The sequence below is a fragment of the Nocardiopsis sp. LDBS1602 genome, from assembly GCF_035818715.1.
Classification (GTDB): domain Bacteria; phylum Actinomycetota; class Actinomycetes; order Streptosporangiales; family Streptosporangiaceae; genus Nocardiopsis; species Nocardiopsis alba.
This window is the reverse complement of record NZ_JAYLVW010000013.1, coordinates 1-57,167: the sequence shown is the minus strand read 5'-3', so window position 1 is coordinate 57,167 and position 57,167 is coordinate 1. Positions and strand designations below refer to the sequence as shown.

Below are 57,167 nucleotides of genomic sequence, written 5' to 3'. Positions count from 1 at the left end.
GCGAAACCTCCGGTCGGCGAGGAGAGGTTTCCCCGCGAACCCGGGACCCACACCGAGTGGCCCTGTCCTCAAGCGGCCGGCGGTCATCACCGAAAGTCATGGACCCATCACGATGCGCCTGTCAGGGTGGTCGTATGACCGAGCGACACCGTCTCGTGGTCCCCTGCTCCGGGTTCCTCGTACTCGCCCTGCTCTCCACCTCGGGGGTGTTCGTCGAGCGACTCGTCAACTGCACGGCCACCGGGCCACCACCCCGGATCACGGCCGCCGCCACATGCTCGGGCGAGCGGAGGCGCACACCCCGCGGTCACGTCCCCCGATGGCGTAGGCCCCCCTACTGCACCCACCACTGACCAGGGAGTACCCGTGAAACCCAGAAGACCCGGTCGTTGACCTTCCGCCCGGGGCCTGTGCCGGATCCCGGGCGGACCGCCGACCCCCGTCAACGAGTGACGGGGGTACCAACACGGGAATCTGCCGGAGACACTCGAGGCTCAACGGACCGGACGGGCCCCGCCGAAGTCGAGGCCCGAGGGGCCCCGAAACGAGGGAGGCCCCACACGTCCCGCCCCTCCGGGTCGTGAACGGCACCGGGAAGGTCGGGAACTGTCCCGAGAATCGCAAGAGAGCCTTCGAAGCAGTACCCGAAGGGTTTAGGGCAAAGAATTTCCAGAATCCCAGAACCCGGCTCTGAACTGTGATAACGCGAAATCCACCAGTGGCCGTCCGTTCGATCCGCCGCCCTTGCGCACGGAGGAACACGCGGTGTTCGGGGGGAATTCATCCACGCTTCGACCCCTCCCACGACCCCCGGGACGTCCCCCTCGCGCCCCGGGAATCGGATGTCGGATACTGGTGCGCATGGCGATCATCTACAAGGCCGTACTCGACCCGGACAAACCGACCCTGATCGGTGCATGGCTCGACGGCCGGTCATGGGCCGGAGACGGCCCCACCGAGATCCTCGGCTCCTACCGGTTCGACGACCCCGAAGGCGAGGTCGGAATCGAGAACTTCCTGGTCCGACGTGGCGAACGACTGCTCCACGTGCCGCTGACCTACCGCGGCGCCCCTCTCAGCGGCGCCGAGGAACACCTGGTCGGCACCATGGACCACTCCGTCCTCGGAGAACGCTGGGTCTACGACGGCACCGGCGACGAGACCGCCGTCGCCTGCTTCCGCCGAGCCCTGGAGGGAGCGCAGGAACAGGCCGCACTGGAGATCCGGGACGGAGACCGCGAACTCGGGACCAGGGAACAGACGGTCCTGATCTCCAGGGAGACCGACGGTCGGACCTCCGGCGAGGGACGCGTCGACATCCCCCACGTCCTGGATCGGGCGACCGAGGTCCCCACGCGACTCGTCGCCCGCTGGGACGGCGGCCGGGCCGTGGTCGCGACCCTGGGCTGACCTTCGCCCCCACCGACGGCATCGCCCCCGGGGCGTCGTGTCGGTGGGGTGTGGTTGTCTCTTCCCATGGCTGTCGAGATCGAGCGGTTCCTCAGATTGGTCGACGCGCTCCCGGAGAGCACGCACCAGGACTCGGAGCGGTACACCACTTTCAGGGTGCGGGGCAGGCCCTTCGGCTACCTGTGGCCCGACACCGCCACCGTGGGCCTCAAACAACCCCTGTGGGAGCAGGCCGCCCTGGTCGCCGAACGCCCCGACGTCTTCGAGGTCCAGTTCACCACCGGCGAGTTCGGCTGGGTGGTGGTCCACCTCGACGGCATCGAACTGGACGAACTCGGCGAGCTCACCCTGGAGGCCTGGTACCTGACGGTGCCCGACGAACTCCGGGAGAGCGCGCCGACCCCCGCCGCCCTGATCTCCGCCTGAGCCCGCCCGTCACCCCGGCACCGATCCCGAACTGTTCCAGGGACCTCGGATCAACCCGTCACCGGGTAGGCATGGAATCCCTCACGCCCTTCGGCCGGCTCGATCGCGATCGAGCCATTGGTCATGACAGGTGCGGCTCCCGGGTTCAAGACCAGGTCCGACCCGTCCTCGAGATCGAGAATGATCGGCTTCTCCCAGGCTTCCAGATCCGTGATCGTCGCGTAGAGAACACCGTTGTTCGTGCTCACCGGTTTGATGGGGCGGCGCTCCGAGTCGTGCGAGAACCATTCGACCCAGAGCACCTCTCCTTCGACGGCATCGATGTTGACCAGGGTGAGACCGGGGTCCTCCGCCCAGCACGTCACATTCCTCGTTCCGTCGAAACCACACGTCGCCTCACCCCAACCGAGACGGGGCGCCGAATCCGCGGTGAGAGGGTCGTGATTGATGCTGAAGTCCGCGATTCCGGTGGCCGTATCGAAGAGCGCGATCGTTCCTCCACGGGTGTCCCGGTCCCAGGGGTTCCTGCTGTAGGAGGCGATGGCATAGAAGCGCCCGGGGCCCGCGGAACGTACGCTCTGCACCTGGTATCCATTGAGCGATCCATGGGCCATGACCATCTCTCCCGGATCGGGGTCCGTGTCCAAGAGGTCGGAGTACTCGTTCCTGGCCGCTTGGGAGTGAGTGGCGTGATCACCTTCCTCCCAGGTCTCCCAAAGCCTCTCGCCGGTGTCGACGTCGATTCCGTGCAGACGATGGACATCGTAGAGATCGGTGTCGGAATCCTCCGAGGTCGCTACGAGCACACCACTCTCATCAACGAAGCGCGGTGTTACGTGCGGTTCCGACCATGAGTGGCTTCCATCCTTCAGAACGAGGGAGTGCGCCCCTTGGTCGCTCAGAATCACTGAGTCGTTCGCCGCTCCGATGATCCTTCCCGAAAAGCCTCCCTCGGCCTCGGCGACGATGTGCCAGAGCGTCTCGCCTTCGAAGAGGTCCACGGCGAGCACCTCGGACATGAGACGGTCTCGGCTCGTACCCTCTCCGGGAATCCTTGTCTCGAAGGTTGCGATCGCCAGAACGGTGTCCGAGTGTTCCACGGTTCGAACCGAACGCGGGGTGGTTCCACCGTGCTCGGTGGTCGTGATCCACATGGGGGTGTCGTCCACGACGTTGTGAGCACGCAGGCCCTGCTCGCTCGCATGGACGACGATGGGCCCGAGGATGTCGATAGAGGAAAGTCCGCCTTGTCCGCTCAGGACATGGGGGGCGCCGCTCTGGTCGAAATCCAACGCCGGAAGGAATTCATCGAATTCTAGGGCCTCCATCCCCGGGGCCGCGGTTTCCGTTCCGGTTCTCGCCTCGGGCCCCACGGAAGTACAAGCGGAAGCGGTCAGCAGGGCCATAGCGGCCAATGAGAGGGACAGCCACCTTGTGCGCGAAGTGCGGTCGGTCGGCACTCGTTCTCCTGAGGGTTCGGGGGTACCACGCGTGATCGTAGGGGAACCGGTCTCGGAAAACGTGATCATGCGGAAAAGGGCGCCTGGCCCTCTCCTGCGGAGAACGGAGGCGCGGGCCCCTTGCTCGGGGCGATCTTCGTGACCGGGGCCGGCGGGGGCAGGGGCGTGTGACACGGGGGTGGAGGGAGAGTCACCCGTGAGGTGATACCGCGTTCCGATCTCGTGGGCCACAGTGGTGGCGGCCCGTCCCCCTCGGGTCATCGACCCCCGGAGGCCCTGTGGCGCATAACCAGGCCTGTGCGAACGCCAGGAACCCCGGCTGCTCGTGTTCGGGTTGCGGAGGCAGCCTGCACGGGTGGCCGGGCCACCTGGATCTGGCGAACGAGTACCCGGAAGAGCGCGCGAGACGTTATGAACAGGCTTACCGGGAATGGTGTCGCGAGGTGGGCACCGAGGAACGGGAGCGCCGTCGACGACTGGCCTCGCCGACCGAGGGGATGCTCCACTCGGCCACCACGATGGCCAGGATCGACATCGCAGGCCACCTGGCCGCCCGCCCCGCCACGGTGGCACGGATCAGAGAGCTCGGCCTCCGACTCAATACGCACGCCTTCGTCCACGTCCGAGCGGAGGCGCGTCGTCGCTCGGTCACCCGCCCCGAGACGGCGGACATCTCGCGGGTTCTGCCCGGACATTTCTGGTGTTCCCTGCTGACCGTGCTCGTGGAAGCCGCCGACCGGTGGGGGCGGGCGATCGACAAGGTGCCCGTGTACGCCCGCGAGCTTGTGAAGGAACGGACGCCACCGGGTTGGGGCGCGGCGCAGGAGGCGATCGCCGACACCGCCCTGGAGGCGGTGTGGCGTTGCGTGGTGGAACTTCTGGGGCTGCGTCCCCCGGAGGAACTCCTTCTGGTCATGCGGGTCCTGGCCCTCTTCGTCTGCCCTGATCCGGGCCGACATCCCGAGCTGCCGCGGGTCTGTCTGTCGCCGCTGCAACGCGGTGTTCTCCAGGAGACGACCACGATGCTCCTGCGACAGAGTCTCGTCCGTTCGTAGAGGTCACGGTCCTCTCACCGTCCGAGGAGGGGTGACAGGTCGACGGAGGGGGCGCCGGTGTACTCCACCCCGGGTTCGGGCGGGACGGGTTCGCCGGAGACCGCGTCGGTGCAGTGGGCGTCGAACATCTGGGCCTCGTCCAGGGGGATCAGCCCGGAACGGTCCACCCGCCAACCTCGGACGAGCCGGGTGGGGGAGCGCCTCTCACCGTTCGAGCGGGGGAGGGCGTCGACGAGGGTGCGCACGACCAGGCCGGCCGGAGCCCCGCGGAGCAGGGCCAGATGGAGACGTTCCACGACCTCGGGCCGTTGGACGTCGAAGGTCCGGCCTCGCCGTTCGATGGTGGTGGTCATCGTATGACCGGTGTTCAGGGTGAGGAGATGGTGTCGGCCGGGCACGTCGCGGAGGAGGGTGCGGAGCAGCGTGTGCGCTGCGGCGGAGAGCATGTTCCCAGTCTGCGCCGCCGAAGCGGACCGGATCGGGTTGTCCACAGGCCGGATTCAGTCGATTTCCGGAGGGCCGGGGCGGGGCGGAACGCCGGCCCAGATGGCGGAGAAGAGCTCCGACACGACGTCGTAGAGGAGACCGGGGGCACGAAGGTAGAGGCAGGGGGAGTTCCTGCCGTGGTCGTGTCGTGAGTAGAAGGTCAGGTAGGCGGCCTGATCGGTGAGGACGATCCGGTGGGAGTGGGGAAGGTCGAACAGACGCAGCTCCATGTTCGGCCGTTTCCTTCCCACCTCGTCCAGATAGTCGATGTTGGCGCCGATCTGATCGCGCAACAGGTGCTCGGTCACCCCCGGATCGGTGGTGCTCAGGGCTTCGGCGCGTTGCCGTAACCAGTGGCCGGAGCAGGTGTCGGGGTCGGGCAACAGCAGCTGTACGGGGACGGGGCGCGCGGCCCCGGCGGACCAGAGCGGGGCGAACACGTCACGGGTGAGCGTGTTGCCCCGCCCTGTCAGGACCTTGACCCTGCGGGCCCGGGCCAGGTCCTCCGCCAGATCGGCCTCGGCGAGACGCTGTTCGCGGTACACGCGGTGGACACCGGTACCCGTGAGGCGCGCGAGCAGGGAGATCGCCCACCACCGGGGGCGGGAGGCGCGGGCCCAGCCGAGCGCGCATACGAGGGCGGTGGCGAGGAGCGAGCTGAGTACACCGAGGCCGAAGGCGGTCATGTGATCCCCTCCATCAAGGGAGTGTCATCGTGGAGGCCCGGTCAGCACAGGTAGGGGAGCAGTTCCCGGGCGACGTGCGCGGCGTTGAACGCGGCCAGCTCGTGGTGGTCGTCGTTCTTCTCCTGGTCGGCGTTGTCGGAGATCCCCCGTACCACCACCCAGCCCGGGTTGGGGGAGGAGCTCACCGAGTTCTCCTGCCAGTACTGGCTCAGACCGCCGGACTCCATGTCGACCGCCAACACCTTGTCGTTGTAGTGCTTCAGGTAGCGACGCTCGTCGGCGTTGCGGTCGGCGATCACGGCCTCGCCCGATCCGACGAGACCGTGGAGTACCTCGAAGGTCCGCTTGCGGTGGCCGTCGATCTGGCCCCGGATGCCGGCGGGGGAGCCGTGGTCGGTGAAGTAGGCGTTGACCGCGTGGACCATGCGCGCGGGGGTCTCCCGTTCCTCCCCTCGACGCTGTACGTCGTCGGCCTTGATCTTGCGGGAGTCGTAGTACACGATCCGGGTGGAGACGATCACGTTGCCGACCCGGGCGTCGACCGGGTCGAGTCCGCCACCGATCCCGACCAGGAGCCACAGGCGGGGGGAGTAGTGGTGGCGCAGGTGGTCCAGGGTGGACATCGTCGATCGTTGCCCGGGGCTGTGGGTGCGGGCGGCCACGACGGAGAGCGGCCCGCTCTCCGTCTCCACCGTGCCGGTGTTGAAGAAGAGGCCGTCGCGTCGTTCGCTTCGTTTCAGGCCGAAACGGTCGACCACCGCGCGCATCTCCTCCGGCAGGATCGTGACGACGCCGACGTCGGCGTGCCGTGATCCCTTCGGGTTCTCGATGCCCTCGGCCGGTGCCGAAGGGGTGGGGGCGACCCGTCGGTTGTCGACGTGGGCGCCGTCGCCGACGGCGTTGTTGTTCATGTGGTTGTTCCCGCCGAGATTGACGATGCCGCTGTTGGTGCTCGGAAGGTGGTTCGGGATCATGCCGCGTTTCCGTTCTGTCGGGGTCCGTTGTTCTGTTGAGGGGCGTGGTTCTCGGCGTGGGCGCCGTCGCCGACGGCGTTGTTGCTCAGGTTGTTGTTGCCGCCGAGGTTGAGAATTCCGCTGTTGATGATCTGCGTCGCGCGGTCGTCGAACTCCGAGATGTCGACGCCTCGGGAGCACAGGAAGTCACTGGTGGCCTTGAGCAGTCGCCGCTCGATGTTCTTCATGTGGCCGAGGAGACGGATCTTGTCGAGCTGGACCTTGTTCCACTCCTGGGCCTTCTCCTCGCGAATGCTGAGACGACTGGCGATGGAGACGTTCCGGGTGGGGGTCAGGGTCGGGTCCGGTCGGCGAGTGACGAGCCGCCTGGCCAGATGCCAGGGATAGGAGACGATCCGCGGGAGGCGCGTGACCTCGCGGGGCAGACGGGTCAGGGAGCCGAAGGCGGCCGAGAGGACGGCGCGTTTTCCGCTCTGGCCGTACTCGCCGCCCTTGCGGAAGTGGTCCGGTGTCCGTGTCAGCGCGCAGGCGGCGAAGACCAGGCTGAGCGTGCGACCTCGGAGGCCGACCTGGAGGAGGACCGTGGCCATGAGTTCGGTCCCCGCGTCGGGAACGCTCACCTCGAGGAAGTGGTACAGGTTCGGGTCCTGGGAGTCGATGATCCGACGCATCGACGCCTTGTCGATCTTCCCTTTGAGCAGGGCGCGGTCGTCGGAGAGATCCGAATCGGCCACGTACACCCGGTCTCGGGCGTTCACGGGGAGGCGGACGTCCTCGTCGTCCCCACGGAGCTGGTCGACGGCCTCGCGCAGGTGGTCCACCAGCTCGTGGGGTTTGAAGGGCGGATAGCGGTGCTCTCGTAGGGAGAGGGGCTGGTCGTCGCTTCCGGGCCGCAGGAGCTGGATGGTCATGGGCGGGTTCCACTGGTGGATGAGCTCGCCCGCACCGATGAAGGGTGATTCGTCGCCGAAGAGCGTGAAGACGGAGCTCTCCTCGTCCTCCTTCCCCTTGTGCTCGGGGCGGCGATAGACGACACAGGGGTGGTCCTGTTGTTCGGCCACGATCGTGGCGCGGGAGGAGAGCCTCTTCGGCCGGAGGGCCTCCTTCCGTTGGATCCCGTTGAGCCATATCTGGCGGACGATCCCGACGAGGACCGTCACCACGAGGACGGCGCAGCCCCATCGGCCCGCGAGGATCGCCTGCGCGGGTGAACCGAAGCCCAGGCCGAGCATGAGGAAGGCGATGATGAGCGCCGCGATCCCGACGCGTTTGAGCTTGAGGGTCTCCTCTCGGACCCTCCAGTCCCCGGTCGAGGGGAGACGCAGGGTGCGTCGGCGGTGGAATCGACGCTTCTTCCCTCGACGGGGCGTCAGCGGGTCCTCGGCCCGGGAGATCTTCGCCGAAAGGGCGACTGCGCGGTCCAGGAGGTGGAGGAGGAAGAATCCGCCCACCATCAGCGCGGTCGTCACCGTATGTCCGAACAGGAACGGCACCGCGACCGAGCTCAGCAGGGACAGCCTCAGGAACGCGGTCAGATGGGCGGCCAGCCAGGCGTGGTGCATGACGGGTACGAGGTCGAACCCGTAGGAGGGGGCCACCCGCCGACGTGGGGCCGTGCAGACCTCCCGGATGACGAGATCGCGAAAACCCTCGTCGACGTGGACACCGGCGCACAAGTGCCGTGTGGTGTTGAAGGGACCGGATTCGGAGGTTCGCCGATCCGGGGGCGCGAGGAGGGTGGGCATACCGTTCCCTGTCTCGAAGGGGGTTAAGGTCAACGAGACCATAAGTGGTCGATCGAGTTAAAGTCAAGATGACCTTTAGGGGGATGCGGTGGACGACCGCTTGAAGAGGTCCGTCGGGGTGGAGTTGTCCCTGGTGACCGTGGACCTGGTGATCCTCACGATCCGTGAAGGAGAGGCCACGGTCCTGTTGGTGGAGAGGGGCGCGGAACCCTTCAAGGGGAGGGCGGCCCTGCCCGGTGGACGAGTGCGGTCCGACGAGACCCTGGGCGAGGGGGCGCTGCGTGAACTCCGGGAGGAGACGGACATCGACGGGACCCGCCTCCACCTCGAGCAGTTGGGGGCCTACGGAGACCCCGGCCGTGATCCTCGAGGAAGGGTGGTCACCATCGCCTACCTCGCGTTGGGCCCCGACCTTCCGGTGCCGAAAGGGGGGACGGACGCCGCGCACGCCTATTGGGCCCCGGTGGCGGAACTGCTCGCCTCCCCCGACACCCTGGCCTTCGACCACGCGCGCGTACTCGACGACGCCCTGGAACGGGTACGGGAACGGTTGGAGTACACCACCGTGGCGGCGGCCTTCTGTCCCGAACCCTTCACCCTCGGAGATCTGAGGGAGGTCTACGAGGTGCTGTGGGGGCGTTCCCTCGACGCCAGCAACTTCCGGCGCAAGGTCACCAGGTCCGAGGGCTTCGTGGTGGACACCGGAGAACAGCGCCCTCAGGCCACGGGGCGCCCCGCCGTCCTGTACCGAAGAGGTCCGGCGCGGCTGCTCAGCCCGCCCTTCCTCCGACCCGGAACGGTGTGATCCGGGCTCCGTGGTCTTCCATGCCCCGGAGGGGTTGATGTGGGGGAGGGCGGGGCATCACGGTCGGCATGGGGGAACTGGTGCTGGTCAGGCATGGGCAGACCGAATGGAGCAGGACGGGACGGCACACCGGGCTGACCGACGTGCCGTTGACGGAGGAGGGGGAGCGGCAGGCGGCCTCGTTGCGTGCGCCGTTGGCGCGGAGGCGGTTCGCCCTGGTGGCGACCAGCCCGCTGGCACGGGCCGTCCGCACCGCCGAACTCGCCGGGTTGGAGGGTCCCGTCGTCCTGCCCGACCTGGTCGAATGGGACTACGGGGCCTATGAGGGCATCACCTCCGCCGAGATCCACGAGGGGCGTCCCGAGTGGGATCTGTGGACCGACGGGGTCCCGCCCGGAGACATCGACCATCCGGGGGAGGTCCCCGAGCAGGTGGCCGAGCGGGTCGATCGGGTCCTGGAGCGGGTCGTTCCGGTTCTGGAGGAGGGGGACGTGGCGCTGGTCGCCCACGGCCACGTCCTGCGGGTCCTGACCGCGCGCCGTCTGGGTCTCCCTCCCGGCCGCGGGGCCCTGTTCCGCATGGAGACCGGGGCGCTGGGGGTGCTGGGCACCGAACACGGACGTCCGGTCCTCGGCGGGTGGAACCTCACCGGCTGAGGGGAGGGCCCCGTGACGGCCCGAGGAGGGGCGGGACGGGAACCCGGACCTCGGGGGTTTTGTCGTGTGCTCGGTACCGGGTACTACCACGTGGTGGATGCACATGGATGACCCACAGAGAAACGGTGAACCCCTCCCGATCCCACGTCCGCGCCCTGCACCCGACGACGGACCACCGCCCCGCCGGCCGCCCTCGACCCCGCGTCGTCCCGACCGGGACGACGACTGACCACGAAGCCCGGCCCGGTTCCCCTCGACCGGGACGGGTGGTGGCCGGGGGAGGCCAGAATGGGGACATGGCCAAGCACGGTTCCCGTCTCCGACAGTCCCTTCCCGCCGACTCCCCCTGCCCCTGCGGCAGGTCGCGTACCTACGCGCTCTGTTGCGGTCGCCTGCATTCGGGCGAGTCCAAGGCGGCCACGGCCGAGGACCTGATGCGTTCGCGCTACAGCGCCTTCGTGGTCGGCGACGAGGAGTACCTGTCGCGTTCCTGGCACCCCGACACCCGTCCCCGTGACGTGGGGGTGGACGCCGACACCGTGTGGAGGGGGCTGGAGATCCTGGGGAGCACGGAGGGCACCCCCTTCCACGACGAGGGCACCGTCGAGTTCCGGGCCCGTTACCGGGAGGGCGGGCGGGACGGCGAGATCCACGAGAACAGCCGTTTCCTGCGCCATGGGGGAGCCTGGGTCTACCTGGACGCGCTCGGCGGGCGTTGACCGGCGGCCCCGTCCGAGGGGGAGGGGCGAGGTGGGCGGGGCGGTTCAGGGCCCGCCCTTCTCAGTTGCCCTCGCGCAGGAGGATCGCCAGCAGCCTCGACCTGGCCGCGGTGTCGTGGTCGGGGTGGTGCCGGGCCAGCGCCTCCAGGACGGGGAGGGCGTCGGGGTGGGCTCCTATGACCAGCGGGTCGGGGTCGGTCAGGAGCATCCGTTCCACGTCGGGGGAGCCCTTGGAGGAGAGGAAGGCGGACAGGTCGGAGTCGTCGGGCGCCATCGCGGCGGCGACCATGTCGATCACCACCCAGGGCCCGTGGGCGGCCAGCAGGTGGTCGATACCGCGCTGATTGAGCATGCCCGAGGAGAGCAGGACCACCGCCGCCATGCTGGAGTCGGTGGGGCGGGGCGAGCACAGCATGGCGCGTAGCTGCGGTTCGATGTCGGAGCTGGTGGTGTTGAGGACCTGTGTGCCCACCCAACGGCGGAGCGCCAATCCGGGCCCGCGGACCACGGCGGCGATCTGGCGGAGGGCCTCGGCCGGTCCCCGGCGGTCCAGCCAGGGCGCGACCTCGCGCAGCCGTTCCTCATAGGGCAGGACGGCCAGGGCGTCGAGGAAGCGGGAGGCGCAGGCCTCCGCGAGGGTGTCGACGATGGGGGCGTGCACCCCCACCTCCAGCAGCATCCGGCGCACCCCGTAGCGGCCCAGAGCGGTGAGCTCGACGGTGCACCGACCGTGCCGGTCCTCGTCGGGGGCGGTGGAGGGACGGTGGTCCAAGAGCACCGCGCCGGTGTCGGAGAGCTGCCACAGGACGTGCAGGAGTAGTCGGGCCGTCTCGGGGGTCCCGCCGGGCGGTCCGGCGGGCAGGGGTCTGGACAGGGTCTCCTCGGAGAGGGTGTCGAGGTCGGGGCGGTGGCCGTCGGGGGCCTCGTAGAGGAAGCGCAGGACCCCCGGGAGCAGTTCGGGCCCGGTCGTGCCGGGTGCGGGTGATTCGGGGCGTGCGAGGTCGCCTCGGGCCTGGGCGATGGTGCGTTCGAACTCCTGGAACCACCAGCCGAGCACCCGTTCGGAATCGCGTACCTGGTGTTCCAGGTCGGGTGCGGGGCGGGCGAGGGAGTCGTCGATACGGACCAGTCCCAGCCGCAGCGCCGCCGACCAGGGGACGACGAAGTGCGCGACGTCGGCGGCCGAGTTCAGGCCGCCGAGCCAGGTGACGCGGTCGGCCGGTCGGCCGAGCAGGTCGTTGGGCCAGAGGGAGAAGCGGGAGATGGCGGTTCGGGCGTCGTCGATGCCTGGGACGCCTCCGGTGGTGACCGGGGTGGCGGGGGCGCTCCACCGGGCCAGGCTGAGGGCGTCGCACAGGAGGGGGGAGTCCAGCGCCATGCGGGCGAGGACGTCGTTGGGCAACAGTGACACGGGCCTGGCTGACAGGGGCGGGTGTCCCGGGCGCGACGGTTCGTGAGAGGGCATGTCCGGTCCCGGTTTCTAACGTTCGGGTCGTGGGTGGAGTGAGGACACCTCTTATTACCGCTCCGAGGAGGTGCGGTGGGGTGGTTTCGCGCAGATCGGTACGAACCCGGGAACGGTGTCGACGTGCCGGAAAGGCCTTCGCCGGGCGCTTTCCGCGCGGGTTCCCCGTGGTCGGACCGGGGGTGATCGTGGCGAGGGGGTCGGTACGGGCGCGGATCGCCCGGCCGTTCGAGACGGGATGAACCGATCACATGATGATCCTCACCGTCACCGTGTGGAAACGTCCGGTGTGGAACGGCTCGAAGTGGGTAGCGAGGCGAGGCGCCGCGAAGCCGGATCCGAGGTGAAGGGCTCTTCAGGGGGCTTTTCGCGTCCCGGTGCCCTCCCCGCTCATGACCTGGGTCTTCCGGACACGAGATCACCTGTCGGTCACGACCCGATGGGGTGGGGCGAACGTCGTTTTTACCACTACGTCACCGTGTGTAGGATTCCCCGAGCGATCGCGTTACGTGGACCACGTTCCCGCGCGATTTACCTCCCAGCCTCAGCCCCTGAGTACGCCACGGCTTCGCACGGCCGTGTTCCCGGACCCGGGGGCACACGTTTGCCCTGTGCCCTTCGGGCCGTACTGAGAGGTGGATATGTCCCCTGACACCGTTGGCCTCGCACTCCTCCTTCTGGGGGTGTTGCTGCTGATCTCCAAGCTCGTCCGGGTCAAGTGGAAGTTGACCCAGAAGCTCTACCTGCCGAGCTCGATCATCGGCGGCGGCATCGCGTTGCTGTTCGGCCCCGACATCTTCGGTCGCCTCATGGGTCTGCTCGCCGATCGCGGTATCGCGGTCGGGTTCGCCGAGCGGGCCGCGGAGGGGGGTCTCTTCGGTGTCGACATCATGTCGGTCTGGTCGGCGCTTCCCGGTCTGCTCATCTCGGTGGTCTTCGCCAGCCTCTTCCTCGGTAAGCGACTGCCGAAGATGCGCGACGCCGTCGACCTGGCCGGTCCCAACCTGGCCTTCGGCATCACCGTGGCCAGCGGCCAGTACGTGATCGGCATCCTGCTGGCCCTGCTGATCCTGGTGCCCTTCCTGAACGTTCCGGTGGTCTCCGGGGCGCTCATCGAGATCGGCTTCCTCGGCGGCCACGGTACCGCCGCGGGTCTGGGCAACACCTTCGAACAGGTCGGCTGGGGGGAGGGTCAGGACCTCGCCCTGGGCATGGCCACCGTCGGTCTGCTCTCCGGGATCATCATCGGCATCGTCCTCATCAACTGGGGCGCGCGCCGTGGCAAGACCTCGGAGCTGGACGCCTCCAACCGCGGGACCGACCGTGAGCAGGCCGGTCTCATCGAGCACGAGAAGCGCACCCACGGCTCGACCATGACCGTGCACCCCTCCTCGATGGACCCGCTCACCCTCCACTTCGGTCTGGTCGCGCTCGCGATCATCATCGGCCAGCTCCTCCTGTCCGGTCTCCAGTGGACGGAGCGGATGCTGTGGGCCGACACCATCGAGATCATGGCCTTCGTGCCGCTGTTCCCGCTGGCCATGATCGGCGGCATCATCGTCCAGATCTTCATCGACCGTCTCGACAAGAACCACATCGTGGACGAGCGTTCGGTCGAGCGGATCCAGGGCATGTCGCTGGACGTCCTGATCATCGCGGCCATGGCGACCCTGTCGCTCCAGGCCATCGCCGACAACTTCGTGGCGTTCCTCGTCCTGTCGGTCGGCGGCATCCTGTGGTGCCTGTTCACCTTCCTCGTGCTGGCGCCGCGCATCATGCCGAACTACTGGTTCGAGCGCGGCATCGGAGAGTTCGGCCAGTCCCTGGGCGTCACCGCCACGGGCATGGTGCTGATGCGCGTGGTCGACCCGGAGGCCAGGACCCCCGCCTATCCGGCCTTCGGCTACAAGCAGCTGATCTTCGAGCCGTTCTTCGGCGGTGGTCTGGTCACCGCCGCGGCGATTCCGCTGATGGTCAGCCCGCTCGTGGGCCCCTGGGGCTTCCTGGGCATCATGGCGGTCACGATGGCGGCGGCGCTCTTCTTCGGCCTGGTGGTGCTGCGGCGCAGGCGTGCCAAGGCCGAGTCCGGGGCCGAGCCCGCGCCCGGGGCCCGGGAACAGGATCCGGTCGCCTGATCCGGACCACTCCTTCGCCGTGGGGCGTGCCGTCGACGGCACGCCCCACGGGCGTCTCAGGAGGCGGGGGCCTGTGCCTGGGCGGCTCGGGCCCGTGCGGCCACCCACGGATCGGGATGGTGGCGGCCCAGCATCCTCAGGACCTCGCGCGTGTCCGGATGCTCGGGGTTCCAGAGACGCCCCACGTCGTCGAACAGGCGCCGGTCGATCCCCTCGGCGGCCTCGGAGGCGAGGAAGGACTTCAGGCCCGTCTCACCCATGGCGGTGGCCGCGGCGAACACGTCGATGGCGGTCCAGTGGCCGAAGGCGACGCTCAACTCCTCCCGCTCGACCTCCGAGAGCATGTGCGAGGACAACAGGACCACCGAGGCCATCCCGGCCACGGTCGGATCCGGATGTTCGAGCAGACGGCGCAGGGACGGTTCGATCCGGGAGCTGACGGTGCCCAGCGCGAGCGCGGCGTTCCAACGGCGCAGCGCCCGCCCGGGTCCGGCGGCCACCGCGACGATCTCCCGGAGGGCGTTCTCGGGTGAGCGCGTGTCCAGCCACGAGGTGAGGGCGAGGAGCTGACCGTCGGGGGAGAAGGTCGCCAGCGCGTCCAGGAAGCGGTCGGCCTCCAGACGGACGAAGTCCTCGATCAGTGGAGCCGGACATCGGCGCGCGAGCAGGATCTGTCGGACCCCGTAGCGTCCGAGGTCGGTCAACTCCACCCAGATCCGTTCCGGACCGTGTTCCTCGGGGCCGGCCCCCGGCCGACCGTCCCGGATCACGGTCACCGCCCCGGTGTCCCGGAGCTGGAGCACCCCTCGGGCCAGGCGGCCGAGGTTGCGGCCGGGGCGGTGCACCGGTAGATAGGCCTCCTCCTGGGCGGTCGTGACCTCGTGGGTCATCCGTCCCAGAGGGACCCGTGCCCCGTCGGGGGCCTCGTAGAGCCGACTCAGCGCGGTGTCGGGTTCGACGTCGGCGACGCCTCGTAGCGAACGTTCCACGCACTCCTGGAAACTGAGGGTCCACCAGCGCAGGACCTGGTCGGTGGAACCGGACCACCTGTCCAGGTCGGGGGCGGGGCGGGCCTGGGCGGTCTCGCACTCGACCAGCCCCAGGCGTAGGGCCGTACGCCAGGGGTGCAGGAAGCGGGAGGCCTGTTTCGGGGAGGCGAGCCGCCGCAGCCAGAGGTCGCGGTGGTGCTCCTCCCGCCGTAGATGTCGGGGCCAGAGCCCGAACTCGCGGATCGCCGCCCGGGTGTCGTTCAGGTCGGGGAGCCCTTGGACGTCGACGCGGGTGACCGGGCCGCACCAGCGGGCGAGCCGCAGCGCGGTGCCCAACAGGGGGCTGAGCAGAGCCGAGCGGGCCAGTTCCCGCGGGGGACGCAGGGAGACCGGTCGGGCCGTGAATCGCCGGTGGGCCGACGCGTCCGAACGGTGGGAAGACATCTGGGCCCCCGGGTTCTGGATTCTCGAACTTCGTTGTCTCCCTTGTACAGCCCGTTCGTGGACCCGTGTGGCTGTTTTGTCGACATCACGGGATGAGATCGCCGAAAGAGGGGTTTCGGGCGTGGTGGGAACCGGACCCGAGGAGGAGGGATCCCGGATTCCGACAGGGGGAATCCGGGACTCCAGGGTCCGATTCCCGGAATCCCGGAAGTGTTTCTCCGGAGTCGGCCCGACTCAGTGCAGGTACGAGGCGCCGTTCAGGTCCAGCACGGAGCCGGAGGCCCACTCGGCCTCCGGCGAGGCCAGGTGCAGCACGGCCGCCGCGATCTCCTCGGGCGTGGCCACACGGCCGAAGGGGCTCTGAGCGAGGACCTCGTCGGTGATCCGGTGGGCCACGCGTTCGGTGGCGATGAACCCCGGGGCGATCGAGGCCACCGCGATACCGTGCGGGGCCAGGGAGACGGCCAACGACTGGCCCAGTGAGTGCAGGGCGGCCTTGCTCGCCCCGTAGGCCGGGTGGTCGGGCTCCCCCTTGAAGGCGCCGCGCGAGCCGATGTTGACGATACGGCCCCGCACGCCCCGTTCGATCATGTTGCGGGCCGCCTGATGGGACAGGTGGGCGGCGCCCAGGATGTTGACGTCCACGGTCTCCCGCCAGACGCGGGACCACTCCTCGAAGGAGGTGTCGGCGACCGGGTGGGGGAGGTTCACCGCCGCGTTGTTCACCAGGACGTCGACGCCACCGAGCCGTTCCACCGCGGTCGCGACGAGGGCGGGCGGGGCGTCGGGGTCCCGCAGGTCGGCCTCGATCAGTGTGTGGTCCTTCCCGGGCAGAAGTCCCAGAAGCTCCTCGGCCTCGGAGCGGCTGGAGCCGTAGTGCACGGCCACCCGGTCTCCGGCCTGTGCGAAGGCGAGGGCGATCGCCCGTCCGAGACCTCTGGCGGCACCGGTGATCAGGACACTGCGGTTCATGGGGGGCCTTTCGACGAGGGCGAAGGGAAACGCGTACCACCCTAGTCCGGTGTGTCGTGGGGTTCGGAGGCGGGCGCGGGAGAGGGGCCCGGCCGCCTGAGGCGGGACGGCCGGACGGGGTCGGGAGGGTTCAGCGGACGAGCGCGGTGTCCGGGGCGAGCGCGCCCTCGGCGACCAGCGCCAGCACCGTGTCGGCCCAGGGGCGGGCGTCCACGGCTCGAACGAAGGCCTCCGGGTCGCCTCCGGCCGGCGGGAGACCGGCCGCGAGTAGGTCGTGGGCGGCGCCCATGGGTCGACGGACCGCCAGCCAGCGGTCCATCAGGCCCTCCACGTCGATCGGGCGGACCCGCGCCGCCAGATCCAGCAGTTCGCCGGCGGTCAGGTCGGAGACCGGCGGGATCCGGGGGAGGTCGATCCCGGAGACCCGCAGTCGGCGGTCGACGCAGTGGTCGCCCAAGGCCGTGATCCGGTAGCGCCCCGGGGCGGTCTCCTCCACCGCTCCCAGTCGTGAGAGAGCCTCCAGGGACCGGTGGACGTGCCCGGCCGGGTCGTCCTCGCCCGCACCGATGTGAGCGAGGTCGGCGATGGAGCGGGCCCGTCCGGTCAGGAAGAGTTCGCCGAGGAGGAGGAAGGGGGTGGGGCCGGGCAGGGCCGTCATGGTGAAGAGCGCGTCGGCCCAGGCGTCGGCGGCGGCGCCTGGGTGCCTCCGGGACCAGGCCCGGGCCGCGGACCCGGGGAGGATGTGCAGGTAGGTGGTGCGCAGCAGGCCGGCGGCGCGGGCGACACCGAACACGGGGCCGATCTCTTCGGGGGCCACGTCCAGGGTCTCGGCGGCCTCGACCACGTCGTCGTTGTTCAGCGCGTCGTGTTCGGTGCCCGGGCGCAACAGTCGGTAGGGGGCGACCCAGTCCGCGAGGCGGGCCGCGCGGCACAGGAGGGGGCAGTCCTCGGCGAGGGCGTCCAGGTCGCGTGGGGGCGCGGGCAGGTGCGGGCGGATCGGGTCGGCGTCGACCTCTCCGTGGCCGAGGCGATCCAGGAGTGGGGCGGCGACCTCGAACGCGGGCTCCTCCACCGGGGTGGTCGGGTCGATCGGGTCCAGATCGACCGTCTCGATCAGGGCGCGTAGCCGTCGGGGGCTCTCGGTCGAGATCAGCCTGCCGGTGGAGACCAGGTGGTCGCACCAGGACAGCCAGGTGTCGCGGAACCCGTGGGGCGGTCGTTCGCGGCGGCGGATCGCCTCGGCGACCTCGAGGACGTCGTCGAGGGTCCAGTCGGCGGGGTCGGGCGCTCCGCGGTCCCGGTGGACACCGAGGAGAAGGACGAGGGCCTCGGTCTCGACCGGGGCGGGGTTCCGGGCGGCGCGCGCCCAGTCGAGGCAGTCGGAGATGGCGGAGATGAGCCGGTCGGTCATGATCTGGTCACCGAACGTGATGAGGGGGCTGAAACGGCATCAGAGTAGCCCCCTCGCCTGTCTTCGTGGGGGTGAACATCGAAACCGCCCGAGGTGTTCTCTCGAGTGGTCTGGGGTCGGCGTGTGAGCCTGGAAGAAATGCTGATAAAAGGTGATGTGAACGAAGGAAAACACATTTGCGTAGAGGGTAACGATTACCTCGTTTTGGGCATGGTCAATCCTTGTTTCAGTGGCCGAATCCGGCCACTTTTCGGACCTTCGTCGTGTTCGGTCGCGTGGCGGGGAAAGTGACTTCACAAGAGCCTCTCACCTCCATCTCCCGGGGGGCTCGGACCTTCGGGACAGTTCGCCGGTACCGGAAGGCGGGGGTGGACTACCCATGGGTGAGGTTTGTCGTTACCTCAGAAGAGTACGTATTCCGTTAAAGGCGATCCTCGATCGTATTTCGCGTGTGCTCTCACCCCAGGAGGTCGGTGGCGTGGCAAGGAGCCCCGTACCGGAAAGGCGCCCTGAATGGCCCGAGGAGCTGGACGTCGAACGGCTCCTCGGAGAGGGATGGCGTCCCACGCCCTTTAGAGAGTTCATTCTCAAGATCCACAGCCGCTGCAATCTGGCCTGCGACTACTGCTACATGTACGAGATGGCCGACCAGAGTTGGCGCTCCCAGCCCCGACGGATGGCCAGGGTCACGGTCGAGCGGGTCGCCGAACGCATCGCCGAACACGCCCGCGCCCACGGCCGGGACCGGGTGGACATCGTCCTCCACGGCGGCGAACCCCTCCTGGTGGGGGTGGAGCACCTGCGCCACACCGCGCAGTCACTGCGCAAGGCCTGCGAGCCCGACGTGGAGGTCCACCTGCGCATGCAGACCAACGGCGTGCTCATCGACCCCCACTTCCTCGACCTGTTCGAGGAGTTCGGGATCCGTGTCGGCGTCAGCATCGACGGCGCGCCCGCCGATCACGACCGCCACCGCACCCGCGCCAACGGTCGGGGAACCCACGCCGAGGTCCGGGCGGGGATCGAACGCCTCAACGCCCGACACGGACACCTGCTGGCCGGACTGCTCGCCACGATCGACCTGGAATCGGACCCGGTCACCACCTACGAGCATCTCCTGGACTACGGCCCACCCGGGGTGGACTTCCTCCTGCCGCACGGGAACTGGGACGAGCCACCGCCGGGCTGGTCGCCGACCGAACCCCGTTACGGGGCCTGGATGGCCGCCGTGTTCGACCGTTGGTACGGAGCGCCCGAACGCGAGACCAACATCCGCATGTTCAACGAGATCATCCGCCTGGTGCTGGGCGGATCCTCGCGCACCGAGAGCGTCGGACTCTCCCCGGCCGCCCTGGTGGTGGTGGAGACCGACGGCTCCATCGAACAGGTCGACAGCCTCAAGTCGGCCTTCGAGGGCGCGACCCGCACCCCTCTGCACACCTTCACCCACCCCTTCGACGACGCCCTCTACCTGCCATCGGTGGCCGCCCGACAGATCGGTGCCCGGGCCCTGAGCCCCACCTGCACCGCCTGCCCGCTCTCCCGGGTCTGTGGAGGAGGGCTCTACCCGCACCGCTACGCCTCCGGAAGCGGTTTCCTCAACCCCTCGGTGTACTGCGCCGACCTCTACCACCTGATCGCCCACATCCAACGGACCGTGGCCGCCGACGTGGCCCGGATCAGGAAGGGACAGTAGATGCCCGGACCGGTCCCCGACCCCCTGTTCGACGCGTTGGCCCGGGGCGGTGGCGGTCACGAGGCCATCGCCCACCTGCGCGCCGCACAGTACGGCAAGCACCTGCTCCTGCTCCGCCGCGTCGTGGACGCGACCCTGGAGGGTCGCCATCCCGAGGCCGCACGTGTCCGAGAGGCCTACGAACTCCTGGCCCGGGCCCAGGAACACGCCCCGGAACCGGTGACCGGGGTCCTGCGTCACCCCACCGTGGGGGTGTGGGCACGCCGTACGCTGCTCTCCCTGGGCGGTCATCTTCCCGGGCCTCCCCGGCTCGGAACCCTGTCCGCGCTCGCCGCCGCCGCGGCCCTGCGCGCACGGATCGACGCCCGACTGCGGGTGCCCCTGGACGGCCCCACGGCGCCCCTGCCCTCACTGGGACGCGCCCTGGTGGGGGAGGGGGCACGAGGCGCGTGGTGCGAGATCGGCGCTGGGCGGGCGCTCCTGCGGAGACCGGGCGGCCTGGAGGTGGAGGTCCCCGAGGATCCGCACGAGGACGCCCCCGGCTGGCAGGCGCTACGCCGCCTCGAAGCGTGCCACCGCGGCCGTCGGGTCGAGCTCTACCTGGACGACCAGGATCCCGACCGGCTGCCCGGAACCGACCTGCCGGCCCGAAGACTCTCTCCTGGTGAGACGGTGACGTGGCGCCGGGCCCTGGAAGGGGCCTGGGAGCTCTTGGTGGAGTACCACGAAGAGGTGGCGGAGGAGGTCGCCGCCCTGGTCCTCACCCTCACACCGATCACCACCCCCGGGAACGGAACGCACACCAGCGCCACCGCCCAGCACGCCTTCGGCAACCTGGGGCTGTCCACCCCGACGGGGCCGGTGCCGTTCGCGCTCACCTTCGCGCACGAGGTCCAGCACGCCAAGCTCACCGCTCTGCTCGACCTGGTCGACCTCACCCTCCCCGAGGACGGCGCCCGTTTCTACGCGCCCTGGCGCCCCGACCCCCGTCCCGCCGACGGACTGTTGCAGGGGGTGTACGCCCATCTGGGCGTGGCCGGGTTCTGGGGCAGGCATCGCCACACGGTCCGAGGGGAGGAGGCGCGCCGGGCCCACGCGGACTTCGCGCACTGGCGACGTTCCACGTCCGACGCCGCCCGTGTCCTGGCCGGCTCGGGCAGGCTCACCGCCGAGGGGGAACGGTTCCTGGCCCGGACCGGGCTCACCCTGAGGGAATGGCTGGAGGAACCGGTTCCGGTCGAGGCGGAGCGGGCCGCGCGGGAGACGGCCCGCCGCCACCTCGACCGGTGGCGGGCGCGCAACGGAGCCCTACGGCACGGGGCGCTCCGATAAGAGGGCGACCGGGCCGGGGGACGGGCCGGCCCGGTGTTCTACAGCAGGGGCGGGTCGAAGTCGGAGACGAGCCGTCGGCCCTCCTCACAGGCACTGGTGAAACCGTGCTCGCGCCCCAGGGTGCGCACGTAGGCCGTGTGCGTCCGTTCGGCCAGTTCCTTGGCCGCGACCGTGTCCCGCGCGGAGCGCAGGTCCAGGGCCAGGTTCGAGGCGCAGGCCAGGGCGCTCGGATGGTCCTCGCCCACCAGGGAGCGGAAGCGGCGCAGGGTGCCCCGCCCCAGACGGACGGCGTTGTCGATCTCGCCGAGGGCGGCCAGGTCGCCCGCCAGGTTGGTGGCGGCCGCCAACGTGTAGTGGTGATCGCGGCCCAGGCGCGCCTCCAGGGCGGCCAGCGCCGACTCGTTCATCGATCGGGACCGCACGGGGTCGCCCATCAGCCGATACAGGAGGGCCACGTTGCTGGTGCAGCCGTGCTTGTAGGGATGGTCGTGGCCGTAGGCCTGGGCATAGCGCTGGTCGGTGTCCTCGGCCAACTCCAGCGCCCCGGCCAGTTCGCCGGTGGCCCGCCACAGATTGGCCAGGCACATCGCCGCGGCCAGGGTGCTGGGGTGGTTGATGCCGTACAGGCGCAGGTAACGGGAATGGGCGTCCTGGCCGAGTTCGAGCGCCTCGTCGACCTCACCGGACAGGCGGCGGGCGATCGACAGGTCCACCTGGGCGCGCAGGGTACGAGGGTCGTCCACGCCCAATTGCTCGCGTCCGTAGGCCAGGGCGTCCTCGCCCAGGTCGCAGGCCTCGGTGAAGTCGCCGGCCAGGCGCACCGCCTGGGCCATGCCGTTCCAGTACGACAGCAGGGCGGGCGAGCCGCCCACGGGGCCGCTGCGTTTGAACAGCATGTAGGCGCGTTCGTGTTCCTTCTGGGCGGTGGTGAAGTCGCTGGTCAGCGCGTGGTCCAACGCCAGGTTGTTCAGGGCGCGCAGGGTGGCGGCGTCGTTGGGGCCGAAGGCGTCCTCGTACCGGTTCAGTACCTCCTCGTCGTGTTCACGGGCCTTCCAGAAGTCCCCGTGGGAGCGGTAGTCGGCGCCCCGCCCGGAGAGCACGGCCAGGGTGTCCGGATGGTCGGGGCCCAGGATGTCGTTCATCAGGGGCAGGATCGCCCGGTTGATGTCCCGGGCCTCCGAGAAACGGCCCAGGTCCCGCAATCGGTTGGCGTACTTGGCCTGGGCGCGCAGGACGTAGGGGTCGGCGCGGCCGGAATCGGCGGTCCACCTCTCGATGAAGTTGCGGGCGTAGCGGCTCGCGGTCTCGTAGTTGCCCGAGTTGTACAGGAAGTTGAGCATGTTCAGCCCGAACTCGCGGACCTCGGAGAGGTCGGACTCGGCGACCCGGGCCGGACGCATGTGCGAGAGCAGTTCCAGGTAGCGGGCCTGCGCGGCGGAGTCGGTGAAGCTGGTGGGGGCGGCGGCGCTGAGCAGCGACCACACCTCGACGCGGATCGTCTCCTGGGTGCAGTCGTCCAGTTCCTCGCGGACCAGGGCCTGGATCAGTCGGTGCACCTGGATGGTGCGGTTGGTGTTGTCGAGCCGGACCAGGGCGTAGCGGCCGAGCTGCCCGATGGCCTTGCTCAGCCGGATGGGGTCGGCCATCAGCTCGGCCATCTCGGGGCGTACGTGGCCCTCCTCCACGGGGAAGAAGAGGTCGCGGGGGATCGGTTCGGGGCCGAAGAAGGCACAGCAGCGCAGGAGGTCCATCGCCTCGGGCAGGTTCTCCTGGAGCTTGGCCACCGACAACTGCCAGGCGGCCGTCATGGGCTGGGGGTACTCGGGGGGTTTGCCCTCGCGCAGTAGGGGGCCGGTGCGTTCGGAGAGCAGCCCCAGGTACTCCTGGACCGACATGCCGGTCTCGGCCTGGAGCGCCCCCGCCTGTTCCAGGGCCAAAGGCAGGTGGCCCAGGGCCTCGGCCAGTTCGGCGGCCTCCTCGGTCGTGATGCCCCGAGGGATGCGTCTGGTGAGGAATTCGACGCTCTCGCGTTCGGAGAAGACGTTCACCGGCACGGTCTCGGCCACCCCGCCCCAACGGTGGTTGCGCGTGGTGATCAGGACGTGGCCCGGACCCTGGGGGATGACGTCGTTGAGCTCCTCGGGCTCGTCGGCGTTGTCGAAGACCAGCAGCCACCGCGAGTACGGATCGCCGCGTCGCAGCGCCTCCAGGACCCCGTTGGCGGCGTCCTCCACGCCGGTGACCGCGGGGCCGGGGAGGTTGAGGTGCGGGGCCAGGTGGGCCAGGGCGGAGCGGACCAGGCCGGGCTGGTCGGCCATGATCCACCAGACCAGGTCGTACTCCTCACGGAAGCGGTGGGCGTACTCCACCGCCATGAGCGTCTTCCCGACACCGCCGTACCCGTGCAGGGTCCTGGGGACGATCGGCTCGGGGGTCGGGACCACCGCGGTCACCTGGTTCATCAGTCCGGCCCGGAGTTCGTTGAGCTGCTCGGCCCGGCCGGTGAAGTTCTTGTGACGCGGTGGGACCCTCCCCCACACCTCCGGGAACCTGTTCCTGGAGCGGTCGGGAAATCCCCCCTGTGAAGCGGTCACTCTTATCCTCCGTTTTCACATAGGCCCCACCAGGTTCTCTGTTCTCCGGTGGACGAAAAGACCTGTTGTGGTGTCGTGCCGGTGGATGTTACCCGGGAATGATGTCCGGAAAATAAGAGTAGGCGAAGATGTTAGTAGGGGACAGGTGCGTGGTAGAAACTTCATAAGGCAATCGTGAGAAAGACCTCTCGAAAGGGCGGTGGTCACCGTCCTTTCGTGGATGGCTGTCAAAAGGCGGCGGCACGGAGGAGGGCACATGGTGGAACAGGGGCTCGACGGTGGCGTCGCCCTGGTCGAGATCGGTGAACTGTCCCTCCGCGACCTCGACGGGATCAGTGGTTCCGTGATCGCGGAGGCCCTGCGTTCGGTGCTCGACCCCCGCACCGCCGGTGCCGAGGTGGTCGCCGGGTTCGTCAACGATCCGGAATGAGAAATCGCCCTCGGCGGCGGGAGTGCCCCCTTTCCGTGCCCGAGGTCGTCGACCGCCCGGACGCGGTTCACGTATGTGTCGATTCGGAGATCTTCTGTAGAGAACTCCGAAGAGGGACCACGTGACCGGTCGGGCGGAAAGTCGCGGATAATTCACGGGGTCTCGAAAAGGACCCCGTTCCGTGTCCCTGGAACGGCGCCCCCCACGCGCTGAAATCACCCCCCCTCACCGCCGGCCGGGAGCCGCGTCATGCCACGAGCCGCCCTGGAACGAGCGCGCGGCCCGTTCATCGGGCCGCGGCCCTACCATGCCCGAGACCGCCACCTCTTCTTCGGCCGTGAGGAGGAGACCGCCGCGCTGGTCGACTCCTGGGCCCGCCATCGACTCACGGTGCTCCACGGCGACCACGGGGTCGGCAAGACCTCCTTGGTGCGGGCCGGGGCGGTACCCCGCCTTCTCGACCGCGGGCACACCGTCCTGCCCTCCGAGGATCTGCGCTTCGACCCGGTCTTCCCGTCCTCGATCCTTCCCGGACACAACCCCTACACCCGGGCCCTGTTGGCCTCCTGGGCACCCTCCGAGTTCCCCACGCGAGGCCCGGGCACCTCGATCGTCGACTTCGTACGCGCGCACGAGAGCACCGATCGGTACGGCCGGCACCGTCCGCTGTTCGCGGTCCTGGACCGGACCGAACTCCTGCTTCGACGCCCTTGCGGCCCCGACCGGTGGCGCAAGGACTTTCTGGACGAGCTCTTCGGCGCCCTGGAACGGGACGACGATCTCCACCTGGTGTTGACCGTCCGCACCGATCATCTGGACGAACTCCGCCGTCTCATGGACAAGCACGCGATCTCCCCCGTGGAGATGGGGCTGCGCCCCTTCGCCCCCGACACCGCCCGCTCCGTGGCGAGGAGCTGTCTGGAGGGCGTGGGGTCCCGGATCGGCGCCGCCGAACCCGACCGGTTGGTGGAGGAGGCCCTGGTCCTCCGGGACCCCGACGGGCGCGTCCGTGCCCGCCGGGACACCGTCGAACCGGCCTTGTTGCAGATCCTGGGCGCGACCCTGTGGGAGGAGGCGTCCGAGGACGGTACGACCCTGGTCCCCGACGACATCGAGGTCGACCGGGCCCTCACCGAGCGGTTGGCCGGGGTGCTGGAGGAGGTCGCGGCCGAGCATCTGGTCCCGCCCGACGTGCCCCACGCCTGGCTGCGCAGACTCGTCGCGTCGGGTGGACGAGGGGTGCCCGGGCCGGCGCACGAGGATCCGGACGGCTCCCTCACCCCCGGCGTCGTGCACGCTCTTGAGGACCGGTACCTGGTCGCGACGGGGGAGGACGGCTCCTCCTACGTCCTGCGCCATCCGAGACTGGCGGGCCCCCTCATGGCGTTGGCCCTGTCGCCCTACTCCCGGGGGTTGGCCCCCTGGAGCGATCAGGACCGGCTGGACATCGCCGGGGAGGCGCGCACCCGGGGTGAGACGGCCCTGGCGGCCGAGCACGCCCGCCTGGCGTTGTGCTCGCCCTCGCCCCTCGAACCGGGGGCCCGGGCCCTGTTCACCACGCTCCTGGCCGACCTGGCGTTCGAACGCGGGGACCATCGGGCCGCCGCCGAGTACTACGCGGACGCGGCGAGCTGCCGTGAGGCCGTCGGTGAGGGGGCGGCCGTCTCCCGGCTGATGGTGGCCGAGGCGCGGGCCCGGCTGTTATCGGGCGAACGCTCCAGGGCCCTGTCGTTGCTGACCGCGGTCGGAGGCAGGGCCCACGCCGATCCCAGTCTGCGCACCGGTATCGGCCAGGTGCTCTGGTCGGCCGGGCAGGCCCACTCGGCGCTGGACGTGCTCGGTGCGGCCCTGGTGGGCGGAGGCGGGGTCTCCGAGGCACGGAGGACCCGGGACGAGATACGAGCGGAGCAGGCCGCTCTGGCGGAACGACGGAGGGCTGAGTATGGACCCGGCCGCCCTGGTGGCGCTGATCACCGGCATCGTAACGGCGGCCGGAACCCTCGGGGCCACGGCTCTCGCGGCCAACCGGGCCGCCGCCGTGGAACGGTGGCGGGCCGAGCACAACCTGCGGGTGGAACGGGAACGACGTGAGCACGAACGTCGGCGCGCCCGGTCCCGGGAGGTGCGCCGCCGTATGGACGAGGTGCGGCGCAGCGTGCTGCAACTCGACCTGAGCATGCGGCACATCGCCCAGTTGCGCAGGCATGGGCCGCCGGGGCAGGGCGGCAACGACCTGGCCGAACAGGTGCGCCAGGCCCGCAGCCACGTCTTCGAGGCGGTGATCGCGGTCGAGAGGGTGCGCGACGTGGTGCCGCCGGAACACCAGGAGACGGTGGACGGACTCAGGAAGGCGGTGGACCGGGCTCTGGGACACGTCCAGGTGCGGACGAACCGGAGCGGGGGAGCCGAGCAGGTCCACCAGGCCCTGGCGACGGGGCTTCGATCGCTGGCCGAGGCGCTTCCCGAGACGGGCGGTTCCCTGGTCCGGTGGTCCGAAGGCGAAGAACGGTGAGGCAGAGCGCGATCAGGGCGATGATCACCGTGATCAGGACGACGGTCGTACGGGTCCCCAGGGCCTCCAGGGCGTGACCGCCAAGGAGGAGGCCCAGGGGCAGCGCTCCGCCGGTGAGGAAGCGGACCGTCCCGGTGAGCCTCCCCAACAGATCGGGGTGGACGTTTCTGGTGTGGTAGGTGGTCACGGTGACGTTCATGTGGGCTCCTACGAAGCCGATCCCGCCCCAGACGACGGGGAGCGCCACCGTGGGCCATCCGCCGCCGGCCCGCTCCGAGGCCAAGAGGAGCAGGGCCAGGGCCAACCACGCCCATGAGCACAGCCGGACCATGCGCGCGGGGTCCAGGGTCCTGACCATGTACGGCGCGAGGCAGGCGCCGAGCAGGCCGCCGGCGCCGGTCGCGGCCAGGATCAGGCCGAGGAGGAAGCCGGGGAGCCCCTTCTCGGTGGCCATGAGCATGATGACCAGCCAGACCACCTGGAACAGGGCGTTGGTGACCGTGCACACCACCAGTGACAGGAGGAGGAAGCGGTCTCCGCGTACCAAGAGGAAACCCTCGCCCAACTCCCGGAACAGGCCTTCCCGGGGGCGTTCGGTCCGGTCGCGGCGGATCCGGGGGAGCCGCGCGGAGGCCCAGAGCGCCAGGAGGCAGGACAGGGCCTCGAACAGTGCGGGGAGCCCGTGGGCCACCCCGTAGAGGGCCCCGCCCAAGGGGCGCCCGACCATCTGGGTGGCGTCGCCGCGGGCCTGGTTCTTGGCCGCGGCCCCGGCCAGTTCGTCGCGTGGGACCAGGTGGGGGACGGCCGCGGAGCCGGCGGTGGTGTACAGGGTCGAGCAGACGCCGTGCAGGGCCGAGGCCACGGCGAGCAGGACCACGGGGGCGTCGAGGAGCAGGACGGGGCCCACGAACAGCAGGACGCAGAGGATGCGCCCGCCGAGCCCGGCGATCATGACCCCTCGGGGGTCGCGGCGATCGACGACGAGGCCGACCGGGATGTGCAGGAGCGTGCGGGGGACCATGCCGGCCGCCGCGATCCACCCGGCGAGGGCGGGGGATCCGGTGTGGAACAGGGCCAGGAGCGGGATCGCCAGGCCGAACGTCATACCGCCCAGGCCCGCCAGGGCGGAACCGCTCCACAACAGCGCGAAGTGCCGACGCCAACGGTCGTCGACATGTGTCGGAATGCTCTCCCCGATGTGATGATCCGTTTTCGACATCGTTCTCTGTGCAGGTGGGAAAAATACGGTCCGGAAATCCCCGAAAAGGGTTTCGGGGAGGTGGATCGACAAGCCCGGGGTCCGGTGTGTTCCGGACTGTGGCTCCATGACCAGCGTGTTCGACGCGGTTCGGAAGGCTCGGGCCATGGTATCCGGAAAAACGCTTCCTTCTTGTTCCGTTGGTGTTCAACGTGAGTCGGCGGTGTGGACGTGTCAACCGGGGAAAGGTGCTTTATTTTTGTTTTTCATGATTTTTCTATTGACCTCGACCACTGTTGAGGTCTTAGTCTCCTCGTCGAACGGAACGACGAAGGAGAGACGTGAACGACCACCGGAACCCGGGCTCGCTCCCCGCCCCCGAGCACATACGCGACCGCCTGGCCGAGGACCGTAACGTCTGGCTGTGCACCTCGCGCGCCGACGGATCGCCCCATGTGGTCCCCGTCTGGTTCGTCCACCTCGGGGAGCGCTGGTGGATCGGGGCCTCCACCCGTTCGGTCAAGGTCCGCAACGTCCTGCGCGACCCGAGGGTGAGCCTGGCCTTGGAGGACGGTGACGCCCCCGTCGTCGCCCAAGGGCGGGCCCGGGTGCGCGAGGACTTCCCCGAGGAGGTGATCGCCGCCTTCCACGGCCGTTACGACTGGGACCCTCGCACGCCCTACGGCCCCGATCCGCGACGCTCCCTGCTGGAGGTCGCCGTCACCCGGTGGCTCATGGCGGGGTCGGCCCCCGAGACCACGCCGAACCCGGGCTGAGCCCCGACGTCAGGCGGTCGTCTCCAAGAGGAGGCGATGCGCCTCGGTGGGGTCGGGACACTCCCAGCGGCGGATCAGTCGCTCGACCACCGACGGGGGCACCGGCGCCTCGCGGCGGGCCATCCTGGCGCGCAGGACCTCGGGCGGGGCCTCCAGGGACACGATCTCCACCCGGGCCCGGTAGTCGGCGGCCAGACCGATCACCCGACCGCGCAGGTCCCGAGAGACGTTCGTGGCGTTCCAGACGAAGGAGCGACCCGCGCGCAGATGGGCGCGGGCCCGCTCGAAGGCGGCCGCCGCCACCGGTCGCTGGTCCGCCGTCGGGGCGATCCCCAGTTCCGCGCGCAGGGCGTCCAGGCTCACGACCGGCGGGTCGGGCAGACGGGTCCGGATCCAGTGGTCCTTCCCGGCGCCGGGCAGCCCCGACATCACCGTCACGGTCGCCCGGGTGTCGTCGTAGGCCGCGTGGTCCGGATCGCGGTCGGGCCGGCGGAAGAACCGGAATCGGGCGTGGTCGGAGGGGAAGTCGCGGGGGCGGTCCAGACAGCGCTGTTCGGCGCAGTACTCGGCGTACAGTCCGACGTTGTCCAGGACCTCGGCGACGTCACCGCAGTGGCGCCCGAGGATGTCGGCGGTGGCCAGCAGGACCAGGTCGTCGTTGCGCGCTGACAGGCTCACCCTGAAGGCGAGCTCTCGCAGGTCGGGGCGTTCCAGGGCCCAGAACGGGAGCTGGTGGTGGCGCACCAGGGCGGCCACGTGCTCGCGCCGGGCGATCGGGGCGCCGGACTCCCACAGGATCCGGCGGACCATCAGGTCGCCCCGCCGCGAGTGTCCGTGCGCGGTCACCCGACCCTCGGCGTCCTTACGGGTGCACAGCGGCTTGGCCACGTCGTGCAGGAGCGTCGCGGCGAACAGCAGGACCCTCTCCTCCTCGGGGCGGGCCCGCCACTCCGCCAGATCTGCCAGGGCCTCGCAGGCCATGCGGGTGTGGGTCTCCACGTCCCCCTCGGCGTGGTGGACCGGGTCCTGCTCCACCTCCGCCAGGGCGCGCACCCAGGGGAAGGCCTCGCGTATCGCGGCCCAGTCCGTCCTCCAGAGCGGGGGAGCGGGGCACAGTTCAGCGAACCTCCGCATAGAGCACCTCCGGGTCGGCGAGTCCGTTGGCGACGACGGGGCGGTCCAGCCAGTGGCTCCCCGAGTCCAGGACGGCGGTGGTGAACTCCGAACGCACCCACTTGTAGCGGTCGACCGTGAGGTCGACCTCCTCGACCTTGACGTACAGGCCCTCCATCAGGTCCGAGGGGTCGGTCTCGGCCAGGGTCCGTTCCGGGTCGGCGCCGCCGGCCCGCGCGGACGCGGCCAGGGCTTCGCGCCATCGCCGGGTCCGGTACGCGGACCGGCCCACCAGCGCGGTCAGGTCGTCCAGACCGGCCAGGGGGCCGGTGTGGAGGACCGGCACCGAGACCACCGGGGTGCCCGCCAGGAGCTCCCGCCGGCTCGGGGTCGACAGGAACACGCCCTCCCGGGTGTCCAGCACGTCGAACTCGCAGAAGTAGTGCGGCAGGGCGTCGTAGAACACGGTGTGCTTGGCGTACAGCCACTCCCCGTACATCACGTAGCGCGTGCCCAGCCGGGGCCACAACAGTGGCGCGACCGTCGCGGCCCAGGCCTTCAAGGGACCGAACTGTCGTTCCCGGGGGCCGCCGGTCAGGAAGTGCCCCCTGCTCTGGAGCCGCGGCCTTCCGTCGGAGTCGAAGGACAACCCGGCGTTGGCCCCGTCGAGCTTCTCCTCGACCACCAGGTGCCGGCCGGCCAGGGCGGAGAAGGGCACCGCGTCCAGGTCGTGGTCGCCGACCTGGAGACGCGATCCGCCGATGTGCCTCGTGCGGGGGTACTTGTACAGCATGGTCGGTTTCTATCGGTCGCGGACGGAGGCCGGCCACCGATTTTCCGCCCCCGACCCCGCTCAGACCAGGTGGGCCCGGGTACCGAGGGAGGCGGAGTCGGCCGCGGCGCGCCCCTCGTACCAGCCCTCCGCGTCGGCGGGCCCGCGCACACGGGAGGTGGTCAACGCGCCGAACACCTCGTTCACCGCGGCCTCCACCGCGCGCTCCCGTTCGGCGAACACGGGGACCAGGTCGGTGCCGGTCTCGGTGCCGACCGCCTCCTCGGCGGCCCGCGCCGTCTCGGAGAGGCGTTCGCCCACCCGTACCGCGAAGGCCGACATGAACGAGGCCCGGAAGTCCTTCCTCGCCCCACGGCCGGAACGGTCGCGCGCCGAACCGCTCACCCGCATCGCCGTCTCCGCCTGGATCAGGAGCGACGTGTACAGCAGGTCCACCGCCTCCACGTCGCCGGGGAAGCCCATCACGGTGCTCAGACCCAGCTCACGGTGCCAGATCGCCCGACAGTGGTTGGCCTCGGCGATCTCGTTGAGCAGCACGGCCCGATGCTCGTCGTAGGGGGAGTCCACCGGAAGCCTGCGGGCCGAGGTGGCCTCGGGCTCCTCGGGGTCGGCCTCCACCAGGGCCAGGTCGATGCTGTGCCGGGCCATCATCTCCTGGGCCCGCGCGGTCAGGGCCTCGGCCTCCTGCGGGAACTCCGTGGACTCGGCCTTGGCGAGCAGGGCGCGTACCCGTTGCAGCCGCCCCTGGTCGACCGGGATCGAGGGGCGTGCCCCGGGACGGAAGTTCCCCGGGGGCGGCCCCAGGCGGCGCATCGGGGGCAGGGTGCGCAGCAGGGCCAGCAGTCGCAGCACCACCTCGACGACCTCGAAACGCATCAGCCCGTGTTCGGATCCCAGGTGCTCCAAGAGCGCCTCGCCCGAACCCCGGGGCGGGTCCACGTCCAGAGCGCGCACCTGTTCGTTCCAGCGGGGGTCGACCGTGGCCGCGGAGTGGCGTTCCAGGTCCGCTGCGACGACGTCGGCGCAGACGGACGCGGCCAGGGGGCCGGCCTCACGTCGTACGTGGCGAACGGTCTCGGCGGGCTGCCAGCCGCGCGCCCAGGCGTCGGCGATCCCGAACAGCAGGGTGTCGAAGAGCGAGCGCGCCGCCGCCCCGGCCCAGTGGGGGTCCTCCACGTCGGCCAGGCGCGCCACGGCCAGATCGACGCCGCTGCCCTCCTGCCCGCGCACCAGGGCGTCGACCGCCTGGGCGGTCACCTCCACGGGGGTGTCCGAGGGAGCGGGGCCGTCCCATTCCACGCTCGTTCGAGCGTCGCCGCGCCGGCGGCTTTTCCTGCCCACGGTGGTTCTCTCCCTGGTCGAAGGGTGGTTCGGAGCCGACGGACCATCCTACCGGCCGGGGCGGGCCCCCTCAGGGGGCAGGGGTCCCGGAGGCGACCACGACCAGTTCGGGATGGACGGCCTCCGGATCCTCCAGGAGGGGACGCTCCTCTCCGCGCAGGTGGTGGGCGAAGAGCGCGGTGGAGTACTCACGGATGAGGGAGACCCCTCGGGCCGGGTCCAGATCGCCGAACTGGGCCCGCCACTGCTCGGGGGCGAGCAGGTCGCGCAGGCCGAGTTCGTCCATGAACACGCCCTTGTCCAGGACGTTGGAGTGGCCCGAGCCGGTGATCCGGATCCACTGGCGCCATCCGGTCTGCCCGGCCCAGCGCTCGTCCCAGCCTTCCCAGGGGCGTCCCTGGTCGTTGGCGAGCAGGGCCAGCGGACGGTCGATCTCCCCTTCCAACTGGGCGGTGTAGTAGGGGCCGTCGAGGTTCAGGCCGGCCGCGACGCGCTCCTCGTCGAGCAGGCTCTGGGCGACCGCCGCCCCGCCCCAGGAGTGGCCGATCATCCCCACCCGGTCGGTGTCCAGGATCGGGGCCCACTCCCGGGCCGCGCCCCTCTCGAAGGAATCGAGGAGGAAGGAGACGTCGGCGGACCGGGTGAGGGCGCCCGATTCCCATTCCTGCGACAGGCAGCCGGCGCACTCCTCGACCAATCCGTCGGGGAACTCCACCGGGGAGGCCTCGTTCCGGTGGTCGATCCCGGCCACCGCGAAACCCTGGGAGGCGAGTTCTTCGGCGAGCCCGGTCGCCCAGACACGGGAGACCCCGGAACCGGGGGAGTACAGGACCAACGGCAGTCCGCCGTCGACCGTGACCGGAGGCGCCTCCGGGACCGCGTGGGTGCCCACGTCCGTGAGCGTCTCCGGGGGGAGGCCCTCGATCCCCAACGCCTCCAGGGAGGCCTCGGCCTCGGCGCGGGTCATATAAGGGGCCCGCTCACCGGTGTCCTCCGGTGTCGGGTACCAGAGGGTCACCATCAGTTCGCGGTCGCCGCCGAGCCAGGGGTCCTCCCGGGTGTCGTCCACCAGGTGCAGGGTGGTGGTGCCCACGGCCAGGTCGCCGGTGGGGGCGGGCAGGGACGGCGGGGGAGGGGCGGGGCGTTCGTCGCCCGGTTCGAGCGGGTCGGCCGCCGCCGTACCGGCGGTGGTCAGGGCCAGGGCCAGGGCCAGGGCTCCGATCGGGATCGCGGCCGTTCGTGGGCGGCGATGGTCGCGCATGGGGGTACCGTCTCTCGTCCTCGTCGCGGTCTCGGGCTCCCTCGAAACGCTAGGGAACCGGCGTCGAGGTCCGCGAGGGGGCGGACCCGCCGACGGAGGGCGGGCGCGCCGCACCCCTGGGGGTACGGCGCGCACCACCACGAGGGGTCCGACCTCAGGCGTCGGGATCCAGTAGCACGACCTCCAGGGTGCGGGGCCCGTGGACGCCGGCCACCCGGATCATCTCGATGTCGACGGTGGCCGAGGGCCCGCTCACCCAGGTCAGGGGGCGGAGTGGATCCAGCCGCCGCACGGCCTGGGGGACGGCGTCCACGACCTGGTCGGCGCGGACCACGCACAGGTGGTGGTCGGGGACCAGGCTCAGAGCCCGACGTCCTTGGTCCGGTCCGCCGTCCAGCACGATCGTGCCGGTCTCGGCGACCGCCACCGTGCAGGCGGTGACCACGCCGTCGGCGGAGTCCAGCTCGGCCACGTCGCGCGGATCCTCGGGGGAGTCGACGACCCGTTCCACCGAGGTCCGGGACAGCCACTCCTCGGGCAGCCCCGCCGGCACCAGGATCCGGCGGGCCCCGCGCCGCTCCAGCGCGGCGGCCACCTCGTCGGCGACCCGGTCCGGGGCCACCCGGCGCACCAGGGCGTTGTAGTCGACCAGCCGCTCCACCAGCACGTCCAGCGTCGGGCCGGCGTCGTGGCTCTCGGCGTAGGGACGCTCCGAAGGGCGACGCTCCACCGGCTCGTCGGCGGGGACGTCGGCCAGCGCCGCCCGTACCCGGGCGAGTACGCGTTCACGGGAGCTGTTCGTCATCGGCCGTCCTCTCGTTCGTTCCACCACTGACGGAAGGAGCGCGCGGGCACGTCCGGGAGGTCGCGCGTATCGGTCCACTTTCCCGCCGGGCCGGGCAGATGGCGTGGCACGACCCCGCGCGCGAGCCCGGCCGCGCGCTGGACCGCGTCCAACGCCGTCGCGGAGCCGAACACGGCCTCGGCCCCGGCCATCAGCGCCTTCTCGCTCACATGTCCCTTGGACTCGGCCACCTTCTCGCGCAGGTGCACCAGGACCTCGGGGATGTCGATGGCCACCGGGCACACCTCGTAGCAGGCGCCGCACAACGAGGAGGCGTAGGGCAGGGCCTCGTCGACCTTCGAGGACATCCCCTGGAGCTGGGGCGTGAGGATCGCGCCGATCGGCCCCGGGTAGACCGAGCCGTAGGCGTGTCCGCCGACCCGCTCGTACACGGGGCAGATGTTCAGACAGGCCGAGCAGCGGATGCAGCGCAGCGCCTGGCGTCCGACGGTGTCGGCGAGCACGTCGGTGCGTCCGTTGTCCAACAGCACCAGGTGGAAGTCCTGGGGTCCGTCGCCCGGGGTCACCCCGGTCCAGGTCGAGGTGTAGGGGTTCATCCTCTCCCCGGTGGACGAGCGCGGCAACAGCTGCATGAACACTTCGAGGTCGGACCATGTGGGCACGATCTTCTCGATGCCCACCACCGAGATGAGGGTCTCCGGCAGGGTCAGGCACATGCGACCGTTGCCCTCGGACTCCAGGACCAGCAGGGTGCCCGAATCGGCCACCGCGAAGTTCGCGCCGGAGACGGCCACCTTGGACCTCAGGAACAGTTCGCGCAGGTGGACGCGGGAGGCCTCGGCCAGGGCGTGCGGGTCGTCGGTCAGATCCGGGGGAGCGGGGCGACCCCATTCGCCCATCCTCTGGAGGAAGATCTCCCGGATCTGGGCGCGTCCCAGGTGGATGGCGGGGACCAGGATGTGCGAGGGCAGATCCTCGCCCAACTGGACGATCAGCTCGGCCAGGTCGGTCTCATAGGCGGTGATCCCCGCCGCCTCCAAGGCGTTGTTGAGTTCGATCTCCTGGGTGGCCATCGACTTGACCTTGACCACCTCGGTCTCACCGGTCCGACGGATCAGCCGGGTGATGATCGCGTTGGCCTCGGCGGCGTCGGAGGCCCAGTGCACCGTGCCGCCCGCGCGTTGGACCGACTCCTCCAATCGTTCCAGGTAGTGGTCCAGATGGCGCAGGGTGTGGGTCTTGATCCGCTCGCCCTCGGCGCGCAGCCGCTGCCAGTCGTCGCCCAGCTCGTCGACGACCCTGGTCCTCTTGGCGCGGATGGTGTGGGTGGCCTTGTGCAGGTTGTGCCGGGTCCGCGAGTCCTCGACGGCCCGCTTCGCGGCCTCGGGAAAGGGGGGCATGCCCAGGAACGTGGCGCTCATGTCCGTGCGTACTCCTTCTCCGTGGAGGCCAGGATCTCGGCGATGTGGGCGGTGCGCAGGCCCGAACGCTGTCGGGACAGCGTGCCGCCGATGTGCATCAGGCAGGAGTTGTCCACCGCGCACAGCACCTCGGCCCCGGTCTCCACCACGTGACGGGCCTTGTCGAAGCCCATGGCCGAGGAGACGTCGCCGTTCTTGACCGAGAACGTGCCGCCGAAGCCGCAGCATTCGGTGGCCTCGGGCAGTTCGAGCAGCTCCAGGCCGCGCACGGCGCGCAGGAGCCGGTAGGGGCGGTCGCCCAGGCCCAGGAATCGCAGGCCGTGGCAGGTGGGGTGGTAGACGACCTTGTGCGGGTAGTAGGCGCCCACGTCGGTCACCTCCAGTACGTCCACGAGGAACTCGGTGAGGTCGTACACGCGCGGTGCGAGGGAGTCCATCCGACGGGCCAGGCGGCTTCCGCTCCGGCTCAGTCTCGGATAGTTGTCCCGGATCATGGCGGCGCAGGAGGCCGAGGGGACCACGACCGCGTCCGCGTTCTCGAAGGTCCGGGCGAAGCGCACCGCGAGCCGGGCGGCGGGGCGCCGGTAGCCGGTGTTGTAGTGCATCTGGCCGCAGCAGGTCTGGTCGGTGGGGAAGACCACCTCGTGGCCCAGGCGTTCCAGGAGCCGCACGACGGCCCGGCCGGTATCGGGGAAGAGTGTGTCGTTGACACAGGTGATGAACAGCGCGATCCGCATGTGCCTCCTTCGTGTCCCGGTCGACGCGGACCGGTCCCACCCGATGATCTGGGACCGTCCCGGAACGGGGCCGCCCGACGCGCCGTCCTTGGGTATTCCGAAAGGCACGCCCATTGGTCCGACCACTTTGCCTCAAGCAAGGGCGGGTGGGCAAGGGAGGGTAGAGTGTCCAAGTGGGAGGAATCCCTCCCGGTTCACGGAAAAAGCTGGAGATGAACGTGGGTGACGGCGCACGTACGCCGGTGGCACAGCGGACGGTCGAGCAGATCAAAGCGATGATCTCCGAGGGAGAGGTAGGACCAGAACAGCGCCTGCCCACCGAGCGCGACCTCTCCGCCCGTCTGGGGGTCTCCCGCGGTTCGGTCCGCGAGGCCATCCGCACCCTCACCACCCTGGGTGTGCTGGAGGTCAGGCACGGAGCCGGCGTCTACGTCACCGCGCTGCGCCCGAAGGACCTCCTGGAGGCCTTCGGCGTGCTGGCGGAGGTCTCCCCGGACCGGACCCTTCTGGAGGTCCTACGGGTCCGACGCATGATCGAACCCGACGCCACCGCGATCGCCGCGGCCCGGGCCACCGACGAGGACCTCGAACGCATCGGCGCCCTCCTCGACCGGCTGGAGGACGCGGACCCGGTCACCTCGCCCGGCGATTCCGGCACCTTCGACCTGGGGTTCCACCGGGAGATCGTGGCCTGCGCGGGCAACGCCACCCTCTCCGCCGTGCACGCCGGGCTCTCCTCGCCCACCCTCAACGAGAGGGTCTGGGCCGGCCACGACGCCGAGGGGATCTCCCACGACCTGCACGAGGACCATCGAAGGATCCTCAGGGCCCTGCGGGAACGCGACCCCGAGGCCGCGCGCGCCACCGCGGCCGCGCACGTGTTGAGGGTGGAGCGCTGGCTGGAGGCCCACGTCCCCGACGGGGACTGAACCCGGGCCTGCGCTCACCCCTCCAGGCGGCGGTCCACCCGCTCGGCGTACCTCTCGGCGTCGAGGAGCCGGGACAGTTCCTCCCTGCCGGCCTTCGGCGGGGCGTCCTCCCCGGTGTCGGGGTCCGGTTCGGGAACCTCCCGGTCCACTTCCGCATCTATACCGAGTGCCCCATGGTCCTCGATCTCCTCGATGCGGTAGTCCTCTGGATGTTCCTCCAGGTACTCCGCCACCGCGGTGTCCTGGTCAGGGGCGCCCACGTCCATCGCGGCGTCGACGTCCTCGATGTCCGCGGCGTCCTCGTCGATCTCTGTGCTCTCGTCTGCGGATTCCGTCACCGGCGACCCCCTCGCCTCGGCTTCCTCTTTCGATCATGCCTGGTCGGAGCGGCGGACGCCAGTGCGACGTGGATCCAGGGCGACGAGGACGAAACGGGGCACGACGCCCACGGAGTAGGCTTCTTCGTCGCTGTCCGACGATCACGAGTACGGAGTTCTCCACCCAGTGACCATGCGCGAACGTGTTCGAGCCACGGTCGACGCCCCCTGGTTCCAGGCCGGTGTCATCCTCGTCATCCTGGTCAACGCCGTCCTTCTCGGCTTCGAGACCTCCAAACGGGTCATGGACGAGCACGGTGAACTGTTGACCAGGGTCGACAGAGCGATCCTCGCCCTGTTCGTCCTGGAGTTGGGGCTGAGGATGTACGCCCACCGGAAGGACTTCTTCAGGGATCCCTGGAGCTGGTTCGACATGGTCATCGTCGGGATCGCGTTGATGCCCGCCTCCGGGCCCTTCGCCGTCCTGCGCGTCCTGAGGGTGTTGCGCGTCCTCCGGCTGCTGTCGGTCATACCGACCCTGCGTCACGTGGTGGCCGGGCTCTTCAGGGCGCTGCCCGGCATGGCCTCGATCATGGTCCTGGTGGCCCTGCTGCTCTACGTCTCGGCCGTGATGTCCACCAAGCTGTTCGCCGAGATCGCCCCGAAGTACTTCGGCGACCTGTGGACCTCGCTGTTCACCCTCTTCCAGATCTTCACCGCCGACGGCTGGGGCACCATCGCCCAGGAGGTCATGAAGGGTCAGCCGTTGGCGTGGATCTTCTTCGTGGTCTTCGTCCTCGTCTCCACCCTGATCGCGCTGAACCTCTTCATCGCCGTGGCGGTGGAGGCGCTCGACAAGGCCGGACACGAGGAGCGCGAGGCCGGTGGCGGAGGGAAGGGCGGGGAGGCCGACGGCGGCCCCGACGGCGACGGGGGCGGACCGGGTGACGGTGGTGGCGGAGATGACGGCGCGCAACGCCAGATCCTCGCCGAACTGCGGGCCCTGCGCGCGGAGGTCGCCCTCCTGCGTGAACACTCCGCGTCGGAGGAGAGCGAACGCAGCGTCGTCCGGCTCTCCGACGTGCGTGGAAGGGCCCATGGTTGACGGCTTTCGTGGGAGGGTAGGGGTCGTAGTCGCAATCGCCGGGAGCGGGGTCGGGGTCGTCCTCTCGATCCCGCGCCCCGATCCGGGCCATGGAGCACGAGGAGCGAACGGATGTCCGCCAGCACACCCCTTCCTCGCACCGAGGACAGCGCCGACACCCCCGGCGGCGTCCCACTGGACCGCAGGGAGGAATGGATCCGGCTCCGTGAGCATCGGGACCGGCTCGGCGCCACCCACCTGCGTGGACTGTTCGCGGACGACCCGGGGCGGGCCGAGCGGTACACGCTCGACGTGGGCTCCCTGCACGTCGACTACTCCAAGAACCTCGTCACCGACGAGACCCTGCGCCTGTTGAACCGCCTGGCCTCGGTCACGGGGGTCGCCCGACTGCGCGACGCCATGCTGCGCGGCGACCACATCAACCTCACCGAGGACCGGGCCGTCCTGCACACCGCCCTGCGCGCCCCGCGCGGGACGGTCGTGCGCACCGACGGCCACGACGTGGTCCCGGAGGTGCACCGGGTCCTGGAGAAGATGGCCGGGTTCGCCGAGCGGGTGCGTTCGCGCACCTGGACGGGGCACACCGGCAAGACGGTGACCCGAGTGGTCAACATCGGTATCGGCGGTTCCGACCTGGGGCCGGCCATGGCCTACGAGGCGCTGCGGCCCTATACCGACCGGGGGCTGGAGTTCCGTTTCGTCTCCAACGTCGACGGCAGCGATCTGAACGAGGCGCTCATCGACGCCGACCCCGAACGCACCCTGTTCGTGGTGGCCTCCAAGACCTTCACCACCGTCGAGACCATCACCAACGCCACGGCGGCGAGGAACTGGCTGCTGTCCGGCCTGGAGGCGGGGCCCGAGGCGATCTCCCGTCACTTCGTGGCGGTCTCCACCAACGCCGACGAGGTCGAGGCCTTCGGTATCGACACCGCCAATATGTTCGAGTTCTGGGACTGGGTGGGCGGTCGCTACTCCTACGACTCGGCGATCGGGCTGTCCCTCATGGTGGCGTTGGGTCCCGAGCGTTTCCGGGAGATGCTCGCGGGCTTCCATCTGATGGACACCCACTTCGCCACCGCGCCGGCCGAACGCAACCTGCCGTTCCTGCTCGGGCTGCTCGGGGTCTGGTACGGCGGTCACTTCGACGCCCAGACCCACGCCGTCCTGCCCTACAGCCACCACATGGCCCGGTTCCCGGCCTACCTGCAACAGCTCGACATGGAGTCCAACGGCAAGTCGACGCAGCGCGACGGCCGCCCGGTCGCCTGGAGGACCGGCCCGGTGGTGTGGGGCACCCCGGGCACGAACGGGCAGCACGCCTACTTCCAGCTCCTGCACCAGGGGACCCGCTTCGTCCCGGCCGACCTCATCGGGTTCGCCGAACCCTCTCCCGACCTGATGGAGGGGCTGAGCGCCCAGCACGACCTGTTGACGGCCAACATGCTCGCCCAGGGGCAGGCCCTGGCCTTCGGACGTACGGAGGCCGAGGTCGCCGCCGAGGGGGTCCGTCCCGATCTCGTGCCGCACCGCACCTTCCCGGGCAACCGGCCCACCACCACGATCCTGGCCGAGCGGCTCGACCCGTCCACGCTCGGGCAGCTCGTCGCCCTGTACGAGCACAAGGTGTTCGTCCAGGGCGCGGTGTGGAACATCAACTCCTTCGACCAGTGGGGCGTCCAGCTCGGCAAGGTCCTGGCCAAGAGGCTCGAACCCGCGCTGACGGAGGGGGCCGACGTCTCCTCGCTGGACCCCTCCACCGCCGCCCTGGTGCGGCGCTATCGCGCCCTGCGGGGGCGCTGACGCCCGATCAGCCGGTGCCGGGCTCCCGGGGCGGGGGAGCGGCACGGCCGTCGTCGACCGCGGCGTCGGCGCCGACGGCGAGCAGTGAGGGGCCGCGCCCGGCCTCGATGTGCGCGGCCATGGTCAGCCTCGCCAGTCGATCGTTCCCGTGGCTGATCGCGTGGTAGATCTCGTGGTGCGCCTGGAATTCCAGGTGGGGGTCCCGGAAGGCCGTCATGGCGAACAGCCATCGGGAACGGGACAGGATCGGTGCCATCAGCTCCGACAGGAGACCATGACCGGCCGCCTCCACGACACTGGCGTGGAAGTCGGCGTTGGCGGTCATGATGTGCTCCAACGAACCCGACTCCGTGGCCTCGGCGGTGGCCTCCATGGCCGCCGTCAGGCCTTCGTGCACGTCCCCCTCGGCGTATCGGCGGGCGGCCCGCTCGGCGGCGAAGGGCTCCAACCGGGTACGCAGGTCGAAGAGCTCGTCGACGTCGTCGGCGGACATCGTGCGCACGGTCGCGCCCTTGTGCGCGCTGGTCATGATGAAACCGTCGTGCCTGAGGTTGCGCAGCGCCTCGCGCACCGGGAGCCGGGACACGCCCAGTTCCTCCGAGAGCTCGCGTTCGCGCAGCCGTGCCCCCGGTGCGTACCGGCCGGAGATGATCCCCTCGCGGATGGCGGCCTCGGTGGCCCGGGTCAGAGGGGCCGACCCACCCGATGTCCGTGTCATGAGACCGCTCCCGCCGTGTGCGCTCGATTCACCCCGGCCGGTGCCGGAGGTCCGGGATCAGGCTCCGCGGACCGGGAACGACGGGGGGAAGAGGTCCTCGACCGGGCGGCCGCGACCGTCCCGCTCACTGTAACCGTGACGGAGGAGGTCGAACACCTTCTGTGCCTGTTCCCGGAGCTCGGACAGGTCCACGCCGGGGATCCCCCCGTCCCGGACCACCGGGCGTCCGGCCACGAAGGTGTGGGTGACGTTCCTGGCGGTCCCGTTGAGCACCAGGGTGCGCAGGGGGTCCTCCACGACGCCGTCACGGAAGTCGTCCAGGGAGAAGGCGGTCATGTCCGCGCTCGCGCCGGCCTCCAACCGTCCCAGGTCGGGGCGCTTGAGCGCGGCCGCCCCGCCCAGTGTCGCGGCCTCCATGTAGCCGCCGAGGTCGACGGCGCCCGGGCCGTACAGCAGACGTGAGGCGTGAAGGCCCACGTCCATGCCGCGTACCAGGTCGGGCGGGAAGGAGTCGGTGCCGAGCGCCATCGTGACACCGGCGTCCCGGAACTCGTTGAAGGTCTCCAACATGTCCCCGTACCGGAAGGTGGTCAGGGGGCAGTGGATCACGCTCACGCCCGCGACGGACAGGCGGGTGATGTCGACGCCCTCCGGCCCGGTCAGCTTCGAGTTCCGGTCGGTCCACAGGGCGTGGGGGACGAGCAGCCGGTCGTTGAGGAGTCCGGTCCGCTCGATCAGGTCCAGCGGGGTCATGCCGTGGCGCCGGATGATCACCTCGCGCTCCCACGGCTGCTGGAGAGAGTGCAGACGGACGAGCAGATCGCGGCGTCCGGCCTCCTCGGCCGTGCGCTCCATGAGACGGGGCGTGAGCGTCTCGATCCGGCAGGGGAGGAGGACCGGTCGGACCAGATCGTCGTCCTGTTCGGCGAGCTCGTCCGCGAAGCGCAGGGCCTCGTCCAGACCGGCCTCGCCGAGCTCGGCGTTCTCGACGAAGGTGCGTTCACCGTCGGCGACGGCGCCGACCGCGGACCTGTACGAGGGGCCCAGGTAGCCGCGCAGGCCCCATTCCCGGGTCAGGTCGGCCAGGTGACGCAGCTCGTCGGCGGACTCGTTCCACCCGAGGTGGATCTCCGAGGCGATCGGCATGTAGGTGGTGACCCCGTGCAGGGCGAGCTGCGCGAGCCCGAACCGGCGCAGGACGTCGCGCTGTTCGGGGGTCAGGATGTCGCGAGGACGGTCGCTCCAATAGTCGACGGAACCGACCAGTTCGCGGGCGTGCGCGGGCTCGTGGTGGGCGTCGAGGATGAGGTGGTCGATGTCGACCAGGGCGTCCAGGTCGATCAGGCCGGGGGTCAGGACCGTGTTCCCCAGGTCCAGGACGGGGGCGGTCGAATTCGGGGTGCCGGTCCCCACTTCGGTGACGACCCCGTCGGAGTGCGCCACGTAGCCGTCCTCCAACCAGACGTGGGAGCCCTCGGAATGCGCCAGTACGTACCTTGCTCTGATGACCTGATCCATGAAGCTTGTATACCACGGGCCTTCTGAGGCCTCTTGGGATCGTGTATCAAAGGGGCCGAATTTCGAGTTACACCGCTCTTGACAGCGGTTTTGCGCCAACCATAGGCTCCTCGAATATTCAGCGGCTCACCGATTGGTATCCCAGATGCGGGCAAGAAGACAGCAGGCGGAGAAACACGAGAACGTGTCGACCCGCGGATCGGTAGGCCGTGGCGACTGGGTCGTCGCCATCGGGGTGAGCGTGCTCGTCAGCGCCCTGGCCGTCCTGGTCGGAGAGCACAAGTTCCGCGTCGGGCCCGCCGCGATCGTGCTGTTCCCCCTGGTCTGGGTGGTCCTGATGGGCGCCGTCGTCGGCCTCCAACGGTGGCTGCCGCTGCGCGGGAGCACCCGCTCCGCGGGCGAGGCCCTGATCCCGGTCGGCATGGTCCTCTTCCTCGCACTGCTCGGCACCGGGATCGGCCCGTCGATCGGCATGGTCGAGGAGGTCGGCCCCGCCCTGCTGATGCAGGAGGTGGGCCAGCTCTTCGGGACGATCATCCTCGCGCTCCCCATCGCGGTCCTGCTCGGCATGGGGCGGGCCGCGATCGGCGCCACGTGGGCGATCGACCGCGAGTCCTACCTGGCCTACGCCATCGACAGGTTCGGCACCTCCTCGCCGGAGTACCGGGGCGTGTTCGGCGTCTGGATCCTCGGGTCGATGTTCGGCGCCGTCTTCATCTCCCTGATCACGAGCGTCCTCGGCGGCACGGGCTGGTACCACCCGCTCTCCCTGGCCCTGGCGCTGGGCGTCGGATCCACGTCGATGATGCTCGGCGGCGTCGGCGCGCTGTCCCTGCTCTACCCGGACCAGGCGGTCGAGATCGCCGCGCTCGCGGCCCTGTCCAACCTGGTCACCAACATCGTCGGCTTCTACGCGGGCGTCTTCATCGGCCTCCCCTCGGCCCGACGTCTCTACTCCTTCTGGTGCCGCGTCTTCCGCCGCCCCGCCCCCGAGATCGAGGAGGCGCGTCTGGTCGCCCGAGGGCGGGTCCCCGAGGGGGACGCCTCGGTGAGGGTGAAGGAGGAAGCGGCCGGGCGGGCGGAGGTCGAACGTCCACAGGACCCCGACATCCCCAAGGGATGGCGTCCGGGCGTCACCGCCTACCTCTTCGCCGGTGCGGCCGGTCTGCTCCTCAACTGGCTGGGGACCGGCGGCTTCCACCCGCGCGACGCCGCGGGCATGGCGGTCCTGCTGCTGATGACGGGCATCGCGATCTTCCTGGCCGGCAAGGTCAAGGCCATCCCCGCCACGGTCTGGGTCCTGGCCCTCGCCACGCTCGTGACCACGCCGATCTCGCCGGTCGCCGGGGTGATCGCCGACCTCGTCCAGGACCTGGACGTCCTCCTGATCGGTCTGCCCCAGCTCGCCCTCGTCGGTATGACCATGGGCCGGGACCGCACGGCGTTCATGCAGCTGAGCTGGAAGATCGTCGTCGCGGCCGTGCTGACGTTCACCACCACCATCGTCGCCTCCGCCACGCTCGCGGAACTGTTCATCCACCACTGAGCCCCGGGAGAGGGGAAGCACCCACATGCCGCGCGTCATCAACGCCGTCCTGCCCCGCAGGGCCGAACCGGCCACCATCGTCGTCGAGGACGGCCGGATCACCGCGATCGAGGAGACCTCCGCGGGTGGAGGGCCGACCGAGGCCCACGAAGGGCTCGAGGTCATCGACGCGGCGGGCCGGGTCGTCCTGCCCGGGCTGATCAACGCCCACGCCCACATCGACAAGACCCTCTACGGCGGACCGTGGGTCTCGGCGCCGAGGGTCGAGACCGTCGCCGAACGCGTCGCCCACGAGCGACGCCACCGGGACTCCCACGGTCTGCCCGCGCACGAGTACATCTCGTCGTTGGTGGAGACGATGATCGCGGCGGGCACCACCCACCTTCGGACGCACACCGACGTCGACCCCGGGGTCGGACTGCGAGGGATCGCCGCCGTCGCGGAGGTCGCCCGCCACTACGAGGGCGTGATCGACATCCAGCAGGTCGCCTTCCCCCAGGGCGGCCTCATCACCAACCCGGGCACCCTCGACCTCCTGCGCGAGGCCGTGGACGCCGGGGCCTCGGTGATCGGAGGACTCGACCCCGCGGGGTTCGACGACGCCCCCAACGCCCACCTCGAGGCCGTCTTCGACCTGGCCGCGTCCACGGGGACCGCCATCGACATCCACCTCCACGACGGTGGATCCCTCGGTGCCTGGGAGATGGGGCTCATCGCGCGTATGACGGAGGAGTACGGGCTCGCCGGCAGGGTGGCGATCTCCCACGCCTTCGGGATCGCGCACCCGCCCACACAGGCGCGGCTCCTCGAACGGTTCGCCGAGGCCGGGGTGGCCCTCGTGAACGCGGCGGTCTACGACTCCCCGGTGCCGCCGCTGAGGGCGTGCGCGGAACAGGGCGTGCTCCTGGCCGGGGGAACGGACGGCATCAACGATCTGTGGGGCCCCTTCGGTGATGGGGACATGTTGCGCAGGGCCATGCTCATCGCCTATCGGAACTCCGGCCGAAGCGATGAGGAACTGCTGCTGGCGCTGGACACGGTGACCTCCAACGCCGCCCGTGTGCTCGGTGTCGAGGACCACGGTCTCCACGTGGGCGGGCCCGCCGACCTGGTGATGGTCGAGGCCCGGACGGTGGCGCAGGCCGTCGCCCAGGTCCCGCCGCGCCGCCTCGTGATGCGGGCCGGAACCGTCGTCGCCCGTGACGGCGCCCTGGTGGCCGGCTGACGGTACCGTAAGGCCGTCGAGGGGAGGCCCCTTCGACGGCCGTACGCGTGGGCGGGTCCTCCCGGCCCGGGTCTCCGCCCCGGGGCACGACACGCGGATTCGTGCCACCACTTCCGATATGAGGCCCCGACCGTTCTCGAACGGCGCGGGCGCTGGAAACCCCCGCACCCCTCGTGCAAACTCTGCGTAGTGATGCAGTCACACATAGAGAGCGGGGCAAGGGGTACATGACCACGCCGATGGACGTGCCCGAATCGTCCCAGCACGCCGACCCGGAGGCCGTGGCGGCGGGGGCCCGGAACGCGGCGGGCAGGTCCCTGCGCCAGATCGCCTGGAGGCGCTTTCGCAAGGACAAGGTGGGCATGGCCGGCGGGATCGTCGTCCTTCTGCTCATCCTCGTGGCGGTTTTCGCGCCTCTGCTCACCGCCTGGTTCGGCCACCCGCCCAACCAGTTCGACCAAGGGCTCGTCGACCCGCTCACCGGGGGAGTGCTCAAGGACCCCGACGACCCCTCCAAGGGGCTGGACCCCTGGGGCGGGATCAGCGCCCAGCACCTCCTGGGTGTGGAGCCGGTCAACGGTCGCGACCTGTTCAGCCGCATCGTCTACGGCGCCCGCACCTCACTGCTGGTCGCCACGGTCGCCACCCTCGTGTGCGTGGTCATCGGCACCGTCCTGGGGATCCTCGCCGGCTACTTCGGCGGCTGGGTCGACACCGTCATCAGCCGGACCATGGACATCTTCCTGGCCTTCCCGCTGCTGCTGTTCGCCATCGCCCTGGTCGGCGTCATCCCCGACGGGGCCTTCGGCCTGTCCGGCAACAACCTGCGCATCGGTGTCCTGGTGTTCATCATCGGGTTCTTCAACTGGCCCTACATCGGCCGCATCGTGCGCGGACAGACCCTCACCCTCAAGGAACGCGAGTTCGTCGAGGCCTCCCGCAGCCTCGGGGCGAGCAGCGGCCACATCGTCTTCCGAGAGATCCTGCCCAACCTGATCACCCCGATCCTCGTCTACTCCACCCTGCTCATCCCCACGAACATCCTGTTCGAGGCGGCGCTGAGCTTCCTGGGCGTGGGCATCAACCCGCCCATGGCGACCTGGGGCGGCATGTTGGAGAACGCGCTGCGCTTCTACACCACCTCGCCGCACTTCGTGATCATCCCGGGTCTGGCCATCTTCGTCACCGTCCTCGCCTTCAACCTGTTCGGCGACGGTCTGCGCGACGCCTTCGACCCCCGCTCCTCCGACTGACGGCCCCGTGCCGATCGACCGGATCGGCCGCCCGACGGGCCGTGCCCCGTCCGTACGCACCCAGCGAATCCGACCAGGAGGCCAAGGTGAGCATCCATCACTCCACGCGCGGGAAACCGCCCCGGCGGTCCCGCGCGCCCCGCAGGGCGACCGCTCCGGCCGCCGTCGGCACCGCCCTGGCCCTGCTCCTCGCCGCCTGTGGCGGTGGTGGCGGGGGCGGGGGAGAGCAGTCCGACGCCGACTTCAACGAAGGGGAGACCACCGTCGTCAACCCCTCGGACCAGACCGGCGGAACCCTGCGCTACGCCGTCTCGTCCGACTTCGACTCTCCCGACCCCGGTAACACCTACTACGCGTACAGCTGGAACTTCTCCCGCTACTACGCGCGGACCCTGCTCACCTATGTCGGAGCCCCGGGCGAGGAGGGGGTGGAACTCCAGCCCGACCTCGCCGAGGAGATGCCCGAGAGCAACGACGACGCCACCGAGTGGACCGTCAAGCTCAAGAAGGGCCTCAAGTACGAAGACGGCTCCGAGATCGTCGCCGAGGACGTCAAGTACGCCATCGCGCGCAGTAACTTCGGCTCCCAGGCCCTGCCCAACGGCCCCAAGTACTTCCAGGAGCTGCTGGCCGACAGCGAGGAGTACGAGGGCCCCTACGCCGAGGACGACGAACCGCTCGCCGGTTTCGACGGGATCGAGACCCCCGACGACCACACCCTCGTCTTCCACCTGAACACGAGCTTCTCCGAGTTCCCGTACGTGCTCATCCAGCCGCAGACCGCGCCGGTGCCGGCCGAGGTCGACCGCGGCGAGCAGTACCAGACCCGGGTGCTCTCCTCCGGGCCGTACAAGTTCGACGGGGACTACCGTCCGGGGGTCTCCCTGAACCTGGAGCGCAACGAGGAGTGGGACGCCTCCACCGACCCGACCCGCAAGGCGCTGCCGGACCGGATCGAGGTGCAGCTGGGGGTCGACCAGAACGAGATCGACCAGCGGCTGGTCAACGGCGAACTCGACGTCGACCTGGGCGGGGCCGGGGTGGGGCCGGCCATGAAGGGCACCCTCATCACCGATGAGGCGCAGCGCCACAACGTCGACAATCCGCAGACCAACACCCTGCGCTACGTCAACGTCAACACCGTCATCGAGCCCCTCGATGACAAGGCCTGCCGAGAGGCGATCCTCTTCGCGGCGGACCGGGACGCCCTCCAGCGGGCCTGGGGCGGCGACACCGGTGGCGACGTCGCCAGCCAGATCATGCCGAGCGCGCTTCCGGGGGCCGACCCGGAGATGGACCTGTACCCGTCCCCGGAGGGCAAGGGCGACCTCGACAAGGCCCGCGAGAAGCTGGAGGAGTGCGGTCACCCGGACGGGTTCTCCACCGCGATCGGGGCCCGCGCCGACCGGCCCTCCGACGTGGGCACGGCCGAGGCGCTCCAGCAGGCCCTGGCCCGGGTGGGCATCGAGACGGAGATCAAGCAGTACCCGTCCGACAGCTACACCAACACGCAGGCCGGGTCCCCGGACTTCGTGCACGACAACGACCTGGGACTCACCGTGTACGGCTGGGCCCCGGACTGGGCCAGCGGCTACGGGTTCATGAGCAAGATCCTGGACGGCGACGCGATCCAGCAGGCGGGCAACGTCAACGTCTCGGAGATCGACGACGAACAGATCAACACGTGGTTCGACGAGGTCGTGGCCATCACGGACGCCGACGAGCGGGCGGACATCTACTCGCGCATCGATGAGAGGGCGATGGAGGAGGCCGCCATCCTGCCGGCGGTGTTCGAACGCACCGTCCTCTACCGCCCCACGAGCCTGACCAACGTCTACTACCACGCGGGCTACTCGATGTACGACTACATGTCCTTGGGTACGACGAGGAATTAGGGAACGCCGTATCGAGCGGGGCGGTGGCCGGAGGACCGGTCACCGCCCCGCTCCGTGTCCACTACTTCGAGCCGAGGACCATCACGGTGAGGCCGCTCGCGAACTCCACGGTCCTCAGACGTTCGAAGTGCGTGATGTCCAGGCCGTCCAACAGACGTTCGCCGCCTCCGGCGATCACGGGGAACACCCACAGGTGCAGTTCGTCCACGAGTCCGTGCTCGATCAACGTGTGGTCCAGCTCCCCCGTGCCGAACTTCAGGAGGTTTCCGCCGGGCTCCCTCTTGAGCCCCGCGACCCGCTCCGCGATGTCGCCTCGGATGATCGTGGCGTTCCACTCGGCTTCGGTGCCGGTCAGGGTCCGGGAGGCCACGTACTTGGGCATCGCGTTGATGCGGTCGGCGTAGTCGTTTCCGCTCCGCGAGGGCCAGGTCGCGGCGAAGCCCTCGTAGGTCTCCCGGCCGAGGAGGAGCGCGTCCGCCTCGCCCAACAGGGAGGTCGCGTAGGAGGAGTGCTCCTCGTCCCAGTACGGTGCCCCCCACCTCTCGGGCGAGGAGAAGACTCCATCGATGGTGACGAAGGTCGACTCGATCAGCTTGCGCATGTCCACTCCGGTATCTCTCTCGGTGTCTCTCGCCCTCACGACGACCGGGGCGGGCGTGGATCGACACGGGGACGGAATCTTTTTTCGGACGGGTCGGGGGAGGGGGCGGGCCCGAGGAGAGGGCCGGCCAGGTGGCCCGGTCATCGGCCCTGGGCTTCGCGCGTTCCGTGTTCGAGGGCGGCTCTTTTTTGAGTCATGAAAAGTCGGATATATGGAGGAATGGAAATTCCTCAGAGTGTTTCATGTTCGTGTTCGCGGTGCGTATGTTGCGTGCGTTTCCGATGTGATTCGAAGGGTGCTCGGTGTTCGCTCTTATTCGCGTCGTCGGGGATCGGTCGTGTTCGATTATTCCGAATGCGGAAGGTGTAATTCCGCGTCTCCCGGATATCCTCTTGATGACCATGGTCGTCATCTCGAATTCACGACGGCGGGACCCATCTCCCGCACGCGTCGCCCTCGCCGTCACCGTCGCTCTCGGGCCCCGGACCGAACACCGGACCGGTCCCACCGGAAGGGGCCCTCTCACGTAGGAGGAACCTTTGGTCAGCATCATCGGCAGGTCGGACTGGGGAGCGCGTTCCCCGCGGGACAGGACCACGGTCTCCTGGAGTCAGCGCACCGGGTTCACCGTGCACTATTCCGCGGGTCCGACGAGCCAGACCCCGCGTCAGATCCAGGACTTCCACATGGACTCCAACGGCTGGGCCGACATCGGCTACAACTTCCTGGTCGACCGTTCCGGGAAAATCTATGAGGGGCGTGGCTGGACGGTGGTCGGGGCCCACGCCGCTCCGCACAACACCAGCCATATCGGGGTCTGTTTCATCGGCAGCGACGGCGACGCCGGCAAGGCCGCGAAGAACGCCATCCGAAGCCTGTACGACGAGGCCGTGAAGAAAGCCGGAAAGAAACTGAGCAAGACCTGGCACGGCGGTCTGTCCGGCAACTCGACCGATTGCCCGGGCGCGGACCTTCGCGGGTGGGTCAAGGACGGAATGCCCTCCGCCTGATCCGGACCCGTGCCCCGATCGAGGGGGCGGGGCCCCTCCGTGCCCGAGGGAGGGGCCCCGGCGCTCAGTCCTGGTCGGGGGAGCCGTCGTCCAGCAGGACGCGGGCCACGGCGTCGTCCGTCACCAGGGTGGAGACCAGACCGCTGCGGAGCACGGCGCCGACCGCCCGCGCCTTGGACTCGTCGCCGGCCCCCGCGACCGCCACCACCTCGGGGACCCGCCGCAGCTGGTCCGCGCTCACGCTGATGACCCGCTCGTCCAGGTCGCTGTGGACCTGGTTCCCGTCGATGTCGAAGAGCTGGGCGGACATCTCCCCGCACACGCCCATCGCGGTGTAGCGCTCCCGGTCCTCCGGGGTCAGCGCCTGGAAGACGGTGGAGTTGCGCTCGTCCCAGCCGCCGATGGCCACCACGGCGGTGGTCAGCCGGTCGAAGTGCGCGAACGCGGCGGCGATACCGGGGTCGGCGCGCAGGGTGGCCGCCGTGGCCGCGTCGGGAAGGATGAGCGGGGCGTAGATCGGGTACGCCTGGCCGCCGGCCAGTGTGGCCACGCGACGCACGGTCTCGACCGATCCTCCGGCCTCGGTGTGCTCGGACAGGACGCCGTTGAGCTGGACGACGGTGCAGCGCGGCAGTTCGACCATGTCGGCGCCCATCGCCTGTAGGCCCCGGCTCCAGGCCAGCCCCAGGATCTCGTCGGGGCGTACGATCTCGGACAGGAGACGGGCCGCCACCGAACCCAGGGCCCGGCGGGTGTCCAGGTGATCGTCCAGGGTGTCGACCACTATCGCCCGTCGCAGGCCGAACCGTTCACGTAGGAGCTCGGAGCGTTCCGCGTCCAGCCGCTCCGGTAGGCGGATGTCGATGTGCACGATCCCGTAGGAGCGGGCGGCGTCGAGGTCGCGCGCGACCTTGAATCGACTCAGGCCGAACTCCTCGGCGATCTCCACCTTCGACCGGCCCTCCAGGTAGAACCTGCGGGCGATCGCGGCGAGTCGCACCAACTCCGCGGGCCCGTTCGGGGCCGTTTCCTGAACTTCCTGCCGCCGCTCGCTCATATGTGCAGGAGTCTACTCGAATGGGCGAACCACGTTGACACAGGCGTCACACGGGCGTTCAATGTTCGAAACATCTGTGACAAAGGTCGCTCAAATGAGCGAACCGAGCATCCGGGAGTAAACCAGACGTGCGCGCCGCCATCATCACCGAACCGGGATCCCTCATCGTGGACGACCGCCCGGACCCCACCCCCGCCCCGGACGGTGTCGTGGTCCGGGTCGGCGCCTGCGGGATCTGCGGCACCGACCTCCACATCGCCGACGGCGAGTTCCCGCCCAGCCCCTACCCGCTCGTCCCCGGGCACGAGTTCGCCGGCACGGTGACCGCGGTCGGGGAGAACGTCACCACGGGGCTGGCCCCCGGTGACCGGGTCGCCGTCGACCCCTCGCTGTTCTGCGGACACTGCGAGTACTGTCGCGCCGGACGCGGCAACCTGTGCGGCAACTGGGGGGCGATCGGCGACACCGTCGACGGGGCCTTCGCCGAGTACGTGGCCGTCCCCGCGGCCAACTGCTACCGCATGCCCGACTCGATGAGCATGCGGGAGGGCGCCCTGGTGGAGCCCCTGTCCTGCGCGGTCCACGGAGTCCGACGCATCGGCGTCGAGGCCGGCGAGCGCTTCCTACTGGTGGGCGCCGGCACCATGGGCCTGCTGCTCCAGCAGCTCCTCCAGCGCTCCGGGGCCCAGGTCACCATGGTCGACCGCAACACCCGACGGCTGGCCATCGCCGAGGAACTGGGCGCCCACGCCACCGCGACCGACGCCGACGACCTGAAGGAGGCGGACTTCGACGCCGCGGTGGACGTCACGGGCGTGCCCCAGGCGATCGAGGCGGCCTTCTCCTCGCTCCGGCGCGGCGGACGGCTGCTCATCTTCGGGGTCGCCGACGAGGCCGCCCGGATGTCGCTGTCGCCCTTCCGCGTCTACAACGACGAGATCACCATCGTGGGCTCCATGGCCGTGCTGAACAGCTACGGCGCGGCCCTGGACCTCATGGCCTCCGGCGCGATCGAGACGGCTCCGCTGCTCACCGACGCCCTGCCCCTGGAACGCTTCCCCGAGGCGCTGGACATGATGCGCGCGGGTACCGGCGTGAAGATCCAGGTCGTCCCCGACGCGTCCGCCTGATCGGAGGAGAGCCAACGTGCGAGCCACCACCAGAACGGCGGCCATGACCGCCGTGGTCGCCGCCGGGGCCCTGCTCACCGGCTGTGCCGGAGCGGGGGCCGTGGCCTCCGGGGACGGGGGCACCCGACTGACCGTCGCGATCGTGTCCAACCCCCAGATGCAGGACGCGATCTCCCTCCAGGATCGCTTCCGAGAGGACAACCCCGGCATCGAGGTCGACTTCGTGTCGCTCCCCGAGAACGAGGCCCGCGCCAAGATCACCACCTCGGTGGCGACCGGCGGGGGCGAGTTCGACGCCGTCATGATCAGCAACTACGAGACCCGCCAGTGGGCCGAGTACGGATGGCTGGAGAACCTTCAGCCCTTCATCGACGCCTCCGACGGGTACGACCACGAGGACTTCATCCCCTCGCTGCGCGAGGACCTGTCCCACGAGGGCGACATGTACTCGGTCCCCTTCTACGGTGAGTCCTCCTTCGTGGCCTACCGCGAGGACCTCTTCGAAGAGGCCGGCGTGGAGATGCCGGAGAACCCCACCTGGGACGAGATCGCCGCGCTGGCCGCCGAACTCGACGGCGTCGAGCCCGGGGTCGCGGGGATCTGCATGCGCGGCCTCGCCGGTTGGGGCGAGGTGCTCAGCCCGTTCAACAGCATGCTCAACACCTTCGGCGGTCGCTGGTACGACGAGGACTGGAACGCCGAACTGGACTCCCCGGAGTTCCACGAGGCCGCCTCGTTCTACGTCGACCTGGTCCGTGAGCACGGCCAGCCGGGCGCCGCCAACAGCGGCTTCGGCGACTGCCTGAACCGCTACGCCCAGGGTCGGGCCGCCATGTTCTACGACTCCACCTCCATGGTCAGCACCATCGAGGACGAGAACGCCGGAACGGTGGCCGGTCTCAACGGCTACGCTCCGGCTCCGGTCTCCGAGACCGACTACGGCGGCTGGCTGTACGCCTGGACGCTGGGGATCCCCTCCACCTCCGAGCACAAGGAGGAGGCGTGGGCGTTCCTGGAGTGGATGACCGACCAGGAGTACGTCCGCACGGTCGCCGAGGAGTACGGCTGGCAGCGGGTCCCCCCGGGCAACCGACTCTCGACCTTCGAGGTGCCCGAGTACCAGGAGGTCGCCGGGGCCTACGCCGGTCCCATGCTGGACGGCATCGAGAAGGCCGATCCGCAGAACCCGGGTACGCGTCCGGTCCCCTACGAGGGCATCGGTTTCCTCGCCATCCCCGAGTTCCAGGACCTGGGCACCCGGGTCAGCCAGCAGCTCAGCGCGGCCGTGGCCGGCCGGATCACCGTCGAGCAGGCCCTCGAACAGAGTCAGGAGTACGCCGAGACCGTCGGCGAGACCTATAAGGAGGACGGCCGATGAGCGCCGCGACCGCACCGCCGCGCGAGGCGACCGCGACGCCCTCGCCCTCCGCCCCCGACCGCGGACGTGCCCGTGTCTCGGGGTGGGCGCGCAGGGCCCCGCTGCTCCCCGCCCTCGTGTTCATGCTGGTCGTCACCCAGCTTCCGTTCCTGGCGACCGTCGTGTACTCGTTCCGTTCCTGGAACCTGTTGCGGCCGGACTCCCAGGCGTGGGTGGGCGTGGCCAACTACGCCGCGGTCTTCACCGACCGCCAGTTCCTCGGGGCCGCCGCCAACACGATCCTCATCACCGCCTCCTGCGTGGTGGTGGCGATGCTGCTCGGTATCGGTCTGGCCCTGCTGTTGGACCGCAGGTTCCCGGGCCGGGGCGTGGTGCGCACACTCGTCATCACCCCGTTCCTGATCCTGCCGGTGGCCACGGCGCTGCTGTGGAAGCACATCATGTTCGAACCGGTCTTCGGTCTGGTGAACTTCGTGCTGTCCCCGTTCGGCGTGGAGACCTTCGACTGGGTCTCCCAGGCGCCGGTGCTGTCCGTGGTGGTCGCGCTGGTCTGGCAGTGGACGCCGTTCATGATGCTGCTGGTGCTGGCCGGGCTCCAGAGCCAGGGCGGTGACGTGCTGGAGGCCGGACAGGTCGACGGCGCCAGTTCCTGGCAGAGCTTCGTGTGGATCACCCTGCCGCACCTGCGCCGCTACATCGAGCTCGGTGTGCTGCTGGGTTCGGTGTACGTGGTGAACACCTTCGACACGATCTACATGATGACCCAGGGCGGCCCCGGCACGGCCAGCGCCAACCTGCCCTTCTACATCTATCAGCGGACCTTCCTCGGGTTCGACATCGGACAGTCCGCGGCGATGGGCGTCGTGGTGGTGGTCGGCACCATCATCGTGGCGATGCTGGCCCTCCGGCTGATCTTCCGCACGTTCATGAACGCACAGGAGGCGAGATCGTGACCGCCCGAGCCCCCGAACGAGCGGTGTCCACCACGGCGGGAACGCGGCGGCCGCGCCCCTCGTCGGTCGCGACCCGTCTGCCCGGAGCCGCCCTGACCGTGTTCACCTGGGTGATCGGCCTGGTGTTCGTCGCCCCGGTGCTGTGGTTGGTGCTGACCGCGTTCAAGCAGGAGAACCAGGCGGCGACCAACCCGCCGACGCTCTTCTTCCAGCCCACGCTCGACCGTTTCGCGGCCGTGCTGGGCGCCGACTTCCTGCCCTATCTGGGGAATTCGGCGATCGCGACCCTGGCCTCCACTCTGCTGGTGCTGGCGCTGGGTCTGCCGGCGGCGTACGCGCTGTCGATCGCCCCGGTCAAGCGCACCCAGGACGTCCTGTTCTTCTTCATCTCCACCAAGATGCTGCCGGTGGTGGCGGTCGTCGTCCCGATCTACGTCGCGGCCGCGCACCTGTCGATGTTGGACAACGTGTGGACCCTGGTGGTGCTGTACACGGCGATGAACCTGCCCATCGCGGTGTGGATGCTGCGCTCCTTCTTCCTGGAGGTCCCCACGGCGATCGTGGAGGCCGCCCGGATGGAGGGGGCGGGGCTGCCGAGGATCCTGTGGTCGGTGATGATGCCGATCATGGCTCCGGGCATCGCGGCCACGGCCCTCATCTGCATGATCTTCTCGTGGAACGAGTTCTTCTTCGCGGTGAACCTGACGGCGGCCCAGGCGGCCACCGTCCCGGTGTTCCTGACCGGGTTCATCACCAGTGAGGGGCTGTTCGTGGCCCAGCTCTCGGCCGCGGTGGTGATGGCGAGCCTGCCCATCGTGGTGATCGGCTGGACGGCGCAGCGTCAGCTGGTGCGGGGCCTGTCGATGGGCGCCGTGAAGTAGACCCTCGGCGGATCCGACCGATCCGCGTTCCGACGGGACCTCGGGCCCCGTGTCGCACCCCGGTGAGGGGCGGCGCGGGGCCCGACCCGTACCCGGGCTCGGCGTGGCGCGTGGGGCGAAGCCTTGTACACGCCGAACACGAGACGTGATCGGCTGATTTCAGTGGGTTACGGTTTGGCTCCGGGGTGGAGTTCTCCCCGGTCCGGTTCCGGACCCCGGGGCCATGGTCTCGACGACAGAAAGCACGCGCCTTGACGACCTACATCCTGCGCCGCCTCGGCGCCGGTCTGTTGCTCCTGGCCGTGGTCACCATGGTCACCTTCGCCATCTTCTACGTGGTGCCCCGCTGGGCGGGCCGCACCACCGAGCAGCTCGCCACGATGTACGTGGGGCGGGCCCCCACACCGGAGGCGATCCAGGCGACCATCGAACGGCTGGGCCTGGACCAGCCGATCGCGGTGCAATTCGGGGAGTTCGTCCGGGGCATCCTCTTCGGTGCCCAGTACCAGTTCGGCCGGGACACCATCGAGTGCTCCGCCCCCTGCTTCGGGTACTCGTTCCAGACCTACCAGGAGGTCTTTCCCGAGATCATCGCCCGGCTCCCCGTGACGGCCTCGCTGGCCCTGGGGGCCGGGATCATCTGGTTGGTCGGCGGTGTCGCCGTCGGGGTGATCTCCGCGGTCTGGAAGGGCAGCCTGTTCGACCGTCTGGCCATGGGCGTGGCCCTGGCCGGCGTCTCGCTGCCGATCTTCTTCACGGGGCTGCTGTCCCTGGCCTTCCTGGTGCACTCCTGGGGGCTGTTCACCACCCCGCGCTACGTACCTCTGACCGAGGACCCGCTCGCCTGGGCCCAGGGGCTGGTCCTGCCCTGGCTCACCCTGGCGTTCCTGCACGCCGCCATGTACGCCCGGCAGACCCGCGCGGGCATGCTGGAGACCCTCAACGAGGACTACATCCGCACCGCCAGGGCCAAGGGGTTGAGTGAGCGCAAGGTCGTGCTCAAACACGCGCTGCGTCCCACCCTGACCCCCATCATCACCATCTTCGGTCTGGACCTCGGGCTGGTCCTGGGCGGCGCGGTCCTCACCGAACAGGTCTTCTCCCTCAACGGCATCGGCCGCTACGCCGTCCAGGCCATCACCCAGAGCGACCTGCCGGTGATTCTCGGCGTGACCCTGTTCGGCGCGTTCTTCATCGTCATCAGCAACCTGATCGTGGATCTCGTGTACCCGCTCGTCGACCCGCGCGTGCGCATCCACGGCTAAAGAGAGGCGTCCTCCATGAGTCGGTCCCCTGTCGTGCGTGTGGACGATCTGCGGGTGACGTTCCCGATGATGGACGGTGACGTCCACGCGGTGAAGGGTCTCTCCTTCGAGGTGCCCGCCGGTGGTGCCCTGGGGATCGTGGGTGAGTCGGGTTCGGGTAAGAGCGTGACCTCGCTGGCCCTGATGGGTCTGCACCGTGGCAGTCGGGCGCAGATCACCGGTTCCATCGAGGTGGCCGGGCAGGACGTGGTCACCGCCACCGACAAGCGGCTCCGCCGGATGCGCGGTAACGACATCGCGATGGTCTTCCAGGACCCGATGCAGTCGCTGCACCCGCAGTACACCATCGGCAACCAGCTCATCGAGGCGTTGCGCGTCCATCGTCCACAGATCTCGCGTGCACAGGCGCGCTCCCGGGCCGTGGAGTCCTTGGAGCGGGTGGGAATCGCCGAGCCGGAGAAGCGGATCAATTCGTATCCGCACGAGTTCTCGGGTGGTATGCGTCAGCGTGTGGTCATCGCGATGGGGTTGATGTGCGATCCCAAGGTGCTGTTGGCCGACGAGCCGACCACCGCCTTGGACGTCACCGTCCAGGCGAGGATCCTGGACCTGCTCGACGAGCTCCGTCGTGATCTGGGGATGGCGTTGATCCTGGTCTCCCACGACCTGGCCGTGGTGGCCGGTTCCGTGGACGAGGTCGTCGTCATGCGCCACGGCCAGGCCGTCGAACGCGGCG

General features: G+C 69.7%; 50 protein-coding genes. 27 read left to right on the top strand and 23 right to left on the bottom strand.

Features of this window, described 5'->3' with window-relative positions:
* The first annotated feature begins 134 nt into the window (after window positions 1–134).
* The 3 genes from U9J66_RS24720 to U9J66_RS24710 all read left to right on the top strand — a co-directional run bounded on the left by U9J66_RS24720 (window position 135) and on the right by U9J66_RS24710 (window position 1,836).
* Window positions 135–353, top strand: a complete 219-nt coding sequence (locus U9J66_RS24720; protein WP_152472941.1) for a hypothetical protein — start codon at window positions 135–137, stop codon at window positions 351–353.
* Between the two features lie 508 nt (window positions 354–861).
* A complete protein-coding gene (locus U9J66_RS24715; RefSeq protein ID WP_326338911.1) occupies window positions 862–1,410 on the top strand; it encodes a maltokinase N-terminal cap-like domain-containing protein in 549 nt (182 codons plus the stop codon).
* Window positions 1,411–1,476: 66 nt separating this feature from the next.
* Window positions 1,477–1,836: an MmcQ/YjbR family DNA-binding protein gene (locus tag U9J66_RS24710; RefSeq protein ID WP_014911566.1), complete on the top strand. Its 360-nt coding sequence runs from the start codon at window positions 1,477–1,479 to the stop codon at window positions 1,834–1,836.
* 50 nt (window positions 1,837–1,886) lie between these two features.
* Here U9J66_RS24710 and U9J66_RS24705 read toward each other — a convergent pair whose 3' ends face one another.
* Window positions 1,887–3,242, bottom strand: a complete 1,356-nt coding sequence (locus U9J66_RS24705) for an outer membrane protein assembly factor BamB family protein (RefSeq protein WP_159068784.1) — start codon at window positions 3,240–3,242, stop codon at window positions 1,887–1,889.
* Window positions 3,243–3,739: 497 nt separating this feature from the next.
* On the opposite strand from U9J66_RS24705, the gene U9J66_RS24700 reads away from it, so the two are divergent.
* A complete protein-coding gene (locus U9J66_RS24700) occupies window positions 3,740–4,351 on the top strand; it encodes a hypothetical protein (protein ID WP_161110037.1) in 612 nt (203 codons plus the stop codon).
* 14 nt (window positions 4,352–4,365) lie between these two features.
* On the opposite strand, the gene U9J66_RS24695 is transcribed toward U9J66_RS24700, so the two are convergent.
* Genes U9J66_RS24695 through U9J66_RS24680 form a run of 4 tightly spaced genes read right to left on the bottom strand, consistent with a single transcriptional unit; the run spans window position 4,366 to window position 8,242 of the window.
* Window positions 4,366–4,797: a hypothetical protein gene (locus U9J66_RS24695; protein WP_161110036.1), complete on the bottom strand. Its 432-nt coding sequence runs from the start codon at window positions 4,795–4,797 to the stop codon at window positions 4,366–4,368.
* 54 nt (window positions 4,798–4,851) lie between these two features.
* Entirely contained in the window at window positions 4,852–5,523 is a 672-nt protein-coding gene (locus U9J66_RS24690; protein ID WP_014909315.1) for a hypothetical protein, read from the bottom strand.
* 41 nt (window positions 5,524–5,564) lie between these two features.
* Window positions 5,565–6,497, bottom strand: coding sequence for a 5'-methylthioadenosine/S-adenosylhomocysteine nucleosidase family protein (locus tag U9J66_RS24685; RefSeq protein WP_161110034.1), 933 nt, complete (start codon window positions 6,495–6,497; stop codon window positions 5,565–5,567).
* Window positions 6,494–8,242 carry a hypothetical protein gene (locus U9J66_RS24680; protein WP_326338909.1) on the bottom strand — a complete coding sequence of 583 codons (1,749 nt, stop codon included), beginning with the start codon at window positions 8,240–8,242 and terminating at the stop codon, window positions 6,494–6,496. The genes U9J66_RS24685 and U9J66_RS24680 overlap by 4 nt, the downstream gene beginning before the upstream one ends.
* A gap of 88 nt (window positions 8,243–8,330) precedes the next feature.
* Between U9J66_RS24680 and U9J66_RS24675 the strand changes: the two genes are divergently transcribed.
* The 3 genes from U9J66_RS24675 to U9J66_RS24665 all read left to right on the top strand — a co-directional run bounded on the left by U9J66_RS24675 (window position 8,331) and on the right by U9J66_RS24665 (window position 10,422).
* Window positions 8,331–9,047 (top strand): NUDIX hydrolase, encoded by a 717-nt coding sequence (locus tag U9J66_RS24675; RefSeq protein WP_041562049.1) that lies wholly within the window; start codon window positions 8,331–8,333, stop codon window positions 9,045–9,047.
* 68 nt (window positions 9,048–9,115) lie between these two features.
* On the top strand, window positions 9,116–9,703 hold the full coding sequence (locus U9J66_RS24670; protein ID WP_326338908.1) for a histidine phosphatase family protein: 588 nt from the start codon (window positions 9,116–9,118) through the stop codon (window positions 9,701–9,703).
* A 296-nt stretch (window positions 9,704–9,999) separates the two neighbouring features.
* Window positions 10,000–10,422 (top strand): YchJ family protein, encoded by a 423-nt coding sequence (locus tag U9J66_RS24665; protein ID WP_014913446.1) that lies wholly within the window; start codon window positions 10,000–10,002, stop codon window positions 10,420–10,422.
* Window positions 10,423–10,483: 61 nt separating this feature from the next.
* Here U9J66_RS24665 and U9J66_RS24660 read toward each other — a convergent pair whose 3' ends face one another.
* Window positions 10,484–11,833, bottom strand: a complete 1,350-nt coding sequence (locus U9J66_RS24660) for a hypothetical protein (RefSeq protein ID WP_326338906.1) — start codon at window positions 11,831–11,833, stop codon at window positions 10,484–10,486.
* Window positions 11,834–12,528: 695 nt separating this feature from the next.
* On the opposite strand from U9J66_RS24660, the gene U9J66_RS24655 reads away from it, so the two are divergent.
* Window positions 12,529–14,022 (top strand): sodium/glutamate symporter, encoded by a 1,494-nt coding sequence (locus tag U9J66_RS24655; protein WP_017535743.1) that lies wholly within the window; start codon window positions 12,529–12,531, stop codon window positions 14,020–14,022.
* Between the two features lie 56 nt (window positions 14,023–14,078).
* Here U9J66_RS24655 and U9J66_RS24650 read toward each other — a convergent pair whose 3' ends face one another.
* From U9J66_RS24650 to U9J66_RS24640, 3 genes are all read right to left on the bottom strand, one after another.
* Complete coding sequence (locus U9J66_RS24650) at window positions 14,079–15,455, bottom strand: hypothetical protein (RefSeq protein WP_161110030.1); 1,377 nt, start codon at window positions 15,453–15,455, stop codon at window positions 14,079–14,081.
* A 234-nt stretch (window positions 15,456–15,689) separates the two neighbouring features.
* The gene (locus U9J66_RS24645; protein ID WP_017535745.1) at window positions 15,690–16,427 is read right to left on the bottom strand and encodes an SDR family NAD(P)-dependent oxidoreductase; all 738 of its coding nucleotides are present in this window, start codon (window positions 16,425–16,427) and stop codon (window positions 15,690–15,692) included.
* 130 nt (window positions 16,428–16,557) lie between these two features.
* Window positions 16,558–17,838, bottom strand: coding sequence for a hypothetical protein (locus U9J66_RS24640; RefSeq protein ID WP_326338903.1), 1,281 nt, complete (start codon window positions 17,836–17,838; stop codon window positions 16,558–16,560).
* A gap of 526 nt (window positions 17,839–18,364) precedes the next feature.
* Here U9J66_RS24640 and U9J66_RS24635 point away from each other — a divergent pair.
* Together U9J66_RS24635 and U9J66_RS24630 are read left to right on the top strand one after the other, a co-directional pair.
* Window positions 18,365–19,534 (top strand): FxsB family cyclophane-forming radical SAM/SPASM peptide maturase, encoded by a 1,170-nt coding sequence (locus U9J66_RS24635; protein WP_026125217.1) that lies wholly within the window; start codon window positions 18,365–18,367, stop codon window positions 19,532–19,534.
* A complete protein-coding gene (locus U9J66_RS24630; protein WP_161110028.1) occupies window positions 19,535–20,866 on the top strand; it encodes an HEXXH motif domain-containing protein in 1,332 nt (443 codons plus the stop codon).
* A 38-nt stretch (window positions 20,867–20,904) separates the two neighbouring features.
* On the opposite strand, the gene fxsT is transcribed toward U9J66_RS24630, so the two are convergent.
* Complete coding sequence (gene fxsT, locus U9J66_RS24625; RefSeq protein ID WP_026125218.1) at window positions 20,905–23,460, bottom strand: FxSxx-COOH system tetratricopeptide repeat protein; 2,556 nt, start codon at window positions 23,458–23,460, stop codon at window positions 20,905–20,907.
* A 256-nt stretch (window positions 23,461–23,716) separates the two neighbouring features.
* On the opposite strand from fxsT, the gene fxsA reads away from it, so the two are divergent.
* Window positions 23,717–23,890, top strand: coding sequence for an FxSxx-COOH cyclophane-containing RiPP peptide (gene fxsA, locus U9J66_RS24620; protein ID WP_014911352.1), 174 nt, complete (start codon window positions 23,717–23,719; stop codon window positions 23,888–23,890).
* Window positions 23,891–24,139: 249 nt separating this feature from the next.
* Entirely contained in the window at window positions 24,140–25,981 is a 1,842-nt protein-coding gene (locus tag U9J66_RS24615) for an nSTAND1 domain-containing NTPase (protein ID WP_326338900.1), read from the top strand.
* Window positions 25,982–26,232: 251 nt separating this feature from the next.
* On the opposite strand, the gene U9J66_RS24610 is transcribed toward U9J66_RS24615, so the two are convergent.
* Window positions 26,233–27,621, bottom strand: coding sequence for an MFS transporter (locus U9J66_RS24610; RefSeq protein WP_161110026.1), 1,389 nt, complete (start codon window positions 27,619–27,621; stop codon window positions 26,233–26,235).
* Between the two features lie 320 nt (window positions 27,622–27,941).
* Here U9J66_RS24610 and U9J66_RS24605 point away from each other — a divergent pair, with 320 nt between their 5' ends.
* Window positions 27,942–28,376, top strand: coding sequence for a pyridoxamine 5'-phosphate oxidase family protein (locus U9J66_RS24605; protein ID WP_017535752.1), 435 nt, complete (start codon window positions 27,942–27,944; stop codon window positions 28,374–28,376).
* A 9-nt stretch (window positions 28,377–28,385) separates the two neighbouring features.
* Here U9J66_RS24605 and U9J66_RS24600 read toward each other — a convergent pair whose 3' ends face one another.
* From U9J66_RS24600 to U9J66_RS24570, 7 genes are all read right to left on the bottom strand, one after another.
* Complete coding sequence (locus U9J66_RS24600) at window positions 28,386–29,510, bottom strand: AAA family ATPase (RefSeq protein ID WP_326338897.1); 1,125 nt, start codon at window positions 29,508–29,510, stop codon at window positions 28,386–28,388.
* Window positions 29,494–30,282 (bottom strand): RNA ligase family protein, encoded by a 789-nt coding sequence (locus U9J66_RS24595; protein WP_326338896.1) that lies wholly within the window; start codon window positions 30,280–30,282, stop codon window positions 29,494–29,496. Before U9J66_RS24595 ends, U9J66_RS24600 begins: the two co-directional genes overlap by 17 nt.
* Before the next feature lie 60 nt (window positions 30,283–30,342).
* Window positions 30,343–31,623, bottom strand: a complete 1,281-nt coding sequence (locus tag U9J66_RS24590; protein ID WP_326338894.1) for a DUF2786 domain-containing protein — start codon at window positions 31,621–31,623, stop codon at window positions 30,343–30,345.
* Between the two features lie 70 nt (window positions 31,624–31,693).
* Window positions 31,694–32,884 carry an alpha/beta hydrolase family protein gene (locus tag U9J66_RS24585; RefSeq protein ID WP_326338893.1) on the bottom strand — a complete coding sequence of 397 codons (1,191 nt, stop codon included), beginning with the start codon at window positions 32,882–32,884 and terminating at the stop codon, window positions 31,694–31,696.
* Between the two features lie 154 nt (window positions 32,885–33,038).
* Window positions 33,039–33,689, bottom strand: a complete 651-nt coding sequence (locus U9J66_RS24580) for a LutC/YkgG family protein (protein ID WP_326338892.1) — start codon at window positions 33,687–33,689, stop codon at window positions 33,039–33,041.
* Window positions 33,686–35,110, bottom strand: coding sequence for a lactate utilization protein B (locus U9J66_RS24575; protein ID WP_014908899.1), 1,425 nt, complete (start codon window positions 35,108–35,110; stop codon window positions 33,686–33,688). Before U9J66_RS24575 ends, U9J66_RS24580 begins: the two co-directional genes overlap by 4 nt.
* Window positions 35,107–35,847, bottom strand: a complete 741-nt coding sequence (locus tag U9J66_RS24570; protein WP_014911722.1) for a (Fe-S)-binding protein — start codon at window positions 35,845–35,847, stop codon at window positions 35,107–35,109. The genes U9J66_RS24575 and U9J66_RS24570 overlap by 4 nt, the downstream gene beginning before the upstream one ends.
* A gap of 212 nt (window positions 35,848–36,059) precedes the next feature.
* Between U9J66_RS24570 and U9J66_RS24565 the strand changes: the two genes are divergently transcribed.
* The gene (locus tag U9J66_RS24565; protein WP_017535759.1) at window positions 36,060–36,776 is read left to right on the top strand and encodes a FadR/GntR family transcriptional regulator; all 717 of its coding nucleotides are present in this window, start codon (window positions 36,060–36,062) and stop codon (window positions 36,774–36,776) included.
* A gap of 14 nt (window positions 36,777–36,790) precedes the next feature.
* Here the strand turns inward: U9J66_RS24565 and U9J66_RS24560 are convergent, their stop codons facing one another.
* The gene (locus tag U9J66_RS24560; protein ID WP_017535760.1) at window positions 36,791–37,114 is read right to left on the bottom strand and encodes a hypothetical protein; all 324 of its coding nucleotides are present in this window, start codon (window positions 37,112–37,114) and stop codon (window positions 36,791–36,793) included.
* 166 nt (window positions 37,115–37,280) lie between these two features.
* Here U9J66_RS24560 and U9J66_RS24555 point away from each other — a divergent pair, with 166 nt between their 5' ends.
* Window positions 37,281–38,198 (top strand): ion transporter, encoded by a 918-nt coding sequence (locus U9J66_RS24555; protein ID WP_014908943.1) that lies wholly within the window; start codon window positions 37,281–37,283, stop codon window positions 38,196–38,198.
* 111 nt (window positions 38,199–38,309) lie between these two features.
* Window positions 38,310–40,001, top strand: coding sequence for a glucose-6-phosphate isomerase (pgi, locus tag U9J66_RS24550; RefSeq protein WP_017535761.1), 1,692 nt, complete (start codon window positions 38,310–38,312; stop codon window positions 39,999–40,001).
* A 7-nt stretch (window positions 40,002–40,008) separates the two neighbouring features.
* Here pgi and U9J66_RS24545 read toward each other — a convergent pair whose 3' ends face one another.
* The gene (locus tag U9J66_RS24545) at window positions 40,009–40,719 is read right to left on the bottom strand and encodes a GntR family transcriptional regulator (RefSeq protein WP_014908724.1); all 711 of its coding nucleotides are present in this window, start codon (window positions 40,717–40,719) and stop codon (window positions 40,009–40,011) included.
* 57 nt (window positions 40,720–40,776) lie between these two features.
* Window positions 40,777–42,237, bottom strand: coding sequence for a chlorohydrolase family protein (locus U9J66_RS24540; RefSeq protein WP_161110021.1), 1,461 nt, complete (start codon window positions 42,235–42,237; stop codon window positions 40,777–40,779).
* A 184-nt stretch (window positions 42,238–42,421) separates the two neighbouring features.
* Between U9J66_RS24540 and U9J66_RS24535 the strand changes: the two genes are divergently transcribed.
* From U9J66_RS24535 to U9J66_RS24520, 4 genes are all read left to right on the top strand, one after another.
* Window positions 42,422–43,783, top strand: coding sequence for a DUF3100 domain-containing protein (locus U9J66_RS24535; protein ID WP_161110020.1), 1,362 nt, complete (start codon window positions 42,422–42,424; stop codon window positions 43,781–43,783).
* A 25-nt stretch (window positions 43,784–43,808) separates the two neighbouring features.
* Window positions 43,809–45,008 (top strand): amidohydrolase, encoded by a 1,200-nt coding sequence (locus U9J66_RS24530; RefSeq protein WP_014910599.1) that lies wholly within the window; start codon window positions 43,809–43,811, stop codon window positions 45,006–45,008.
* 227 nt (window positions 45,009–45,235) lie between these two features.
* Entirely contained in the window at window positions 45,236–46,261 is a 1,026-nt protein-coding gene (locus U9J66_RS24525; protein WP_014911260.1) for an ABC transporter permease, read from the top strand.
* A gap of 86 nt (window positions 46,262–46,347) precedes the next feature.
* Window positions 46,348–48,156 (top strand): ABC transporter substrate-binding protein, encoded by a 1,809-nt coding sequence (locus U9J66_RS24520; RefSeq protein WP_161110018.1) that lies wholly within the window; start codon window positions 46,348–46,350, stop codon window positions 48,154–48,156.
* Between the two features lie 61 nt (window positions 48,157–48,217).
* Here U9J66_RS24520 and U9J66_RS24515 read toward each other — a convergent pair whose 3' ends face one another.
* Window positions 48,218–48,757 carry a dihydrofolate reductase family protein gene (locus U9J66_RS24515; RefSeq protein ID WP_161110017.1) on the bottom strand — a complete coding sequence of 180 codons (540 nt, stop codon included), beginning with the start codon at window positions 48,755–48,757 and terminating at the stop codon, window positions 48,218–48,220.
* 539 nt (window positions 48,758–49,296) lie between these two features.
* On the opposite strand from U9J66_RS24515, the gene U9J66_RS24510 reads away from it, so the two are divergent.
* Window positions 49,297–49,767 (top strand): N-acetylmuramoyl-L-alanine amidase, encoded by a 471-nt coding sequence (locus U9J66_RS24510; RefSeq protein WP_161110016.1) that lies wholly within the window; start codon window positions 49,297–49,299, stop codon window positions 49,765–49,767.
* A gap of 64 nt (window positions 49,768–49,831) precedes the next feature.
* On the opposite strand, the gene U9J66_RS24505 is transcribed toward U9J66_RS24510, so the two are convergent.
* Window positions 49,832–50,770, bottom strand: coding sequence for a sugar-binding transcriptional regulator (locus U9J66_RS24505; protein ID WP_017535768.1), 939 nt, complete (start codon window positions 50,768–50,770; stop codon window positions 49,832–49,834).
* Window positions 50,771–50,952: 182 nt separating this feature from the next.
* On the opposite strand from U9J66_RS24505, the gene U9J66_RS24500 reads away from it, so the two are divergent.
* From U9J66_RS24500 to U9J66_RS24475, 6 genes are all read left to right on the top strand, one after another.
* Window positions 50,953–51,954: a zinc-dependent alcohol dehydrogenase family protein gene (locus U9J66_RS24500; protein ID WP_042285690.1), complete on the top strand. Its 1,002-nt coding sequence runs from the start codon at window positions 50,953–50,955 to the stop codon at window positions 51,952–51,954.
* Between the two features lie 43 nt (window positions 51,955–51,997).
* Complete coding sequence (locus tag U9J66_RS24495; RefSeq protein ID WP_161112290.1) at window positions 51,998–53,332, top strand: ABC transporter substrate-binding protein; 1,335 nt, start codon at window positions 51,998–52,000, stop codon at window positions 53,330–53,332.
* On the top strand, window positions 53,329–54,285 hold the full coding sequence (locus tag U9J66_RS24490; RefSeq protein WP_161110015.1) for a carbohydrate ABC transporter permease: 957 nt from the start codon (window positions 53,329–53,331) through the stop codon (window positions 54,283–54,285). The genes U9J66_RS24495 and U9J66_RS24490 overlap by 4 nt, the downstream gene beginning before the upstream one ends.
* 23 nt (window positions 54,286–54,308) lie before the next feature.
* The gene (locus U9J66_RS24485; RefSeq protein ID WP_376736990.1) at window positions 54,309–55,166 is read left to right on the top strand and encodes a carbohydrate ABC transporter permease; all 858 of its coding nucleotides are present in this window, start codon (window positions 54,309–54,311) and stop codon (window positions 55,164–55,166) included.
* Between the two features lie 251 nt (window positions 55,167–55,417).
* Window positions 55,418–56,431, top strand: a complete 1,014-nt coding sequence (locus tag U9J66_RS24480) for an ABC transporter permease (protein WP_014911492.1) — start codon at window positions 55,418–55,420, stop codon at window positions 56,429–56,431.
* Window positions 56,432–56,446: 15 nt separating this feature from the next.
* A partial coding sequence (locus U9J66_RS24475; RefSeq protein ID WP_326338888.1) for an ABC transporter ATP-binding protein occupies window positions 56,447–57,167 on the top strand: 721 nt, incomplete at its 3' end.

Coding starts and splice junctions, on each gene's coding strand:
- U9J66_RS24720 (WP_152472941.1), top strand. CDS start 135: ATGACCGAGCGACACCGTCTCGTGGTCCCCTGCTCCGGGTTCCTCGTA.
- U9J66_RS24715 (WP_326338911.1), top strand. CDS start 862: ATGGCGATCATCTACAAGGCCGTACTCGACCCGGACAAACCGACCCTG.
- U9J66_RS24710 (WP_014911566.1), top strand. CDS start 1,477: ATGGCTGTCGAGATCGAGCGGTTCCTCAGATTGGTCGACGCGCTCCCG.
- U9J66_RS24705 (WP_159068784.1), bottom strand. CDS start 3,242: ATGGCCCTGCTGACCGCTTCCGCTTGTACTTCCGTGGGGCCCGAGGCG.
- U9J66_RS24695 (WP_161110036.1), bottom strand. CDS start 4,797: ATGCTCTCCGCCGCAGCGCACACGCTGCTCCGCACCCTCCTCCGCGAC.
- U9J66_RS24690 (WP_014909315.1), bottom strand. CDS start 5,523: ATGACCGCCTTCGGCCTCGGTGTACTCAGCTCGCTCCTCGCCACCGCC.
- U9J66_RS24685 (WP_161110034.1), bottom strand. CDS start 6,497: ATGATCCCGAACCACCTTCCGAGCACCAACAGCGGCATCGTCAATCTC.
- U9J66_RS24680 (WP_326338909.1), bottom strand. CDS start 8,242: ATGCCCACCCTCCTCGCGCCCCCGGATCGGCGAACCTCCGAATCCGGT.
- U9J66_RS24670 (WP_326338908.1), top strand. CDS start 9,116: ATGGGGGAACTGGTGCTGGTCAGGCATGGGCAGACCGAATGGAGCAGG.
- U9J66_RS24665 (WP_014913446.1), top strand. CDS start 10,000: ATGGCCAAGCACGGTTCCCGTCTCCGACAGTCCCTTCCCGCCGACTCC.
- U9J66_RS24655 (WP_017535743.1), top strand. CDS start 12,529: ATGTCCCCTGACACCGTTGGCCTCGCACTCCTCCTTCTGGGGGTGTTG.
- U9J66_RS24650 (WP_161110030.1), bottom strand. CDS start 15,455: ATGTCTTCCCACCGTTCGGACGCGTCGGCCCACCGGCGATTCACGGCC.
- U9J66_RS24645 (WP_017535745.1), bottom strand. CDS start 16,427: ATGAACCGCAGTGTCCTGATCACCGGTGCCGCCAGAGGTCTCGGACGG.
- U9J66_RS24640 (WP_326338903.1), bottom strand. CDS start 17,838: ATGACCGACCGGCTCATCTCCGCCATCTCCGACTGCCTCGACTGGGCG.
- U9J66_RS24630 (WP_161110028.1), top strand. CDS start 19,535: ATGCCCGGACCGGTCCCCGACCCCCTGTTCGACGCGTTGGCCCGGGGC.
- fxsA (WP_014911352.1), top strand. CDS start 23,717: ATGGTGGAACAGGGGCTCGACGGTGGCGTCGCCCTGGTCGAGATCGGT.
- U9J66_RS24615 (WP_326338900.1), top strand. CDS start 24,140: ATGCCACGAGCCGCCCTGGAACGAGCGCGCGGCCCGTTCATCGGGCCG.
- U9J66_RS24610 (WP_161110026.1), bottom strand. CDS start 27,621: ATGTCGAAAACGGATCATCACATCGGGGAGAGCATTCCGACACATGTC.
- U9J66_RS24600 (WP_326338897.1), bottom strand. CDS start 29,510: ATGCGGAGGTTCGCTGAACTGTGCCCCGCTCCCCCGCTCTGGAGGACG.
- U9J66_RS24595 (WP_326338896.1), bottom strand. CDS start 30,282: ATGCTGTACAAGTACCCCCGCACGAGGCACATCGGCGGATCGCGTCTC.
- U9J66_RS24585 (WP_326338893.1), bottom strand. CDS start 32,884: ATGCGCGACCATCGCCGCCCACGAACGGCCGCGATCCCGATCGGAGCC.
- U9J66_RS24580 (WP_326338892.1), bottom strand. CDS start 33,689: ATGACGAACAGCTCCCGTGAACGCGTACTCGCCCGGGTACGGGCGGCG.
- U9J66_RS24575 (WP_014908899.1), bottom strand. CDS start 35,110: ATGAGCGCCACGTTCCTGGGCATGCCCCCCTTTCCCGAGGCCGCGAAG.
- U9J66_RS24570 (WP_014911722.1), bottom strand. CDS start 35,847: ATGCGGATCGCGCTGTTCATCACCTGTGTCAACGACACACTCTTCCCC.
- U9J66_RS24565 (WP_017535759.1), top strand. CDS start 36,060: ATGAACGTGGGTGACGGCGCACGTACGCCGGTGGCACAGCGGACGGTC.
- pgi (WP_017535761.1), top strand. CDS start 38,310: ATGTCCGCCAGCACACCCCTTCCTCGCACCGAGGACAGCGCCGACACC.
- U9J66_RS24545 (WP_014908724.1), bottom strand. CDS start 40,719: ATGACACGGACATCGGGTGGGTCGGCCCCTCTGACCCGGGCCACCGAG.
- U9J66_RS24540 (WP_161110021.1), bottom strand. CDS start 42,237: ATGGATCAGGTCATCAGAGCAAGGTACGTACTGGCGCATTCCGAGGGC.
- U9J66_RS24530 (WP_014910599.1), top strand. CDS start 43,809: ATGCCGCGCGTCATCAACGCCGTCCTGCCCCGCAGGGCCGAACCGGCC.
- U9J66_RS24525 (WP_014911260.1), top strand. CDS start 45,236: ATGACCACGCCGATGGACGTGCCCGAATCGTCCCAGCACGCCGACCCG.
- U9J66_RS24515 (WP_161110017.1), bottom strand. CDS start 48,757: ATGCGCAAGCTGATCGAGTCGACCTTCGTCACCATCGATGGAGTCTTC.
- U9J66_RS24495 (WP_161112290.1), top strand. CDS start 51,998: ATGACCGCCGTGGTCGCCGCCGGGGCCCTGCTCACCGGCTGTGCCGGA.
- U9J66_RS24490 (WP_161110015.1), top strand. CDS start 53,329: ATGAGCGCCGCGACCGCACCGCCGCGCGAGGCGACCGCGACGCCCTCG.